Origin of the sequence: Haladaptatus sp. AB618 (assembly GCF_024136965.1) — an archaeon.
Classification (GTDB): Archaea; Halobacteriota; Halobacteria; order Halobacteriales; family Haladaptataceae; genus Haladaptatus.
Window position 1 is genome coordinate 56,364 of sequence record NZ_JAMYJX010000009.1, and the last position, 57,671, is coordinate 114,034.

Genomic DNA, 57,671 nt, shown 5'->3' on the forward strand with positions numbered 1-57,671 from the left:
CGAAAACGGGTTTCGGCGCGCCTACGACGGGTCGTGCCGTTCAGAATCCGTCGAAGCTACGCGGCGCGGTTCGGTGCGGTGTTGTTCGCCATCCTCGTCCTCATCGCCGCCAGCGGGGCCTACATCCACTTCGATACGAAAAGCCTCGTGGCGGGCCAAACGGACAAGGATATACGAAACGCCGCGCAAATCGAAGCCGACTCGCTCGACGCGTGGGTTTCGAAGAAACGCTCGACCGACCGTTTCCTCGCCTCGGTGATCGGCAAGGAGACGTCGAACACCGACCGACAGACGTTCATCGAAAAGCAGTTGGTGGACATGCCGTCCGATGTCCAAGCGATCCATTACTTCGATCGGAACGGCACCGTACTGGCGAGCACCGACGAGCAGTTGGTCGGGACGCGAGTCGGCGTCTCGGACGCGGTGTGGGCGAACCAGTCGCTCATGTTTCCGACGCGGGACACGGTCCGCATCACGTCGCCGTACGAGGCGAACGGCGAACCGGTGACCTCGTTCGTGACACCGACTACGGATTCGTCCCGTCTGGTTATCCTCACGGTGTCCCTGTCGGAACGCTCTCACCTTCTCTCGTCGCCCACGACGACCGGTGACGTGACCATCGTCAACGGGCAGGGGACGGTCCTCCTCGACAACCGAAACGTCGGGCTGATGAACTCGTCCCCGGGCGTGTTCGATTCGGCCATCGAGAACGGGTTGGCCGGTCACAGCGACATTCAACATGTGTCCACCAACGGATCATCGTCGGTGATGGCCTACACGCCGGTTATCGGCACGGATTGGGTGTTGCTGTATCACGTACCCAAGAGAACCGCGTTCGCACTCCAGACCCACGTCACGAAGAATATCGGGATTCTGGTGTTGATGGCGATCCTCTCGCTGTTGGCGGTCGGTCTCACTATCGGTCGCGGGACGGCGAAATCCCTCGAATCCGTCTCCGAAACGGCCGACAAAATCGCGGCGGGCGAACTCGACGCCGACCCGCCAGAGACGAACCGGGAGGACGAGATGGGGCAGTTGTACGGATCGTTCGAGTCGATGCACGGCTATCTGAACACGGTCGCGGATCAAGCCGACGCGCTCGCACGACAGGAGTTCGACGCGCCGGTGTTGGACGAATCGGTTCCCGGCGCGTTCGGCGAGACGCTCGAACGGATGCGCGACGACTTGCGGACGATGGTCACCGACCTCGAACGCTCCCGCGCCGAAGCGGAGGAGGCGAAAGCGGACGCCGAGGCGGCCCAAGCGGATGCCGAAAAAGCGCAGACCGAGGCGGAAGCCGCACAGGCGGATGCGGAACGGCTCAACGCGGCGCTCGACCGGAAAGCCGTCGAGTTCAGCGACGTGATGGAAGCGGCCGCCGACGGCGACCTCACCCGGCGGATGTCGACCGAGAGTCCCACCCAGTCGATGACCGACATCGCGGAGGGATTCAACGAGATGATCGACGAACTCGAAGCGACGATTCGTAGCGTCAACGAGTTCGCCGAGGACGTCGCGGCCGCGAGTCAGGAGGTGACCGCGAGCACCAACGAAATCGAGCGGGCGAGCGAGCAGGTGACGGAATCGACGCAGATGATGTCGGACGGGGCAGTCGAACAGTCCGACCGCCTCGAACGGACGTCCGGGGAGATGGCCGAACTGTCGGCGACAATCGAGGAGGTCGCCGCGTCCGCCGAACAGGTGGCACAGTCGGCCCGGCGGACCGAGGCGCTCGGGCAGGACGGTCGCGAGGCGGCATCCGACGCCATCGGAAAGATGTCCGTTATCGAATCCGGAACGAACGAAGTGGTCGATGGGATGGAAGAACTGGCGGTCGAAATCGACCGTATCAGCGACATCGTGGACCTCATCCGTTCCATCGCCGACCAGACGAACATGCTCGCGCTGAACGCCAACATAGAAGCGGCGAACGCCGACGGCGATACGGAAGGGTTCGAAGTCGTCGCAAACGAGGTCAAGGAATTGGCGAACGAGACGAAGGAGGCGGTCGTCGATATCGAACGGCGAATCAACACGGTGAGCGAGCAGGCGAACGTGACCGTCGAAAACGTACAGGAAACCCGTGAGGCGGTGGTCGACGGGTCCGATACCGTTCGCGAGGCACAGGAGTCGTTGCAGTCCATCGTCTCCAAGGTGGAGGAGACGACCGGCGGCATCGCCGAGATAAACCACGTTACGGACGAGCAGGCGACGACGACGGAGGAGGTCGTCGCCGCCGTCGACGACGTGACGCGAATCAGCGACGAGACCGCCGCCGAAGCCGAGGACGTGGCGGCCGCCGCCGAGGAACAGACCGCCTCCGTCAGCGAAGTGGCGAGGAGCGCCGAAGCGCTCGCCGAACAGGCCGAAGCACTCGCCGCGACGGTCGATGACTTCACCGTGAGTTACGGCGGCGACTCGACGAACTGAGAACGTTTCCGCCACCATCACCGATTTATCCCGTCGAAAAGACCTACCGCGCATGCACCAGCGAGCGAAGGAGTTCGAAACGCGCGCCGAGGAGCGCTACGGGTTCGACGTGGACGTCCACGAGTTTCCCGAGGGGACGAAAACCGCGGAAGACGCCGCCGACGCGATCGGTTGTGACGTCGCACAGATCGCCAGCAGCCTCGTCTTTCGTGCCGATGGCGACCTCATCGTCGCCGTGACCAGCGGTGCGAACCGCGTGAGCGAGGAGAAGTTGGCCGCGTTGCTCGACGTCCCCGCGTCGGCGGTCGGGATGGCCGACGCCGAGGCGATACGGGAGGCGGTTGGCTGGTCCATCGGCGGCGTTCCGCCGTTCTGCCACGACGCCGGTGTCCCCGTCTATCTGGACGAGACCCTGACCGACTTCGAAACCGTTTGGGCCGCCGCGGGGACGCCGAAAGCCGTCTTTCCGATCACGCCCGAGGAACTGAAAACGTATGCTGAGGCGACGGTCGCCGACGTGAGCGAGTAGGGTCGGGCGAAAGTACAAATTCCCTTGAACTCTTACTTTCTGCCATGACACTTCTCGAAACGGTGGTGGTGTTGGTCGTGGACGTCACCCTCGGGGTCTGGCTCGGAGGGACGGTCTTTTTCTCGTTCATCGGCGCGCCGACGACGTTCGACGTGCTCGACGACGGTGCCGAAGACGTCGTCACCACCCTGTTTTCGAGATACCAGACCTTCGGTTCGATACTCGGTTTTACCGCGATCAATCTGGTCGTTATCGCACAGAGCGAGGCGATGCTCGATTCGACGTCCTCGTTGTTTATCTCCCCCTTCTTGCTCGTGGCGCTGTTCGTGACAATCTACGCACAGATCGTCCTCGTTCCGAAGATGAGACGCGCCGACGGCGGATTTTTCCACTACCACCGCCGGTCGATTTTCCTGAACAGTGTGAGTATGCTCTCGCTCGTTGGCGGACTCGTCTGTTCGCACTTTTGAACGACTCGGACGGAACCGCCGGTACTCGCTCGGCCTCCAAAGCTAAGGGCGTTCCCGGTGAACTCGTTCGAGAATCATGACGGACAAACTCGACGTTCGTGCGTTCGCGGTGGGTGGCGGGGTGATGTGGTCACTGTACGTGATGCTGGACGCGTGGATCGCACGGTTCGGATGGGGTGACGAAACGGTCGAGACGCTTTCCTCGCTGTACATCGGTTATCGACCGACTTTCCTCGGGGGACTCGTCGGCGCAGCGTGGGGGTTCATGGACGGCGCGCTCGCGGGAGCCATCGTTGCGACGGTGTACAACGCCCTCGCCCGCGAAGAAGAACCTTGATTGAGTAGTCGTCCCAACCCTCGGCTATGAGCCTTCTCGGAACCGGACTCCTCGTCGTCGCGGACGCGGCGCTGGGGATTTGGCTCGGGAGCATCGTCTTTTTCTCGTTCATCGGCGCGCCGACCACGTTCGACGTGCTCGACGACGACGCCGGGAAGGTCGTCAACGCCATCTTCCCGAAATACTACGCCTTCGGGCTTGGACTGGGATTCGTCGCGTTTGGCGCGGCCGTCATCGGGAACGCGACGGGCGCGTTCGACGGCCTCGTCGCCGCCGTCCTCGCCATCGTCGGTGTCGTTCTGAACGGCTACGCCCGCTGGGTGCTCATCCCGAAAATGGAAGCGGCGGGCGACGACGCCTTCGCACAGTACCACAAGCAGTCCATCGTCCTGAACGGCGTCACGATGCTCGCCGTGGCGGGCGGCATCGTCGCAATCGTGGCCGCGACGGTCTGACCTCGATACGATGAAAGGAACCTACACGCTGTTGGTCGAACTCGCCGCCCCCGTAGAGGTGGAGTTCGGCGCGAAAGGCACCCGGAAACTCGACTCGGGATGGTACGCCTACACGGGAAGCGCCTTCGGACAGGGTGGCTTCTCGCGTATCGCTCGTCACGGGCGGGTCGCGTCGGGCGAAAACGACGCTCGTCACTGGCACATCGATTATTTGCTTGGGCACGATGGGTCGGCATTGGTGGATGATGTTCGGACGGAGGGCGAGGACGTGGAGTGTGCAGTTGCGAGGGAATTGGGTGAAGAGGTCGAAGCGGTTTCGGGAATCGGGGCTTCGGATTGTGACTGTGATACGCATCTGCATTTTTCGAATGAGAGGGAGCGGCTTGAAGTGGTTGTTCGACGGGCGCACTCAGACTAACGATGTGGATATTAATTAGCAGAAAGTACTCGATGAATGAATAAGATTAGGAAAGGCGTTTACTGTAGCGAGGAATTGTAGAGCTACACCCAACACCAAAATAGTAATTCCGAGAATACCGTCAACAGTATTCTCTACGAGTGAATCAATTTTTTCTCTTGAAAATCCTACTTTCGTGGCGGTCTCTGCGGCAATACTGTATGTTCCTTTTAACAATCCTCTGCCTAAAATAACTGCTCCAATTACGTCCAGACCGAGACCATATGTTTGGTTAGGGAGTGTCCCACATGAGAATAAGTCTACAACAAATATAGTCAGCAAAACTACACCAATCCATCCAAATACATATTCGAAACTGCGAACCGCAAATACCTCTAAAAAATCTTCTTCAGCATAGTCTATTGCATCACCATTAACTTCGTCAGAGCTAAATTCAGACTGCACATTTAATAATTGAATTAATTTCTTTCCTATCGGACTTGCCATCAAAGACCAGATTTCAAATAATCCTCCATCGTAGATCGTAAGCACAACATCTATCATTCACTCAGAAGACAATAATTTTATGATGAATGCAAAGATATATTTTAAATAATACATTTACCCAAGTTTTTCAACCGAATCTACCAAAGCAGAATCCGGGACACTAGTTTTAATCCCGCTCTCGACGAACCTTCAGGACGATGGGTGATACCGTACTCACAGACCTTTTCGCGCCGTCTCGTGTCGCCGTCGTGGGAGCCACCGAGAGCGAGGGCTCCATCGGTCGCGCAATCGTGACCAACCTCCGCGACGAGTTCGACGGCGAGACGGTGCCCGTGAATCCGAACTACGATTCGGTGTTCGGACTGGACTGCTACCCGGACCTCGCGTCCGCGCCGGACATCGACCTCGCGGTCGTGGTCGTCCCGCCGCACGTCGCGGTGGATGTGGTTCGCGGGGCGGGCGAAGCCGGAATCAAAAACGTCGTGGTCATCACCGCCGGGTTCGGCGAAACCGGGAGCGAGGGAGCGTCGCGGGAGCGCGAGTTACAGGAGATTGCGGACGAATACGACCTGAACCTCGTCGGCCCGAACAGCCTCGGGGTGATGAGCACGCCGGTCGGCATGAACGCGACGTTCGGCCCGGAGAACGCGCTCACGGGGTCGATGTCCTTCATGAGCCAGTCGGGGGCGTTCATCACGGCGGTTCTCGACTGGGCCAACGACGAGGGACTCGGCTTCAAGGACGTGGTGTCGCTCGGCAACAAGGCCGTGCTGAGCGAGACGGACTTCATCCGCGCGTGGGGCGAGGACCCTGAAACGGACGTGATACTGGGTTACCTCGAAGGCGTCGAGGACGGTGCGACGTTCATCGAAACGGCCCGCGAGGTCACCCAAACTACTCCGATCGTGATGGTGAAATCCGGGCGCACCGACGCCGGGGCGCAGGCCGTCTCCTCGCACACCGGCACGCTGGCCGGGAGCGACCGGGCGTACGAGGCCGGACTCGAACAGGCGGGCGTCCTGCGGGTCGATTCGGTCCAAGGGCTGTTCGACTTCTCCCAGATTCTGGCGGGCCAGCCCCTGCCCGAACGGGATGACGTGGCGATCATCACGAACGCGGGCGGACCGGGGGTGATGACCACCGACGCGGTGGGCGATTCGACCCTCTCGCTGGCGTCGTTCACGGATGAAACACTGGATGCGCTCGCCGAGGCGTTACCCGAGGAGGCGAACATCTACAACCCGATCGACGCCATCGGTGACGCCGGTCTCGACCGCTTCCGCGAGGCCATCGACATCGCGCTCGGCGACGAGAACGTCGGGACTGCGGTCGTGCTCGCCGCGCCGACGGCCGTCATCGACTACGGCGAACTCGCCGAGGTCACCGTCGAACTGCAGGAGAAACACGGCAAGCCGGTCGCTGCGGCGCTGATGGGCGGCGAACGGACGGAAGCCGCGGCGGACGTCCTCCACGAGGGCGGGATTCCGAACTACTTCGACCCGGCCCGCGCGGTCCGGAGTCTGGACGCGCTCACCACGTACCGCGACATCAGCGAGCGCGAGTACGAGGCACCGACGACCTTCGACGTGAACCGAGAACGCGCCGAGGAGATTCTCCTTCGGGCGAAGGAACGCGGCGACAACCGCCTCGGCGTGGAGGCGATGGGGTTGCTCGACGCGTACGGCATCCCGACGCCCGAAGGCGTCATCGCGGATTCGCCGGGGGAGGCCGCAACTGCCGCGATGGACATCGAGGGGGACGTCGTGATGAAGATAGTCAGTCCCGACATCCTGCACAAATCCGACATCGGCGGGGTGAAAGTCGGCGTCGCGGACGACGAGGTGGAGGACGCCTACGAGGACCTCGTGACACGGGCCAGAAACTACCAACCCGACGCGACGATTCTCGGCGTGCAGGTGCAGGCGATGGTTGACCTCGATTCGGGGACCGAAACCATCATCGGGATGAACCGCGACCCGCAGTTCGGTCCGTTGTTGCTGTTCGGACTGGGCGGCATCTTCGTGGAGATAATCGAGGACACCACCTTCCGCGTCGCGCCGATCAGCGAGCGCGAGGCGAGCGAGATGGTGAACGACATCGAGGCCGCACCGCTCCTGAGGGGTGCGCGGGGACGCGAACCGGCCGACATCGACGCCGTCGTCGAGTGCGTGCAACGGCTCTCGCAACTCGTGACCGACTTCCCCGCGATTCTGGAACTGGACGTGAATCCACTCGTCGCCACCCCGGACGGCGCGCGAGCGATCGACATTCGACTGACCGTGGATACGGACGAACTATGAACACGATACTCGTCACCGCAACCGAAGAAAGTACAGGCAAGACCGCCGTCGCCCTCGCGCTGGCACGACTCGCACAGGAACGCGGGCTGTCGGTGGGCTACATGAAACCGAAGGGGACCCGCCTCCAGAGCAACGTCGGCAAGACGCTGGACGAGGACCCGATGCTGGCCCGCGAACTGCTCGGCCTCGACGCCGAGGTACACGAGATGGAACCCGTCGTCTACTCGCCGACGTTCATCGAGGGGGCGATTCGCGGCCGCGAATCGCCGGACGAACTCCGCGAGGAGATTCGAACGAACTTCGACTCGATAGCCGAGGGCCACGACGTGATGATCGTCGAAGGCGGCGGCGACCTCACGACCGGCGGCATCGTCGGTCTCACCGATCCGGAAGTCGCGGAACTGCTCGACGCGGAGGTTCTCCTCCTCTCCGGCTACGAAACACCGGCCGACGTGGACGAGTTGCTCGCCGCCGTGGACGACATCGGCGACCGACTCGCGGGTGTGCTGTTCAACGCGGTGTCGAATACGAACTTCGACCCGCTCGATACGGACGTCGTCCCGTTCCTCGAAGGGAGGGGAATTTCGGTGCTCGGCGTCGTCCCGCGCCAGCAGGACCTTGCCGGAATCACGGTCGGCGACCTCGCCGAGGAACTCAACGCCGAGGTGCTCACGCGGGCGGACACCGACGAGTTCGTCGAACGGTTCCTCGTCGGCGCGATGAGCGGCGACAAGGCGCTTCGTTACCTCCGCCGGACGCGTGACGCCGCCCTCGTGACGGGCGGCGACCGTCCCGACTTGCAAACCGTCGCGCTCGAAGCGCCCGGCGTGAAGTGTCTCATCCTGACGGGCGGATTCCGTCCGCCGGGTGCCGTCATCGGCAAGGCGGAGGAGAAGGGCGTTCCGATCATGCTCGTGCAGGCCGACACGCTGACGACCATCGACCGCGCCGAGGACGTGATTCGGAGCGGACGCACTCGAAACGAGGAGACGGTCGAGCGGATGGGCGAACTGCTCCACGACCACGCCGACGTGGGCGCGCTTCTCGACGGTGAAGGGAGCGACGAGGAGTAAACGAGATGCCCGACGCCGACACCGACGCCGAAGAGCCCGACGATTCCATCACGACCGAGGAAACGAGCGTCGTGGTCGTCGGTGCCGGACCGGGCGGTTGCGTGTTGAGCTATCTGCTCGCCAGAAGCGGCGTCGAGGTGGTTCTGCTGGAACGCCACGCGGACCTCGACCGCGAGTTTCGGGGCTACTTCTTCCAACCGCTCGCGGTGAAGTTGTTCGCGGAGATGGGCGTGTTGGACGACGTGTTGGCGCTCGACCACGACGAGGTGCAACGGCCGGAGATAACCGTCTTCGAGCGGTCATACGAGTTCGTGGACCTCTCGCGTCTGCCGAAACCGTACGACTACGGCCTGCTGATGGAGCAACCGGCGTTGCTTCGCCTGCTCATCGACCGGGCCGACGAGTTCGAGAACTTCGAATTTCGTCACTCGACCGGCGTCACCGACCTCGTTCGTGAGGGCGGGCAGGTCGTCGGCGTGACGGCGACCGACCGCGAGCACGACGAAGACCTGGAATTCCGAAGCCGACTCGTCGTCGGCGCGGACGGTCGGTTCTCGACGGTCCGGAAGGCGGCCGGACTCGACCCCGGCCTGTTCGACTCGTCCATCGAGTTGCTGTGGTTCAAGCTTCCGGCGGATGCCGTGGACACCGCCGCACAGGGGCGAATCGACCGAAACGGGATCCTGCTCTACTTCGGACTGGGGTCCGAGGACGCACAGGCCGGGTGGTTCATCGAGAAAGGGACGTACCCGGACATCAGAAAGCGCGGCATCGATGCCTTTCGGCGAAAGATCGCGACGGTGGACCCGACCATCGCCCGATATTTGGAGGGTTTCGACCAATGCTCTCTCCTTCACATCGAACCCGGCCTCACCGAGAAATGGGTGGATGACGGTCTCCTCCTGCTCGGCGACGCGGCGCACGTCGCGTCGCCGGTCGGCGGACAGGGGAATGGACTCGCGATTCAGGACGCCGCCGTCGCTCATTCGACGCTCGTCCACGCGCTCGAAGCGGACGACGCGCCGATACCGGCCGAGCGACTTCGTCGGTTCGAGTCGATTCGACGGCCCGCGATCGAGGAGGTGATCTCCCTCCAGCGGCGCGGCGAGCGGGCCATCTCGTGGTACGTCCGGCACGCCGATTCCGTTCCGCCGTGGTTGGAGAAACCGCTCGCGCGGGCGGCGTTTTCGGTCGCGCCGCAAACGCCGCTCGTCCGGAAGGCGTGGAAGACGTTCGCGCTCGGCCCGAAACCCGTCGCCGTCGATACGACGCTGTTCCAGTCGTAGGAGTTGCACGGACGCCGAATTTTCTCCGGACTCTCGTCCTCCAAAATATTCCCGTTAAATTACGTTATTCGAGAGAATTTTATATTTCCTCAACGAGTAAATTTATTGTTTCACGAATGATGTTGCTATGTACTCCGTGTGTCATGATTTCCCATGACAATCGCGGTGAAGGCATCAATGAGTGAGAAAATCGAGGAACGACGGATGGAACAGACATCGAAGATAGGCACGTCACGGCGTGAGTTTTTACAAGCGACCGGAGTCGCGACGTTCGCCGCTGCGACGGCGTCGAACGGCGCGATCGGGATCGCGGCGGCGGATTCGACGCTCGCCCCGGAGACGGCGTCCGGCCCCGGACGAGTCGGGAACCTGGCCGACTACATCGCGGACCCCGGACTGTTCGAACAAGGGACCGAACCGACACACGCCACCGCGGCGGTGCCGTTCGGGTCGGTCCGTGCGGCGATGGACGCCGACGAACCGTTCACGAAACTCGAAGAGCGGTTCGCCGAATCCGAGTACGTCGAACTACTGGACGGAAAGTGGGATTTCAGGTTTTACACGCATCCGGCAAGTAGGCCGGAGAGCTACGACGGCGTGACGGACTGGGAGAAGGTCGACGTACCGGGTAACTGGCAGACGCAGGGGTACGACCAACTCATCTACCTGAACAACTCCATCACGTGGGAGGGCTACGACCCCGCACTCGACGGCAACCTCGATCCGCGATACGATATCGAGATTCCCGATACCAATCCGACCGGAACGTATCGACGGTCGGTTTCCGTGCCGTCGAACTGGGACGGACGCGAGGTGTTCCTGCACTTCGCGGCGGTGAAACAGGCGTACTTCGTCTGGGTGGACGACCAGTACGTCGGCTTCCACGAGGGGTCGATGACGCCGGGCGAGTTCGATATCACCGAGTACGTTTCGGCGGGAAGCGACCACACCGTCACCGTCCAAGCGTACCGGTTCTCGGACGGGGAGGCGATGGAGACCAATGACATGTTCCGATTCTCCGGCATCCATCGGAGCGTCTACCTCTTTGCCACCCCGAAAGTGCACCTCCGGGACTTCTACGTCCGCTCCGGACTCGACGACGACTACGAGGACGGACAGCTCCGGATCGACGCCGAGATCGCGAACTACGACGAGGACCCGGCGGGACGATACGCCGTCAGGGCGCACCTCTTCGACCCCGACGGGCGGCGTGTCAGATCGCTATGGGACGGCGTTCGCGTCGATTCGGACGGCGGGACGGTAACGCTCGAAACGGACGTCAGAAAACCCGAGCAGTGGTCCGCCGAACACCCGAACCTCTACACGGTCGGTCTCGAACTCGTTCGCCACGGCCGGACGACCGAGGCGATGACCGACAAGATCGGATTCAGAACGTACGAAACCACGCGCGGAAAGCCCGGCGCGCAGGTGCTCGTCAACGGCAGGCCGGTCAACATTCGAGGCGTCAACCGGCCCGAGGGCGACCCGAAAACCGGACGTGCGGTGCGACTGGAGACGCTGAAGACAGACCTGACGTTGATGAAGCGGAACAACATCGACGCCATCAGGAACTCCCACTACCCGAACGACCCGACGTTCTACCGACTCGCCGACGAGTACGGTATCTACGTCGCCGACGAGGTGGACGTCGAAACGCACTGGTGGCAGGGCTTGGCGGCGAACACCGAGGCCTACCACGACGCGATGGTCGAGCGCTTCCGACGGATGGTGCTCCGGGACCGCAACCACGCGTCTATCTTCGCGTGGTCCACCGGAAACGAGGCCGGAACGGGGAACGAACACCTCAACATGGCCGCGCTCGCCATGGATTCCAAGGAGTACCTCCCCGAGGACACCAGCGACGTCGCTGGCGTCAGCGCCGTCGAATCCTACGACGGCCCGGTGTACGGACTCGCGCCCGACCGTCTCATGTACCACCAACCGAACGGCGGCGGGTGGAACGTCGAGTACAGCGACATGCTCGGTCCGCGCTACCCGGACGTGGACAGTCTGCTCTCCGTCGCGGATGGCTCCAGCATCGGCGACGGCAAACGTCCCGTCGTGATGGGCGAGTACAACCACGCGATGGGCAACAGTTTGGGCCTCGTCCACGCGATGTGGTCCGAACACATCCAACCGCCGGTCAGAACGGCCAGCGACGAAACCGGCAACGACAACGACGGCGTGCTGGTCGGCACGCCCACGATAGGATTCGGGGAGGACGGCGGCGCGATTACGCTGGACGACGACGACTCCATCGAAGTCGAAACGTCCCCGGCGCTCGACTTCGAGGACGGATTCACGCTCGCGCTGACACTGAGCGGGGTCGATTCCCGAACCGAACGGACGCTCGTCTCGAAGGACGACGAGTACGCGCTCACCCTCGACCGCGGGCGGAAACTCACCTTCAGTGTTCACGGCGAGGGGCGGGACTCCGTCACTGCCCGCCTTCCCAGGGACGCGAGCGATGGCTGGCACACCCTCGTCGCAACCGGCGACTCCGACGAGTTGGCCCTCTACCTCGACGGTGAGCGCCTGGCAGCCACCGACCACGACGGCGGGCGACTGCCGGGAGGCGACGGGGCGCTCGTCATCGGAAGCGAAAGCGACGGAAACCACCACGGCGGCCACCATCACCGTGGGCATCATCACGATGGCCGTCATCACCACGGCGGCGGTCATCACGGCGACCACGACGGACACCATCGTGGCAATCGTGACGAATGGGGTCGTGACCACGACGACCACGACCACCGCGGGAACCACGGTCACGGCCACGGCGGAACGATAACGCTCGATTCGGTTCGCGTCTTCGACCGTCCGCTGTCGGCCGACGAGGTATCGGGCGACACCACGGACCCCGTTCTGGGCTACACGTTCGCCGCACTCCTCAGGGACGAGAGCCTCCAAGGAGGGTTCGTCTGGGCGTGGGAGGACCAGGCCGTCACGCGCACGAAAACGGTCGACGGCGAGGAGGTCGAATACACGTTCTACGACGACAACCCGTTCTGTCTCGACGGCCTCGTCTGGGCCGACCGGAGCGTCCAACCCGACGTGCCGCAGTTGAAACACAGCCACCAACCCGTCAAAGTCGCGCCGACCGCCGAACTGACCGACGGGGAGGTGTACGTCACCAACCACTTCGCGTTCACCGACATGCGCGCGGTGCGCGGGAAGTGGCAACTCGTGGAGGACGACAGGGTTCTCGATTCGGGCCGTCTGGACCTCGATTTGGACCCCGGCGAAACACGACGGGTTCGGATCCCGTTCGAGGAACCGCGCCATCTCGATGCTGGCGCGGCGTACCGACTCAACGTCTCGTTCTCTCTCCGCGAACCGACCGCCTACGCCGACGCGGGCCACGACGTGGCCCGCGACCAACTCGAAATCCCGTTCGACGTTCCGGACACGCCGACGGTCGCCGAGGGCGACCTTCCGGCGCTCGACGTCTCGACGGCGGACGACGCCGTTACCGTCTCCGGTGACGGGTTCGAGTACGCGCTGGACACGGACGCCGGAACCTTCTCGGCGATGAACTACGGCGGGACGGACGTCGTGGACCGCGGCCCGCAGTTCAACGCGTGGCGCGCCCCGATCATGAACGAGGTTCAGGGCTGGGGAAGCGAGCAGGCGTCAAGCTGGTACGCGGCGGGATTGGATCATCTCACGCAGCTCGTGGACGACGTGTCCGTCGAGCGGGTTTCCGATCCACACGTCCGAATCGACGTGGACGGCTTCGTCCAAGGCGCGCCGCCGACGACGGTCCGGAAGACGCCCGATGCGAGCGCGACCGGAAGCGACGGCACGCTCGTGGGCGATCCGGAAATCGTCTCCGGAAGGAGCGGGTCGGCGGTGCAACTCGACAGCGACGACTACGTCGATGCTGGTTCACCCGAAGCGCTCGACTTCACGAGTCCGGGCTTCACCGTCAGCATCACGTTCGACGGAGTCGAGACCGGTGGTGACCACCCGCTCGTCGCCAAGGGTGACCACCAGTACGCGCTCAAGGTGAACGACGACCAGTTCTCGTTTTTCATCTACGACGAGACGTGGGTCGCCGTCAACGACACGATTCCGAGCGACCTGAGCGATGGCTGGCACACGCTCACCGGGGTTTGCGATACGGACGAACTCCGTCTGTATCTTGACGGCGAACTCTTTGCCTCCCGAACGCACGATGCCTCGTCGGTCAATGGAACCGACGAACCGCTCCAAGTCGCGCACAACTCGGAGCACGGCGAGCGCGCCACGGCCACGACGGTCGATTCGGTGCGTGTGTACGACCGCGCGCTGTCGGCCGACGAGGTCGCATCACAACCCGACTCGCCGTCGGACGACGCCGTACTGTGGTACGGCTTCGACGAGTTCTACGACTCCCAGTCCAGCCCCAGGGGTCACGGATTCGAGACGACCTACAGCTACCACGTGTTCGGAAGCGGCGACGTGGTGATGAACGTCGCGGCCACGCCGAACGACCAACTGAAAGCGACCGTCACGGACTACCTGCCGAAGATGGGCGTCCAACTACGGACGCCGACGTCGCTCGACACGTTCGAGTGGTACGGCCGAGGTTCCGTCGAGACGTATCCCGACCGCCGCTGGGGTGCCGACATCGGGCGGTACTCCGGAACGGTCGAGGAGCAGTACGTCCCGTACGTTCCGCCGACGGACAACGGCAACAAGGCCGAAACGCGCTGGGCCGCGCTCGCGAACGACGACGGCGCGGGCCTGCTCGGCGTCGCGACCGATGGATCGATGAACGTGAGCACGAACCGGTTCTCGAACTTGGCCGAGGCGGGCCACCAGTACGAACTCGAAGAAGCCGACAGCGTGGCGTTCAATCTGGACGACGCGGTGACGGGCGTCGGCGGGACGCCCGTCGAACCGTACGACGAGTATCAGGTTCAGGCGACATCGACGCAGTTCAGCGTCCTGTTGCGGCCGTTCACCGCCGACGATGGCGACCTGATGACGCTCGCGAACCGCTCGTTGCCGGTCGACGAATGAGGCTCACCTGGCAAAATCGGAAAACGAGTCGCTGCGGACGGTAATCGGCGGTTGCGGACGGTAATCGGCGGTTGCGGACGATGATCGGTGGTCGTGTTGGTTGTGGCCAGCGCGACCGCTCGTCGTCGTGGTTTCGGTCGACAAAAATCGAGAATTGCCGTTTCGGCTTTCGTCGTTCGTTGTGTCGGTCCGCGTGTTTTCGCGACTTCAGTCCGCGTGTTGCGGGGTAGAATATCCGGCGTGCGTTTCTGGCTCGGAATCGGAGAGCGGATTCGGCGACCGAAGGAACGCGATGAGACTCCACATGATTCCCGTGAGAAGCGACCCGCCAGCGGAGAGTTGCATACCGAGCGTGAGGAACGCAGTCCCGTAGATGATACCGATAATGGCCGATGGAAGGGACGTTCCGAGCGGTACGTTCGCCATGGAATCGCGGAGGGTCGGCACGAGGACGAGAAGCGAAAAGACGCTCCCGCACAGGAAAACGATGTCTTGCCACATTATCGTTCGACCTCCTCTGTGCTCGTTTTGTTGCTCGTTTCGTTCATCAACGCACCGTAGCGGACTGACGTTGATAAGGTTTACTCATTAGCGAGTAAAAATTTCGACAGAGATTACCACGGTAAAGCGTCTCTTAGAATCGTGTTGTCGCTGACCATGTCCTAACTTCACAGACATTGGACGTTGTACTTCGAAAAAATCTACTCCTCCGGCCGGTTTTCAGGACGCGCTAGTCGGAAATCGAAATCATTCCTTTCACGGTTCCTAACGCCTTCGCTCGCTCGAACGCCTCGCCGACATCCGACAGTTCCATCTCGAAATCCACGATACCTTCGACGTCGACCGCGCCGTCCGCCAGCAACTGAATGGCCGCAGGGTACGTGTTCCGGTAGCGGAACGACCCGCGAACGTCGAGTTCGTTGTCGATGATGTCGCCCGTGGCGAGCGGGATTTCGTCGTCCTGTGAAAGGCCGATGAGGACGATGGTCCCACCCCGCCGCACCGCATCGATGGTGGTTCGAATCGCCGGGGTTGCGCCGGAGGCTTCGATGACCACGTCCACGCCCTCGCCGTCCGTGAGTCGGGAGACCGCTTCGCCGAGGTCCTCCTCGCTCACGTCGATGGTCGCATCCGCGCCCCGCGACTCGGCCAGCGCGAGTTTTTCGGGGACGACGTCCGAGATGAACACCTCGGTCGCCCCGGCCGCGTTCGCGGCTTCCATCGCCAATAGACCGATGGGTCCACACCCGGTAACGAGCACGGAGTCGCCGACGTCGACGTTTCCGCGTCGAGCAGCATGAATCCCGACGCTGAGCGGTTCACAGAGTGCACCCTCTCGGGTCGAAACGTCGTCCGGAAGCCGATAGGTGAAGTCGGCGGGCCACGCGACGAACTCCGCGAACGCGCCGTCGTCGGGCGGGGTCGCCATGAACGTCACGTCGGGACAGAGGTTGTACTCGCCGCGCTTGCAGTGGGCACAGCGCCGACAGGGGACGCCGGGTTCGAGCGTCACCCTGTCGCCGACGCCGAAATCACCCTCGGCATTCTCACCGACGGCGACGACTTCGCCCGCGCTCTCGTGCCCGAGGACGAGCGGCGATTCGACCACGTAGTCGCCGATTCGGCCGTGTTCGTAGTAGTGAACGTCGGACCCGCAGATGCCGACCTCGCCTATCTTCACGACCACCTCGTCGGGACTTGGGTTCGGTCTCTCTCGCTCTTCGACGACGAACGAACCGGGTTCGTCGAGGACTGCGACGTGCATACCCCCGCTTCGTGCCGAATCGCCGTCAACGTTGGTGCCCGTCGTCATCGGCAAGAGTTATCACCGAGTAATATGACCTAGTAATCGATGCCGAAAACACAACTCCAACGCGCTCGCGCCGGGGAGATAACCGCGGCGATGGAGCGGGTCGCGGAGCGGGAGAACAGGGACGCCGAGTTCGTCCGCGAACAGGTCGCGGACGGGCAGGCGGTCATTCCGGCCAATCACGACCACGACGCGCTCGACCCGATGATAATCGGCCGCGAGTTCGCGACGAAGGTCAACGCGAACATCGGCAACAGCGAGACGACGAGCGGTCTCGAAGGCGAACTCCGGAAACTGCACACGGCGGTTCACTACGGGGCGGACACCGTGATGGATCTGAGTACCGGCGGAAACCTCGACGAGATACGGGAGACGAACGTCCGGTACTCCCCGATTCCTGTCGGCACGGTTCCCCTCTACGGAGCCGTCACGCGCGTCGATGACGTTGCGGACCTCACGCACGAACTGCTCCTTGACGTCATCCGGAAACAGGCCGAGCAGGGCGTCGATTACATGACGATTCACGCGGGCATCCTGATGGAACACCTGCCGCTCACGGACGGGCGAAAGACGGGCATCGTCTCCCGAGGCGGCTCGCTTCTCGCACAGTGGATGGAGGAAAACGGGATGCAGAACCCGCTGTACGTAAAATTCGAGGAGATCTGCGAGATATTCGCCGAACACGACGTGACGTTCAGCCTCGGGGACAGTCTCCGTCCGGGGTGTCTGGCCGACGCCTGCGACGACGCGCAGTTCGCCGAGTTGGACACGCTCGGCGAACTGACGGGGGTCGCACAGGACCACGGGGTCCAAGTAATGGTCGAGGGACCGGGCCACGTTCCGATGGACAAGATAGCGATGAACGTCGAACGCCAGCAGGAGGTCTGTGACGGTGCGCCGTTCTACGTCCTCGGGCCGCTCGTCACCGACATCGCGCCCGGCTACGACCACATCACGAGTTCCATCGGCGCGACCGAAGCGGCCCGCGCCGGTGCGGCCATGCTCTGTTACGTGACTCCGAAAGAACACCTCGGGCTTCCGGACGAAGAGGACGTTCGGGACGGACTCGCGGCCTACCGTATCGCTGCTCACGCCGGGGACGTGGCGAACGGGTTGCCCGGCGCGCGGGACTGGGACGACGCCCTCTCGGAGGCCCGCTACGAGTTCGACTGGCGACGCCAGTTCGACCTCGCGCTCGATTCCGAACGCGCGATGTCGTATCACGACCAGACGCTCCCCGGGGACAACTACAAGGACGCTCGCTTCTGCTCGATGTGTGGCGTGGAGTTCTGTTCGATGCGAATCGACCAGGACGCCCGCGAAGCCGACGGCGAGATGACGGCGTTGAACACGAAAACCGATCTCGACGGCTCCCCCGCAGCGGCGGTCAACCTCCCGCCGACCGGTTCACACGATACGACTGCCGTTCCGGAGTTGCCGGACTTCGCGAGCGAATCTGACGGGGGGCGACCGGACGAAGCGCGTTCCGACGACTGAACGTCGTCGTTACCGCGTCGGAAGCGTATCCCGGCGCTCCACGTCCGACCCTCGATGCTCGGGCGTTCCGACCGGACTCACGGCGCGGAAGACGGTTTCCGGGTCGCCCGTCTTTCGCCAGTGCCAGCGAGTCTTGGCGAGCAACACGAGTTTTCTGGTGGTCCCGAACGACGGTTCCCGGGAGAGAACGTCGTAGCCCTGCGCTCGAATCACGCGATGGTACTCGGCGTACAGCACGGCCGCGAGCAACACGGCGAACTGGCAATCCTCGGGGAGATACTGGATGCCAGCGACGCCCTCCCGATACAGCGCCTCCGCGCGGCGGAGTTCGTCGTGCATGACGGCCGCGAACCCGTCGGTGAATTCGAGTCGTCCGATCTGCTCGTCCGTGACGCCGTGGCGTTCCCGCGTCGTCCGTGGCAGGTAAATCCGGTTCCGGTCTTCGACGTCCTCGCGCACGTCCCGCAGGAAGTTCGTGAGTTGGAACGCCTCGCCGAGCGCGGTGGCGTGCGGTCGCGCCCGGTCGGGGTTAGCCGGGTTCATCACCGAGGTCATCATCTGGCCGACGGCGGCGGCCGACCCGCGCATGTACTCCTCCAACTCCTCGTAGTTCTCGTAGCGCGATTTCTCGATGTCGGCGGCCATCGCGTCGATGAAGACGGCCACTTCCTCGTCCGCGATTCCGTGCGACTCGCGGAGGTCGTTGAACGCCTCCAGCACGGGGTCGTCGGGCGGTTTCGACCCGAGCGCTTGGTTTCGAAGCGACTCCAGTCGCTTCGCCTGTTCTTCAGGTGGAACGTCGGCAGCGTCGTCCACCACTTCGTCACAGATCCGGAAGAAGCCATACAACACGTAGGTCGGATGGCGCACTCGCTCGGGCAGTAACCGAGTCGCGAGGTGAAACGTCTTCCCGGTTTGCTGCTGTATCGCCTTCCCGGCTTCTACGTGTGTGTCTTTCATGGCGTATGTGCCCCGAGAATAGTAGTTGGTACGTCGTTATTTTGAAAAAAGACGATCCCAAACCAGTTAGGTTACTGTCCTCATTTGCCGATTTGGGGCGTTTGAAGGATTGAAATACGATCCAAAATATCATCAATAAAGTTAATTGCCAAGCAACTGCTACGGACTCGGTAATGAATCGGCGTGAGTTTCTGGCAACGAGTGCCGTTCCGGTCGCGGGATTGAGCGGCTGTCTCGGCCGAACCGTGTTTGGTTCGGATTCGGACTCGAATCCGAAATCCGAGGAGGGGTTCGATACGGTGGAACGATATGGTGCTCACGTACCGCTCGCACCGATATCGGTCGTTCACGAGTGGTACGAAAAAGGCAGTGCCGAGTTCGCCGACGCCCGTGGAAAAACGCAGTACGACACGTCCCACATCGAGGGTGCGGTGCTCAGTCCTGCGCCGGACGGATTCGAGAAGGACGACCCGGTCTCTCGGTGGGGGAAAAAAGACCGAATCGTCTGTTACTGTGGCTGTCCCCACCACCTCTCGTCGATGCGTGCAGGAAAGCTGATGAACGACGGATATGAAAACGTCTACGTCATCGACGAGGGATTCTGGGTGTGGCACGACAAGGGCTATCCCATCGAGGGGGCAGATACGTCAAACTCGCCCAAATCCTACGAAATCGATGGCGTCGCTGATTCAGTCTCCGCCGGAAAAACGGCGTGGGCGCGCCATCCAAAGACGGGCCAACGGGAAGCAACGGGAATCCGAGGGGACAGCACGTATTCGCTCGACCTCAAATTCTACGACGTGACACCGCAGTCGATGATTACGGTTCAGACGCCGGACTACACCGTGAAGGGGACTATCGGGGACCTCTCCTCCGGAACCATCACCGGAACGTAGATTTCAACCACCAATCTATTTCAAAGGCGTTTCTCAACCTTTATAGTACCCGTGGTGTGTTGGCGACACTCGATGATTCGGTGCAGTCAAGCGGACTGCGGTTGGGTGGCCATCGCGCCATCCGAGCGAGCCGCGTTGAATCAGTACGAATCGCATCTCCTCGAAACGCACGTCGAGACGGTCGAAGCGGAGATTCCGGACGGATACGTGCAGGTACGAACCGAGGACGGCGAGTGGAAGACGATGCGGGCGGAAGACGCGCGTGAGTTTCACGACTAAGCCGGGACTTCTCTGTCGGTCGGATCCTCCAACTCCCCGAGGACCTCCTCGAACGCGTCCGTCGCCGTCACCAACCCGATGACGTCGCTTCCGTCCAACACCAACGCGAGTTCCTGATGTTGCGCCTGAAACAGGTCGATGGCGTCGGCGACGCTCGTGTCGCCAGCGACCGTCATGGGGTCGTGTGCGATGTCGGTTAGGGAGACCTCCCCGTCCCTGAGTTCGTCGTACTGACCGATGATGCTAGGTGCGTAGATGATGCCCCGGAACTCGTCCAGCGACCCGTCGATGAGGGGGAATCGAACGACTGGGGTCTCTTGCATCCGTCGGATGTTCTCCTCGATCGGCTCCGTGGTCGAGAGGGCCACGATGTCCTCGCGTGGGATCATGATGTTCCGGACCGGAACGCGTTCGATCTGGAGCGCGGCCAAGATTTCTTGCTCCCGTTCCTCCGGGAGGTCCTCCACTGCGGCGAGAACGTCCCCCATCCGCCGATGCAGGTCGGCCCTGCTCGCGATTTCCTGCTCGCCGTCCTCGCCCTCTTCGCCCTCGGTCCAGGAGCGTTCGATGTCGATACCGAACAGCGAGAGCAGTCCCTTCGCGGTTTTGTCGGCGAGGATGATGACGGGGTACATCAGTTTCGTCCACCAGTACAGCACTCCTGACCCGTATCGCGCCGCGAACTTCGTTCGCTCGATGCCGAAGTAGGTCGGCGCTTGTTCGCCGATGATGATGTGCATGAGGTTGATGACGGCGAGCGCGAGGACCGCCGAAAAGGCCTCGGTGGACCCGCTACCGATCCCGACGGCTTCGATGATCGGATGAAACGCCGCGACGACCGCCGGTTCGGCGACCACGCCCAGTCCGACGCTGGCGATAGTGATTCCGACCTGGCACCCAGAGAGGTAGATTTCGAGGCGGTCGGTCATCTCCCACGCGCGTTGGAGTCCCTTCGACTCGTCGAACTCGGCCTTGTCGAACTGCCGAACCCGCGTCATGGCGAACTCCGTGACGACGAAGAAGCCGTTCATCAGTAGGAGGAATATTCCACCGAGTATCCCGAGGACGGTGAGCAGATCTATCATTAGGTGACTCTCCATCGAGCACGGTGGTAACGTTGGTGGCAAACCGTCCGACCATTGGTGGCAAACCGTTCGACGACTGTGATGTCTGCCCCTTTATCTCGCCAACAACTCGCGTTTCGAGAAAGTGGTCTGTGTCTTCATGTCATGGTCCGAATGGAAACCTCCACCTTTTTGACAACGCTGTCAGTAGTATTCTAACAACAGCTATGATTCAACACCGTCATGGCCCGGGAGGGCGCTCGTGAGCCTCCTCGACCGGGTTTTCGGAAACGTAACCGAGCACAGCCGCGCGGTCATCGCTGTGCTCCTCGTCATCACTGTGCTCCTCGGTGCAGGGGCACCGATGATCGAGCAGTCGTCGTCGCTCGACCAGTTCCAGAGCGACAGTGCGGCCGCGAAGAAGCTGGATTTCATCAACTCGAACTTCTCGACCGGAAACGAGAACACCACGACAGTACAGGTCATCGTCAAAGGCGATAACGTTCTGAGCAAGAAGGAACTCGTGAACTCGTTGCAGTTCCAACAGCGCCTGCACGAGAACGAGACCATCAACGCGACGTTGTCGAACGGGACGTCGACCAGCGGCGTCGCAAACGTCATCGCAATCGCCGCGATTCAACAGGACAAGGTCGCGAAACTCCGTGCCGATGGTGCGGAACTCAAACAGCGGGGCCAACAGCTCAATCGAACGGCGCAGGGGCTGAGTGACTCGCTCAACCAAACACGCGGGCTGCAGGCCAAATACGATCAGTTGAACGCGTCCCACGAATCCGGACAGGTCGACGACGCGGCGTACCAAAACCAGTCCGCGAGGATCGAAGCCCAACTCTCCGGGGTGCGTACGAAGGCGACCGCAAACCTCTCCGCCGAACAGGGAGCGACGTTCAACAAATCAGCGACGCAGGCACGCGGCTTGCAGGCCAAACTCGACGGCTTGAACGCCTCCTACCAGCAGGGTCAGATCAACCAATCGACCTACAAGCAGCAGGCAGGGGAGATTCAGTCGCAGTTCGGCAAGGTGTACAAACTCGGCACGCAAGGCGTGCTGGCCGACGAGTACCAGAAACTCGGCGAGCAGAGCAAGAAACTGCAACAGAGACAGGAGGCGCTCCAAAACGGCTCGATGCCGACGCTTGCCCAGGAAATCGACAAGTTGCAGTCGATGAACCAGTCGCAGATCGACTCCGTGACGAAGACCGTTCTCTCCGGCGACAGCAGCGGTTCGAGCGGCATGGCGAGCCAGGCGTTGGCGTTCATGCCGACCTCCTACGACCCCGGATCGACCACGGCCAACGCGACGATGATGGTCGTCTTCCAGAAACAGAAGAGCCAGTCGTCGATGGAGGGTGACACGTCCGATATCCTCGTCTCGACCCAACAGGGGATGAAAACCATCGCGAACGACGAGTTCGACGACGACGCGCTCGTCTTCGGGAGCGGCATCATCAGCGAGGAGATCAACCAGTCGATGACCGACAGCCTCGCCATCGTCGGCCCGCTGGCGCTTCTGTTCGTCATCCTGACGCTCATCATCGCGTACCGCGACCTGCTCGACATCCTTCTGGGTGTGGTGGGCATCGTCTTCGTCCTCGTCTGGACGTTCGGCGCGATGGGATGGGCCGGTATCACCTTCAACCAGATGTTCATCGCGGTGCCGGTCCTGCTCATCGGGCTGGCCATCGACTACGCGATTCACGTCTTCATGCGTCACCGCGAGGAGCGCGAAGAGCACCCTGATGCGGACGTTCGCGGGTCGATGCGCGTCGCGCTCATCAGCGTCGGTGCGGCGCTGACGTGGGTGACCGCGACGACGGTCATCGGTTTCCTCTCGAACATGGTCAGCCCGCTCCCACCGATTCAGGACTTCGGCGTCGTGAGTTCGGTCGGTATCATCGCAGCGCTCGTCATCTTCGGCGGACTGATTCCGGCGCTCAAAGTCGAATCCGACGAGTTCCTCGAATCGCGCGGCTTCGACCGCCGGAAGCATGCGTTCGGAACCGGCGGCGGTGTCCTCGGACGCGTCCTGACGGTCGGTGCGACGGCGGCACGTAAAGCGCCGCTCGTGGTCATCGTCCTCACCCTGCTCGTCAGCGCGGCGGGTGGCTACGGGGCGACCAAAGTGGACACGAGTTTCTCGCAGACGGACTTCCTCGCGGACAGCCCGCCACACTGGACGAAACAGCTTCCGGAACCGTTCAAGCCCGGGAACTACTCGGCCAAGAAAAACCTCGACTACGTAAACGACAACTTCGTCAGGCAGGATTCACAGGCACAGATACTGGTACAGGGGGATATTACGAAAGATAACACCCTCGAACAGGTGCATCGGGCGAAGGAGAAAGCGGGCAAGAAGGACGTGACGATCAAGCTCTCGAACGACGAACCGCAGGTCGAGGGTCCGCTGTCGGTGATGGAACAAGTCGCCGCCGAGAACGCGACGTTCAACAAAACGTTCACCACGGCGGATACGGACGGCAATGGCGTACCCGACAAGAACCTGAAGAAGGTGTACGATGGACTGTTCGCCGCCGCGCCGGACCAAGCGGCCGGTGTGATTCACCGCGATAACGGGGACTACGACGCGCTTCGCGTCGCCATCTCGCTGAAGGGCGGCGCGTCGAGTTCGGCTGTCACGACGCAGATGCGTGACGTGGCTGACTCCTTCGACGGCCTCGAAGCGACGGCGACGGGACAGTCCATCGTCTTCGAAATCATCCAGAAGGACCTGTTGAACACGGTCATCGAAAGTCTCATCATCACGATGGTCGCCGTGTTCGCCTTCCTGATGCTCATCTACCGCCTCACGGAAGGCAGCGCGACCCTCGGAGCGGTCACCCTGCTCCCGGTCGTGTTCAGCGTGGCGTGGATTCTGGGGACGATGTACCTCCTCGACATGCCGTTCAACATCCTGACCGGGATGATTACGAGCCTCACGGTCGGGCTGGGCGTCGCGTACAGCATCCACCTCTCGGAACGCTACAACGTGGAGCTCGAACGACAGGGTTCGGTCTGGGAAGCGTTGCACGTCAGCCTCACCGGTACCGGCGGCGCACTGCTCGGCAGTGCGGCGACGACCGTGGGTGGCTTCGGCGTTCTCGCCTTCGCCATCCTGCCCGCGCTCCAGCAGTTCGGTATCATCACCGGACTGACCATCATCTACGCGTTCATCGCGAGCGTGCTGGTGCTCCCGAGCCTGCTCGTCGTCTGGACGCGCTACTTCGGACCGGGTGCGCGCGGAACCATCGAAACCAAGTCCGACGCAGCCACATCCCCAAGTGAGGACTGACATGGACGAAACTGACGCCATCGACGCGCTGACCGACCTCGGCCTCTCGAACTACGAGGCCAAGGTGTTCATCGCGCTTCAGAAGTTGGGGATCGGAACCGCTCGGGACATCCATGGCGTCACCGACGTGCCACGGTCACAGGTGTACGGTGCGGCGGATGACCTCCAGGAGCGCGGACTCGTGGAGGTAAAACAGTCGAAGCCGATCCAGTATCGCCCCGTGAGTTTGGCGGCGGCGAAATCGCACCTCCGCGACCGCTTCGAGCGCGCACAGCAACGCGCGTTCGACTATCTCGAATCGGCACAGAACGAGTTCGTCGATACCGAGAGCGAGCGGGAGGACGTCTGGTCCATCGACGGCGAGAACGCCGTCACCAGTCGAATCGAACAGCTGATGGAGGAGGCCGAATCGAGGATCGTCTTCGGTCTCCACGACGAGTCGCTGTATACGGATCGGCTCGTCGAGATCCTCCACGAGCGGTCGGATGCGGGCGTCGATGTCCTCATCATCTCCCAGGACCCATCGATGCAGGAACACTTCAGTGATCTCCGAGTCGTCATCCGCCACGACAAACCCCACGCCGAACCCGCGGGACGCATGCTCATCGTGGACGACGATACCGTCCTCATCAGCATCCTCGGTGATCACGAAAGTGCGATTTGGAGTTCCCAAACGGGATTCTCGGCGATCCTGTGTCAAACGGTCAGCTCACAGATCGAAGACGCGATCGGCGAATAACCCAATACGCCTTTCTTTCAGTCGAATCAATAGCAGGTATGAACCCGCAGCGCCGGCTTTCCAGAAACCTACTCTCGGAAGCACGGGCATATGGCTACACGCTTTCCATTTGGGGCGGTGGTGGGCTCCTGCTGAGCCAGTTCGGCACCCCGTCGGCGGCCGAGGTGTTCGCGTACGTCGGCGGTGCCATCGTGGCGTTCGGACTGCTTGCGCTCCTCACGTTCGGCGACGTAACTGCCGAACCGGACATGGACAAGAAGACGAAGGCCACGTCGTTCGTCCACGTCTTCGCCACCATCGGTAACCTGCTGGTCAGCTACCTCCTCACGTTCGTGCTGCACGGCCTGCTCGCCTTTCTCGTCGTCGGGGTACAGACGACGTTCACCTACAACGTACTGTTGTTGCCCGAGGAGTACATCGCTCACCTGTGGCATCGCTCCGTCTGAGGGCGTTTTCGGACTCTGACTGTCCGATAGTTTATCAGTCATGACGAACAACAGCTGTGTATGTCTTGGTACGCCGTCGACGCGTTAGAGGACGCCATCGAAGGGACACGCGAATTGCTCTTCCCCTTCGATGCGGGAACGTGGCTTCGGCTCGCCGTCATCGTGTTCTTTCTCGGAGGAACGAGTACGGCGTCGCCGGTGCAAACCAATATGCAGTTCTCCCCACAGTCGGGCGGTTCGTTCCCCGTCACCCCTGGTAACCTCTCGATTCCCTGGGAAAGCGTCGCGACGGTACTCGTCGTCCTCGCCGTCGTCGCCGTGTTCTTGGGCCTGCTCTTCACCGCAATCGGGGCGATAATGGAGTTCGCGTTCGTGGAGTCGCTTCGAACGCAACGGGTTCACGTCCGCCGATACGCGAAGTCGTATCTCGGCCAAGGGCTGTCGCTGTTCGTCTTCCAACTCGTCCTCTTTCTCATCGTCCTCCTGCCGGTGGCTGGTATCGTACTCGTCACCGTTCCAGCACTGTTCAACGGACCGGAAAACGTCGCGCTCGGACCGTTGCTGTTCCTCGTGCCGGTGCTGTTCGTCCTCGGTTTCTTCGTCGCGCTAGTCGACACGCTGACGAAGGCGTTCGTCGTTCCCGTGATGATGGTTCGAGGAGGCGGTGTGCTCGCCGGGTGGAAGGCGTTCTGGCCGACGCTCAAGCGCGAGTGGAAACAGTACGGCATATATCTCGTCCTCCGGTTTTTCATCGCCATCGCGGCGAGTTTCGTCGTTTCGCTCGTGGGCGGCTTTCTGTCCATCGTCGTCCTCATTCCGTTCGCCATCGTCGCAATCCTGCTGATCGTCGCGTTCGGCGGGTTCGGCGCGCTCGCTGTGATGTTTTCGAATCCGGCGATAGTAGCCGTGTTTGTCGTGCTCCTCGTCGCCTACATCGTCTGTGCCATCTTCATACTGGCGCTGGTTCGAGTGCCGATTCAGGCATACACCGGGTACTTCTCTCTGCTCGTGCTGGGCGATACGAACGGGGAGTTCGACCTCATCCCGGAGCTTCGGGAGCGGATTCGATAGCTTAGAGTTTCGATTCGAGCTGACGACCGACGGCGGCGTCGCCGACCGGACCACAGTCCCGTGCGAGATGGACGAGCGGCGCGTTTTTCATCGTAAGCCACGCTCCGTCACGGTCGCTGGTGACGGTGACCGAGCGCTCGGTTTGCGGAAGCCCGTTGGCTCGAACGTCGTTCGTTCGCTCGCGGACGCCGACCATTTGGAGGGAATCGGTCGGGAGTTCGGTGACGACGAACCGATATTCGGGAACGTCGGGGTCGTGTTCTCGGAGCGCGGTTCGGTACTCGCGTGCGAGGTCGGCGGCACGCGCGGCGTCGTCGTGTGTTTCGAATCGGGTACCCGTAATCGGCGTCGGGCATTCGCCGGTTTCGGCACAGGTGACTGAAAACGAACCGGAGTCAGCGGCCAACTCCTCGATCTCGCGTCGGGTTTGCCGGAGGATGTCGTCCATGTTTAGGCTAACCTAATTTAGGTTTAGGGTTGCCTAAAAGCCTTCCGACTCAGTCCGTGAGATCTGAGAGGAGGTGTTCGGCGAGTTCCTTGTCGAGCGGATCGTTCGCGTTGCCACACTGTGGCGACTGTACGCAGGAGGGACATCCCGATTCGCAGTCGCAGGCGCGAATCATCTCCCGCGTGTTTTTCATGAGCGATTCGACGGTTTCGTAGCCTTCTCGGGTCAGTCCGACGCCGCCGGGATAGCCATCGTAGATGAAAATCGTGCTCGTGCCGGTGTGCGGGTGGAGCGGCGTGGAGAGACCGCCGATGTCGCTACGGTCACAGAGCAAATCCAGCGGGAAGAGCGAAATCATCCCGTGTTCGGCGGCGTGAATCGCGCCGTTGAAATCGCCGTCCATCGTCCGTAACTCGCGCTCGATGTCGTCCGGAATCGTGAAGTAGAGCGCTTTGGTCCGGAGCGTGAGTTCCGGCAGGTCGAGCGATTCGCGGCCGAGCGTCTCGTTTCGCTTCGCGTCCCGTCGCTCGAATCCGGTGATCTGCTCGCGCATCGTCACCTCGGCGAAGCGGACGGTACAGTCCTCGCGGGTCGAGAGCGTCTTCTCCGACAGGTCCTCCTCGACGGTTATCTCCTTGTCAGTGAGCGTCTTGGTGTGATAATCCGCCCACGTCGGCGAGAGTTCGGCCACGTCCCGCGACAGATCGAGGTCCACGACCTCGTAGGACTGCCCCTGCTGGTGATAGATCGCGCCGCGATGGGCGTCGTTCAGCGCGTCGCTGAACGGGAGCGAGGCGATGACGTTCCCGTTCGAACGGTCCAACAGGTCGATCTCCCGGTCGTCGATAGTTCGCAAGCTCATATCGTGTTGCGGGCTTCCGTCGCCATCGTACGTCCAGCGGATGCCACCGCTCGTTTGGCGGCGTTCGAGTTCCCCCCGCGATTCGAGGGCGGCGACGAGGTCGGGGAAGTTCTCGCCGAAGTACGCCCGGTCTTCGGGCGAGAGCCACGTTTCGCGGGCGGCGGAGACCACGTGTTCCGGGAGCAACTCCTCGTTTTCCGGGTTGACGACCGCCCGCTCCGGGTCGCCCGCGAAGAACTCGTCCGGGTTTGCCATCAGGTACTGGTCCAACTGATCCTCGCCCGCGACGAACGCGACGAGGCTGGCCTCGGTTCCGCGCCCGGCCCGTCCGGCCTGCTGGAACGCCGCCATGCGCGTACCGGGATAGCCGTCGAGGAGGACGGCGTCCAGGCCGCCGATGTCCACGCCGAGTTCCAGCGCGTTCGTGCTCCACGCGCCGCGAACCTCGCCGGAGTGAAGCCCTCCTTCGAGTTCCCGGCGGCGCTCGTTCCGCAGGGCCGCCTGATACGCGGCGATGTCGTTGGCGAGCGAGCGCTCCCCTCTGTTCCTGAGTTCGTCCGCGCTCTCCATCGCGTAGCGTTCGGCACCCTGCCGGGAACGGGTGAACGCGAGCGTCTGGCAGTCGCGGGTGACGAGGTCGGCGAAGATGCGTTTGGTTTCGCCGTGATTCGATTTTCTGCGTTTCGCGCCGCCGTAGCGGTCGTCCTCGTACTCCGGCGGGTTCCAGAGGAGCCAGTGGGTCGGTCCGGTGCGACTCGTGTTCTCGTCCACGAGGGCGAACGAGGACTCGGACTTGCCGGTCACGGCGCTCGCGTGTTCGACCGGATTGCCGATGGTCGCCGAACAGCAGACGAACTGCGGATTCGAATCGAATCGGTCACAGATCCGCGCGAGTCGGCGCAGGACGAGCGCGACGTGGCTCCCGAAGACGCCGCGATACTCGTGCACTTCGTCGATGACGACCGTTTCCAGGCCCTTGAAAAACCAATCCCAGAGCCGGTGGGCGTAGGGAAGCAGGGCGTAATGGAGCATGTCGGGCGTCGTGAGGACGACGGTTGGCTGTCGGTTTCGCACGTCCCGCTTTTCGTTCTTGTCGAGTCGGCCGGTGTACTGGGCGACCGAGACGCGACTGCCGAACCCCAAGTCGCGGGCGAGGCCGTCCAATGTCTCCTCCTGATCGTTGATGAGGGCGTTCTGCGGTGCGATGTAGAGCGTTCGCCCGCCGTGGTCCATCGCGCGTTCGAACGCCGGGATGGTGTACCCCAGGCTCTTCCCGCTCGCGGTTTGCGTGGCGATGACGACGTTTTCCCCGCCGCGAACCGCCTCGACTGCCTCGGCTTGGTGGCGATAGAGTCGGTCGATGCCACGGGTTTCGAGGGCGGATTCCAACCGCGATTCGAGCGGGATATCCCGAAATTCACCGTCGTTCCCCGGGAGCGTCTCGTGGCGGGCGATTTGCCCCTCGTAGTAGGGTCGCCCGCGCAGCCAGTCGATGGTGTTCTGCACTGTGGGGTGTTTGGTAGTGAACGTTCTAACCGGTTTCGTCACTGGTGAACCACACGATACGAACGAGTAACAGCCCGATTTGTGGAACGGTTTGAGTGGGAACCGTCGGCCGTCACTCTTCGTCCGAGGGCAACACGGACGGAATCGGGTCGACCATATCCTCCCCGTACGTCCAGGAGAGAATACCGTAGTCGGCGAGTCGCGGCAGGTGTTCCTGTTCCAGGCGAATCCGTACCCATTCCTGCTCGGATTGTGTTACGTCCGTCATGGGTATTCCCTGGGAACGACTCGCGACGTTCGTCGCGAGCAGTGAAATCGGGGTCGCGGTTTCCTGCTCGGAAAGGAACAGTACGAGGTGGCGCCGTTGTTCGTTTTTGAGCAACTCGTACACCGCGTCCGGTGTGGAGAGGAGCACGTCTGGACCCACCGTATCCAAAAATTGTAGTAACTCCATGAGGGTCCCCTGCCCGTCGTTCGACGTGTTACCCATACCCGTTTTAGTACGCTCGGAAGTATGAATCACCCGATACACGAGGATTTATTTGCTAAACAAATAATATTGGTTTTTTAGAATAGAATTCGAATATGGCGTGGCGGGGTGACGGTAAACGCCGATCCAAAACGGTAGTAATTGGGACCGGTTTTCATATCGGATAGAGAACTCATACGGTATCGAATCTCGATTTGAAACACCAAAAGCGCTTTTGACTGTCGGGGTAGTACGATTACAGAGCTATGGGTTCAATGGAGGAGAGTGCTACATCGCCGTTCATGTGTGGTGTAGAGGAGCCGATGAGGTTCCACTACGATTGGGGAAGTGAGGAAGCGCTCGGTTCGTTTATCGTTCAGCGAATGGTTGAGTGTTCGGGGGTGAGTTCCACCGAAATTCCGGAGCCGCTGTACGGGTGTATCGACCCCGACGCGTTGGAGGAGTTGTTCCAACCGCTCGCCGACGGAACGGCCCGCGCGAGCGGAAAGCTGACGTTCATGTTCGCAGGTCACTACATCACCGCCAGCAGCGACGGGACGGTCGAAATCGAATCCGAACTCGGTCGGTTGAAACGGACCGGTGGGAACCTACTGCTCACCGGCGACGTTCCGGCGGATCTGTTCGAGGAGTTGAGCGTGCAGTTCCTGGGCGCGCCGTCCAACGACAGGACCCACCTGTTCGCGCTGTTCGGGCGGGATGTGGACGTGGCTCGGAAGCGTCTTTCACGTGCCAACGCAGACCCCGCTCAAGCGCACATCCTGACCCACGAAGTGGCAGTGCGCTCGGCGACACAAGCACAATCGAACGCGTATCCGGACCGACCGTCCGCCTCGTCCGTGGAGGGGTCACTCGACGACTTCCAAACCGCGATACAGGACGAATTATTGGAACTCCAGTACGGGAATCGGGGATTCGAGCCCGGGGAGCTACGGTTCTGTTTGGATTCGCTACAGTTGCTTTCGAACGAGGAAGGGTCGGTTGCTGTGGAACGTTCCTTGCGGAAGATCACGGAAACCGTCGAGGAACTGTCCGGAATCGGTCAGTACATCTTCCCGGGTGCGTTCGATTCGGATTCCGTTCAAGCCGTAGAGCCGCTGTTCGACGTAACGATCGAACTGAAGCTCGACCCGGACGGACCGAAGCAGCGATGGCATCTGCACGAGACGAGCCACACGACGACGTGGTTCCCGCTCTGACGTTTTTCGGCCGGGGTGCCGACGGAGTTCGCACCCCCACCGTCGACGGTATCGTCGTAGCGCTACAGCCCGAAACCGAGCCCTCAAAGTGAAATGAAACCGATATTTCGACAGAGTGTCGAGCAAACGGGGTTGACCATCGTCGACCCCATTCACCGACGCCAGTTCCCGATTCGGACGCCGACCTCCGTCAGTCCGCTTCCGGCGGACGACGACCAGTTCTACTTCCCGGTCGACAACGCGGCGGAAATCAGGACGGACAAACTCGTCCTCCCGTACATCGTCATCACGCACGTCCGTTCGTTGGACGGCACGGTTCTGGCGGAAGCCGGTGAGTTTTCGTACGAACAGTTCCCCGAAGGCGAGTATCTCGTCGAACTGAACGCACCGATTCGAATCTATCTGCGGGTTGCCGGTGAGTTGACCATCGCGTCATCGGCCGACCGGATGGAGTTCGATTTCGGGACGGAGACGGTGGTCCGAATCGGGGCACGGTCGTATCACGAACACCCCGAGGGGACCGTTACGACGACGGCGGAACCGGCGGACGTGATGGCCGCCGTCTCCACGTTCGGATCGTCGCTGAAGACGTTGAGTTGTGAGCGGTCGTTGCCGTCGCTCAGGGGACATCCCCCGAAGATCGAACTCGGGGACGAACTACACGTTCCGGACGAACTGACGCCGCCGGAGACAGGTGTTCGGATAGAACTCCCTCCGGAACTGCCGATGATCTATTCGGCGAGTTCGCTCGCCTATTATCTGGGAGCGACCATCGTTCCGGGCGAGGAACCGAGGCTCGTGACGGACCGGGGCTTCGTTCATCCGCTCGACCACCCGGAACGGGGGTACGAGGGTGAAATCGAACGAGTGCTCGTCCAATCGTTGTTCTTCGACTGTGTGACGCGAACCGAAGGGTTGTACCAGATACCGCTTCACGAGCGGCAGGTGGTCGAACCGTTCCTCGACGTGTCGTTCGAGGAGTTGTACGAACGCGACCTCGCGGAACAAGTCGAGACCTATCTCGACATCCCGTTCGACGTTATCCGAGAACACGTGCCGACGTGGCTGTTATCGACGACCGTCACGAACGATATCGCCAACGTCGAGACGATTCCGTATCTGGTGAACAACCTGTCGCTCATCTCGACGCCGGACGAGAACCATCGCCGGTCGATACCGAAGACGCCGGAGCCGATCGACAGTTTCCTGCGAGGAACGGAAACACAGAGAGGGCAACAACAAACGACGTCCGACCCGTACGTCGCACCGACGTCGACGGACGCACTGGAACACGCGTGGCTCGGTCACGGGATGCCTATCGGTGCGAACAAACTGATCAAACGCGCCTTCGAGAACAAATTTGAGCGGTCGTCATCGACGGACGGTATCGACATCACGGTGGTCTGTAACGAACAGGAGATGAGTCCGGAGTTCGACGCCGGGGACGACCTCTACGGCAAACGGGACGAACTCGCGTTCGATATCGACGTTCATCGGAACCTCTCGACCGACGAACTGGAGTCGGTGCTTACCACCCCCACCGACTTCCTTCACTACATCGGTCACATCGAGGAGGGCCGTTTCATCTGTGCCGACGGGGAACTCGATATCGAATCGGTCGAGGATGTCGCGGTCGATACGTTCCTGTTGAACGGCTGTCGGTCGTACGAACCGGGAATCCAACTCATCAACTCCGGGAGCATCGGCGGCATCGTCACCTACAGCGAAATCGCGAACAAAAGCGCGATACCCATCGGTCGAACCATCGCGCGCCTTCTCAACCGGGGCTTCTCGCTTCGATCCGCTCTCGTGGTCGTTCGGGAACAGCAACTGGTCGGCAATCAGTACATCGTCGTCGGCGACGGCAGCATCGAGATCGCTCAGAGCGAAAGTGGGACGCCGTACCTCTGTCGTCTCGACGTCGACCCGGAGGGAGGATACGAACTGCGTTTGATGACTTATCCGACCGTCGATTCGGGAATGGGTTCCCTGTTTACTCCCTTCATCACCGACATCGAGCAATATTTCTTGAGCGGTGGGGTCATAGACACGTTCCACGTCGACGAGGAGACGCTGGTCCAGTTCCTCCGCCTCGAACAGTCTCCAGTCGTTATCGACGATGAACTCACGTGGTCGACAGAATTAAATCTCGAATCGCTGTAAAAACGCCCGTTATCGGATGGTTCCGCCGCCAGCGGCGGCCACGTTCCCCGTCTGGGTGAGCAGCAGGCAGATGGTGAACAGCACGCCGATCATTCGCGGGTTCTCAGTCAGGTACGTCGTTAACGTGTCATTGCTTTCGGACATCGTATATAGCCCCAGGCACCCAGGAAGAATAGCTTTTTCTAAATGATAACTAGAGGAAATAAATTGGAATATGTCCACCCATACCAAGAGAAACTAGACCGTGCCGGGAAGTAGCCCCTCACGGACGTTTCGAATGGGGTGATTTCCCTTTCGACGCGACGTTCTCAATGCTGTGTATCCCCTAATGTTGGCTATCCCCTTGAGTAACCACCGATTACGGCACGTTGTCTGGCTGTCGCGCCCCCTTTCGGGATAAGGGGACCGCTCAACGTGGGACTCGTGCCGTTCCACGTTCCACTACTGGTCGGTAACGTCTCGAATCACGACGACCCGCCAAAACGTATATCGCCCAAAAAAGTAGGAGTACTTCAAAACTTCGCCCAGATTTCCGAAGAAAATTTTAAGGAAATGGGAACCAATTGTGGTTTTTGGGGGTTAGAAACTATGTCAGATAGTAAAAAGCACGGCTCCGGAAGCGTATCGCCGGGGGACACGAGCGATCGAGTGGGAATGCAGGTAATCCGTGAGCGGGGTGGAAATCCGGAGGAGATCCGTGAGACGCTCATCGACGCCATCGGGGCGGAGTTCTCCACGTACTACTATTACACCAATCTCCGAACCCATCTCGCGGGCCACGAGGATTACAAGGAGATCACCGAGGACGCGCGACTCGAAGACCGTTCGCACTTCGAACTCGTGATGCCGCGCGTGTACGAACTTGGTGGACACATCCCCGTCGATATCGGCGACTTCATGAACCGCGCGAGTTGCCCGCACGCCGAACTGCCGGACGATCCGACGGCGGAGAACATCCTCGAAGTCCTCCTCGAAGCGGAGCGCTGTGCGATCCGAACGTGGTCCGAAGTCTGTGATATGACGCAGGACTGTGATCCGCGCACCTACGACATGGCGAGCCGGATCCTGCAGGAGGAAATCGACCACGAGGCGTGGTTCATCGAACTGCTCTCGATGGAGCGCGACGGCGAGGTCAACCCCGCCGGTCACTTCGTCCGCGACCAGCCCGGCGACGCGCCCTACTCCAAGAACCGTTCGTTCAACGACTCCGCGTAAGCGTTCGGCTCCCGACCGATTTCCGGCCGACAACCACATTTTCTCCCGTCCGTAACTGTGCCCGTGAGTTCCTACACCGTCGAAATCGAAGTCCCCGCCGATTGCGACATCGAACAGGCAGGCGAGACGGTCGAAATCGACGTTCCAGAGGACGAGTACATCCTCGCCGTCGCCCGAAATCAGGATATCTGGCTCCCCGCCGACTGCCAACAGGGGTGGTGTACCACCTGTGCGGCCGAACTGCTCTCCGGCGATGTGGACCAGTCCGACTCCCAGCGCTACTTCGACGTGGACCGCGAGGAGGACATGATCCTCCCGTGCACCGCGAAACCCTGCTCGGACCTCTCGCTGGAAGCCTGCCAGTACGAGGAGATGCTGGATCATCGGGCCGAACACGATAAGCCGCCCGGCACCTCGAAACGATGACGATGTGAGACCGACCTCTCGAAAAGATTCGGTCGCCGTTTCTGTCTCGTTCTAGTTGGGGAGTAGGTACTTGCCCGTCCCCGGCGTATGCCATTCGATGGCACGAATCAGCAGAACGCTCGCGCTCGGGACCGCCGTGGCGCTCGGTGCCGCGTGGGTCGGATGGGGGGCGTACATTCGACGGAAGACGGATCAAGTGCCGTACACGACCGCGCTACACGTCGATGGGGTGGAGATTCGACGGTATCCGGACACCGTAGTGGCGCGGACGACGGCCGACACCCAGAACGAAGCGTTCCAACGGTTGTTCCGCTACATTCAGGGGGACAACCGGTTGGGGAAGGAGATCGAGATGACCGCGCCGGTGTCCACCGACTCCGAGACGATCGAAATGACGGCACCCGTCGCGTCCGAACGATCGGAAGCGGGCATGGAGATGTCATTCTTCCTGCCGGGCGAGTACACGGCGGAAGGCGCACCCAAACCGACCGACGAGGACGTCTCGGTCGAAGCCGTCGGCGCGCGAACCCTCGCGGTACGCCCGTTTTCGTGGTACGCGACGGCGGATCGGGTCGAGGAGAACCGACGGCGGTTGTTCGACACCCTTTCGGCACACGACTTGACGCCGAACGGAGAACCGTTCCTGTTGCGATACGACGACCCGTGGACACCGCCGTTCATGCGCCGGAACGAGATTGCCGTTGAGTTGGAGTGAAACTGGGGTCCAACTTTCGCTGATACGAGTTGTGCTAACGTGGGCGATGTGTGTCGTCCTCGGCGAGGGCGCACTGTGCGCGCGACGATTTTCACGGCAAATATAGTCGGAATATCGGGGACTGGAGCGTGATCAGGGCGGTGTCGGCAGTATGAATACTGCCGCATCGTCCGGAGTACCTTAGTTACCTTATACACATACCATCACGACGATGTCGTGCGGTTTCCACACTCCGGGCTGGAGCACCACAAATTAAAATTTATTGTCATCTCCTGTCTTAGCGTTACTTATAAATAGGAGGATGGCTCTCACATCGAGTACAATGTCACACAACGACATGACCCCCAAAAGGGGGGGGTCGAGTTCTTCGAGGGCACACTAGCCCACACCGACGAGATTGAATCAGTTAGAATTTTCGACACGACGCTCCGCGACGGGGAGCAGACGCCACGCACCTCGTTCTCGCCCGACGAGAAGCGTGAGATCGCGGCGATGCTGGACGAGATGGGAACCCACGTCATCGAGGCTGGCTTCCCGGCCAACGGCGACGCCGAGTTCGCGGCCGTCCGCGACATCGCGGAGTCCACCGACGCCACGACGTGTGCTTTGGCACGAATCGTCGACGGCGACGTGGAAACCGCGCTGGACACCGGCGCGGAGATGGTGCACGTCTTCGCTTCGACCAGCGACGTGCAGATAGAGGATTCGATGCACACTACGCGCGAGGACGTGCTGGAACGCGCCGTCAGCTCGGTCGAACGCGTCGCCGAGGCGGGCGCGATTCCGATGTTCTCGCCGATGGACGCCACGCGAACGGATCCCGAATACATGGCCGAGATCGTCGAGGCCGTTAGCGAGGCGGGTGCCGAGTGGATAAACATCCCTGACACCTGCGGCGTCGGGACGCCGAGTCGCTTCGCGGAGTTGGTGGCCCACGTCAGTGAGCACACCGATGCGCGTATCGACGTGCACACGCACGACGACTTCGGCATGGCGACGGCGAACGCGATTGCCGGCGTCGAGGCCGGTGCCGACCAAGTTCAGGTCAGCGTCAACGGCATCGGCGAGCGCGCCGGAAACGCGGCCTTCGAGGAGGTCGTCATGGCCGTCGAGAGCGTCTACGGTGTCGATACCGGTATCGACACGCAACGAATCACCGAGCTGTCAGAGATGATCGCGGAGTACAGCGAGGTCGAGACACCGGTCAACAAACCCGTCGTCGGCGCGAACGCGTTCGCTCACGAGAGCGGGATTCACGCGGCGGGCGTCATCGAGAACAGCGACACGTTCGAGACTGGCGTGATGAAGCCGGAGATGGTCGGGGCGGAACGCGAGTTCGTCCTCGGCAAACACACCGGAACGCACGCCGTGCGAAAACACCTCCGGCAGTCAGGGTTCGTCCCGACGGAGGCCGAAGTCCGGCAGATCACCCGCAAGGTCAAGGACCGCGGCGCGGCGAAGAACCGCGTGACGGTGAGCGACGTACAACGGTTCGCCCGCGAACTGGGCGTCGATTCTCACGAGGAGGTCAAGGCATAACCATGTCCCCTCGCGTTTTTTACACGGACGGAGAGCGGCCGCTGACACGCGGGTGCAAGAATTGCCCGTCACGCAAGGATTATTTGGGTATCACCACGAACGGTGATAACACAGATGCCACGAGGACGCTTGACCCACGGTTCAGCGGTGTCGAGCGTTGCGGCCGCGGAGCGCGTGCTCATTATTGTAGGGGTCTAGCTACCCCTCATCTATTCTTCACCCCGAATTCGAACGAATCGCAACCCAACAGCACGACGCATAGGTCCAAACCGATGACAGGCACACGACAGCAAACCGGCACGTATCGACCGACGAACGACTATCGACCGACGGCCCACCAGCCGTCGGCCGACACGCGAACAGAGGTGACGAAGGCGTGAGCGAGCACACGGCACAACCCGTCTCCCGTGAGGGGGACGAGGACCCGGAAACGGGTGTCACGGACTCGGCCGCCCCGAAAACCGACGACTCGGCCGCCGATGACGGATCGACCGAGCCCGCGCGAGTGACTGGCGCTCACGCGGTCGTCTCGACGCTCGAATCGGCCGGTGTCGAGGCAATGTTCGGCGTGCAAGGCGGGGCCATCATGCCCGTCTACGACGCGCTGTACGACTCTGACATCCATCACGTGACGATGGCTCACGAGCAGGGTGCGGCCCACGCCGCAGATGCTTACGGCGTCGTCACCGGCGAACCGGGCGTCTGTCTGGCGACCTCGGGACCGGGTGCGACGAACCTCGTCACCGGCATCGCGGACGCGAACATGGATTCGGACGCGATGGTCGCGCTGACGGGACAGGTCCCGTCCGAACTGGTCGGCTCCGACGCGTTCCAGGAGACCGATACCACGGGCGTGACGGCCCCCATCACGAAACACAACTACTTCGCGGACGAGTCGGACGCCATCGGCGACATGGTCGGCGAGGCGTTCGCGCTGGCCGAAACCGGCAGACCCGGCCCGACGCTCGTGGACCTGCCGAAGGACGCGACGATGGGCGAGACCGAGAACGAACCGGGGAAGACCGAAATCCCTTCGACCTGCTCGCCGCAGATGGAGGCCGACGCGGCAAACGTCGAAGCCGCCGCGCAAGCCATCGAGAACGCGGAAAAACCGCTGTTGCTGTTCGGCGGCGGCGTCGTCAAAGGGAACGCCTGCGAGGAAGCGCGAAACTTCGCCACCGACCACGGGATTCCCGTGGTGACGACGATGCCAGCCATCGGCTCGATGCCCGAAGACCACGACCTCTGTCTCTCGTGGGCGGGCATGCACGGAACCGGCTACGCCAACATGGCCGTCACGCATTGTGACGTGCTGATAGCCGTCGGCTGCCGATTCGACGACCGACTGACCGGTGGTATCGACACGTTCGCCCCGGAAGCAGAGGTCGTCCACATCGACATCGACCCGGCCGAGATTTCGAAGAACGTCCACGCGGATTACCCGCTCATCGGCGACGCGGGGACCGTCATCGAACAGGTCGATGCGGCGTTCTCGACGGACGGGGACGAAGACCGAGACGACTGGACGGCATGGCGCGAGCGGTGTCGAACGTGGCGGGACGAGTTCCCACTGACCTACGACACGCCCGAGGACGAACCGCTGAAGCCGCAGTTCGTCGTGGAGGCGCTGGACGAGGCCACCGACGACGACGCCGTCGTCACGACCGGCGTCGGCCAGCACCAGATGTGGGCCGCCCAGTTCTGGACGTATCGAAGCCCGCGCACGTGGGTGTCCAGTCACGGACTGGGAACGATGGGCTACGGACTGCCTGCGGCAGTCGGCGCACGTTTCGGAGCGGACGACGACCAGCAGGTCGTCTGCATCGACGGCGACGGTTCCTTCCAGATGACGATGCAGGAACTCTCCGTGGCCGTGCGCGAGAACCTCGACATCACCGTGGCCATCCTGAACAACGAGTATATCGGGATGGTCCGCCAGTGGCAGGACGCCTTCTTCGAGGGTCGGCGGATGGCCGCCGACTACGACTGGTGTCCCGAATTCGACAAACTGGCCGAGGCGTTCGGCGCGAAGGGGTTCGCCGTGGACTGTTACGACGAAGTGGCCGACACCATCGAGGAGGCGCTGGCCTACGACGGCCCGTCGGTCATCGATTTCCACGTGGATCCCGCAGAAAACGTCTATCCGATGGTGCCGAGCGGCGGTGCCAACGGAAAGTTCGCCCTCTCGGAGGACCAACTATGAGCGGCGAAGAATCGACGGACGACGCCCCGTCTCAAACCTCATCCGCGGGCATGCCCGGCACGGCTCCCGACGAGCGACCACATCCCGAGGGTCGCCGGAACGAGCAGGGCATCCGCATCGACCCGGAGGCGGAGGCCGAACCGCAACGGCGAACCGCCGTGGTTTCCGCGCTGGTCGAACACGAACCGGGCGTCCTCTCGCGCGTCTCCGGGTTGTTCTCCCGGCGACGGTTCAACATCGAGAGTCTGACGGTCGGGAAGACGACCGTGGACGGCCACGCCCGTATCACGCTCGTGGTCGAGGAGACCGAATCCGGTATCGACCAAGTCGAAAAACAGTTGGCGAAACTCAAGCCGGTCATTCAGGTGGGCGAGGTCGATGACCCCGCCGTGCGCGCCGAACTGGTGCTGTTGAAAGTTCGGGGCAACAAGCCGGACGAGGTCCACGCCATCACGCAGATGTACGAGGGCCAGACGCTGGACGCCGGGCCGCGAACCATCACGGTTCAGATCACCGGCGACCAGCAGAAGATCGACGACGCGGTGGACGCCTTCCGCCAGTTCGGCATCATCGAGATCGCACGGACCGGCCAGACCGCCTTGGCGCGCGGCGACACGCCGACGACGCCGGGCGAGGAACCGGGTCATTCGACCCAACCACCCGAGGACCCGCATAGCGCGACGAACGACGAAGCAGACAACTGAGGAATACGACAATGACGAACCAATACGACGCAACGATCTACTACGACGAAGACGCGGACGACAGCTATCTGAACGACAAGACGGTGGCCGTACTCGGGTACGGCAGTCAGGGCCACGCCCACGCACAGAACCTCGCTGACAGCGGGGTGGACGTGGTGGTCGGCCTGCGAGAGGGTTCGTCCTCGCGCAAGGCCGCGGAAGCCGACGGCCTGCGCGTTGCGACGCCGAAAGAGGCGGCCAGTGAAGCACAGGTCGTCTCGGTGCTCGTGCCGGACACCGTTCAACCGGCCGTGTACGCCGACATCGAATCCGAACTGGAACCCGGCGACACGCTCCAGTTCGCCCATGGGTTCAACATCCACTACGGCCAGATCGAACCGTCGGAGGACGTGGACGTGACGATGATCGCCCCGAAATCGCCGGGCCACCTCGTCCGCCGGAACTACGAGGCCGACGAGGGAACGCCGGGACTGCTCGCCATCTATCAGGATGCGAGCGGCGAGGCGAAGGAGGAGGCGCTCGCCTACGGGAAAGCCATCGGTTGTACCCGCGCAGGCGTGGTCGAGACCTCGTTCCAGGAGGAGACGGAAACCGACCTGTTCGGCGAACAGGCCGTCCTCTGTGGCGGCGTGACGGAACTCATCAAAGCCGGGTACGAGACGCTCGTCGATGCGGGCTACTCGCCCGAGATGGCGTACTTCGAGTGCCTGAACGAGATGAAACTCATCGTGGACCTGATGTACGAGGGCGGCCTCGGCGAGATGTGGGATTCGGTCTCCGACACCGCCGAATACGGTGGCCTGACGCGCGGTGAGGTCGTCGTCGACGACCACGCCCGTGAGAACATGGAGACGGTCCTCCAGCAGGTACAAGACGGCGAGTTCGCTCGCCAGTGGATCGTCGAGAATCAGGCCGGGCGGCCGTCGTACCGTCAGAAGCGGAAGGCCGAGAAGAACCACGAAATCGAGGAGGTCGGGGACCGTCTCCGCCAACTGTTCTCGTGGTCGGAAACGGAAGACGAGGAATCAGAATCCGAGGAAGGAGAACAAGAGCGAGTGACAGCAGATGACTGAGGAAAACCGGAACGGACGGACGGAAACGATGGCGGACGTGAACCACGTCCATCCCCACGCCGACCGCGGCGCGATGACACAGCTGTTCAGCCGTGGACAGGTCGCCACCGATGGCGGGGACGACGAGGAATCGACGATGAAGACGATGGCCGAAATATCGCACGAGCCGCCGACGGGTGCCGCTGACTCGGTGGGCGTTTTCGAGCGCGGCCACGAATATCGGGTACAGTACCGATGAGTGAGGGAACGCTCTACGACGAGGTGTGGGATCGCCACACGGTAACGGAACTGCCGACCGGACAGACCCAACTGTTCGTCGGTCTGCATCTCGTCCACGAAGTGACGAGTCCGCAGGCGTTCGGCATGCTGGAGGAGCGCGACATGGAGGTCGCGTATCCCGAGAACACCCACGCGACGGTGGACCACATCGTCCCGACGGCCGACCAGTCGCGTCCGTACGCCGACGAGGCAGCGGAAGAGATGATGTCGGAGTTGGAGGAGAACGTGCAGGGAGCGGGTATCGAGTTCTCGCACCCGAAATCGGGCGACCAAGGAATCGTTCACGTCATCGGTCCGGAGCAGGGACTGACTCAGCCCGGCATGACCATCGTCTGTGGCGACAGCCACACCGCGACGCACGGCGCGTTCGGCGCGCTGGCGTTCGGTATCGGTACGAGCCAGATTCGTGACGTGCTGGCGACCGGAACCATCGCGATGGAGAAACAGAAGGTCCGAAAGATCGAGGTCACGGGCGAACTCGGGCCCGGCGTCTCGGCGAAGGACATCGTCCTCGAAATCATCCGCCAACTCGGCACCGACGGCGGCGTCGGCTACGTGTACGAGTACGCGGGCGAGGCAATCGAAAATCTGGACATGGAAGGCCGGATGAGCATCTGCAACATGTCCATTGAGGGCGGCGCTCGCGCGGGCTACGTCAACCCCGACGAGACCACCTACGAGTACCTGCGGGAAACGGACGCATTCGCGGATAATCCTGAAAAATTCGAGGAACTCAAATCCTACTGGGAGTCCGTGCGCTCCGACGAGGATGCCGAGTACGACGACGTGGTCGTCATCGACGGCGACGAACTCGAACCGATGGTGACGTGGGGTACGACGCCCGGACAGGGCGTCGGCATCACGGAACCGATTCCCGCACCAGAAGACCTGCCCGAGGAGAAGCGGGAGACGGCGCGACAGTCACAGGAACACATGCGCGTCGAACCCGGCGATACGATGGCGGGCTACGACATCGACGTGGCGTTCGTCGGATCCTGTACCAACGCCAGACTGCCCGACCTGCGCCGCGCGGCGCAAGTCGTCGAGGGACGCGAAGTCCACGACGACGTACGGGCGATGGTCGTCCCCGGCAGCCAGCGTGTGAAGGCCGCCGCCGAGGCGGAAGGGTTGGACGAAATCTTCCGCGAGGCCGGTTTCGACTGGCGTCAGGCCGGGTGTTCGATGTGTCTGGGTATGAACGACGACCAACTCGACGGCGACGAGGCCAGCGCGTCCTCCTCGAATCGTAACTTCGTTGGACGACAGGGCAGTCCGGACGGCCGGACGGTGTTGATGAGTCCCGAGATGGTCGCGGCCGCCGCGATTCGCGGCGAAGTGACCGACGTACGCGAACTGTCGGAGGTGGTGAGCGCATGACCGAAGAGATCACCTACGAATCCGGAACCGGCATCGCGGTGCGCGGCAACGACATCGACACCGACCAGATCATCCCGGCGCGGTTCATGAAGGTCGTCACCTTCGACGGCCTGGGACAGTTCGCGTTCTTCGACCAGCGGTTCGATTCCGACGACAACCCGCAACCGCACCCGTTCAACGAGGACGATCACGAGGGCGCGTCGATACTGGTCGTCAACGGTAACTTCGGCTGTGGTTCCTCGCGCGAGCACGCGCCGCAGGCGCTCGCTCGCTGGGGAATCGACGCCATCGTCGGCGAGAGCTTCGCCGAGATTTTCGCCGGGAACTGCCTCGCGCTGGGCATCCCGACCGTCACGGCTGACGCCGAGACCGTGGAGGCGTTGCAGGACTTCGTCGAGGAGAACCCAGACGCCGAAATCGAGGTCGACGTGGCGGAGGAAACCGTACGCTACGACGGCCGAACCGTCGAGGCGAACGTTGACGACGCCCAGCGACAGGCGCTCGTGGAGGGCGTCTGGGACACGACGGCGCTGATGAAGTCGAACGAAGCGGAAATCGAGAAAACGGCCGAGAGCCTCCCTTACGTCGAACAATGAGCGAACAAATCGCTGTCATCCCCGGTGACGGAATCGGACAGGAAGTAGTACCAGCGGCACGGCGAGTCCTCGAAGCCGTCGGACCGGAGTTCGAGTTCGTGGAAGGCGACGCGGGCGACGCCGTGAAGGCGGAAACCGGCGAAGCGTTGCCGGAGGAAACCCGAAGTCTCGTGTCGGAATCCGACGCGACGCTGTTCGGCGCGGCGGGCGAGACGGCGGCGGAGGTCATCTTGCCGCTTCGCGGCGTCGTGGACTCGTTCGTCAACGTGCGCCCCGCGAGGGCGTATCCGGGAACGGAAGCGCTCCGACCCGAGACCGACCTCGTCTTCCTCCGCGAGAACACGGAGGGCGTCTACGCGGGCCACGAGTCGAACCTGAGCGACGACGTGACGACACTGACCCGCGTCGTCACCGAATCCGCGTCCGAGCGACTCGCCGAATTCGCCTGCGAGTACGTCGAGGGACGCGACGACGAGGAGTTCACCATCGCCCACAAGGCGAACGTGATGCGCGAGACCGACGGCCTGTTCCGCGACACGGTGGACCGCGTGGCGGACGGCGAGGGCGTTTCACACGACGAGATGCTGATGGACGCGCTGGCGACTCACCTCTGTTTGCACCCCGACGAGTTCGGCGTCATCGTCTGCCCGAACCTCGCGGGCGACGTGCTGTCGGACCTCGCCGCCGGATTAGTCGGCGGATTGGGACTGCTCCCCTCGGCCAACATCGGGCCGGACAACGCGCTGTTCGAACCCGTCCACGGCACCGCGCCGGACATCGCGGGCGAGGGCGTGGCGAACCCGTCGGCAACCATCCTCTCGGCCGCGATGCTGCTGGAGCATCTGGGGTACGACGAGGAGGGCGCGGCGGTTCGTGAGGCGGTCGAATCCGTGCTGTCGGACGGGCCGCGAACGCCCGACCTCGGCGGCGACGGGACCACCGCGGACGTCACCGAGGCAGTGCTGTCTCGGATGTAGCTTCTCTACTGTTCGTTCGATCGCTCTTTTTGTTCGTTCGATCGTTGTTTTCGCGGGTCAGAAGGAAAACATCGACATGACGATCATCCCCGCGCCGGTCGTACCGAGTATTCCGAAACAAAGTCGCGTGAGTGCCACCCGCCAACCCGCAGGTTCGACCTCATCGACCGGGTTCGTACTGCCGATGGAGTCGGATTGCTCGTCGGGCGTCGACAGTTGGTACCCGTATCTAACGCCGAGGGCACCGAGGGCGAGCACACCGAGTCCGGTGAGCATCATGCTGAGGGAGACCATATTCAGTCCATATTTCCATTTCAATAAATGCTTTCTGTTCTGAACGAAGGTCGACCGGGTTCATCGTTCCCGGTGCCGGAAAGTGAACACTAATATCGGTGGCCCGATGCTTCCCGGTAACGAGTGAGACGAAATGAGTGAGACGAAAGACGAACTCGCGGGCGTGGTGGACCTGTTCGGGGCACTGACACGTGCGGAACTGGCCGAGGCGCTCGCCGAGTTGGCGTTCAAGCAGGGAAAAGAGGTGGACGAATCGGCGTTCGAGTCGGTCATCGAGGACGGCGTGCGGGACTTCTATCTCGTGGAAGCACGCGCCGATACCGACACCGGCGAAACGGTTCTTGTGCCCGGTCCGGTGGCGTTCCCGGCGTTGCCCGACAACGCGGAGGACCTGCCGCATATCATGGACGTCCCGGAGCGGACCACGGACCGCGAGGGGTTGGGCGAACGCGTGAAGGAGCGACTCGCCGCGGAGGCCGAAACGGCCGACGAGGAGCGGGCGCAGTACCTCGTGGACGTGAGCTACGACCTCGAAGCGTGGGCACCCGTGGAGGCGGGCAACGTGCGTGACAGACTGGACGAGTCATGAGGTCGAACGATTGCGCTCCGAGAACGAGTCGCACGCCGACCGGGCAAATTAAGGCCGGACGGACCGACGAAAACACATGAACCTCGGTCGGGTGGCCGACCACGAACCACGGTTGGTCACGGACGAGCAACGCGAGGCGGCCGTCCTCGTGCCGATTATCGACCGCGACGATGGTCCCGCCCTCCTCTTCACCAAGCGCGCGGACCACCTCGGCGAACATCCGGGACAGATGAGTTTCGTCGGCGGGGGACACGAACCGGGCGACGACGACCTCTGGGAGACCGCACTCCGGGAAGCACACGAGGAAATCGGACTTCGACCCGAGGAAGTCGAGCACGTCGGGCGACTGGACGACATCCGGACGATAACGGGCTACTCCATCAGCCCGTTCGTCGTCAGAATCCCGGACCGCGAGTACGACCCCGACGAGCGCGAGGTAGCGGAAATCGCCATCCTCCCGGTGTCGGAACTGACGAACTTCGACAACTACGAGAACGAACACCGCGACCACCCCCACTACGGCGAGGTGGTAATCCACTACTTCCACGTCGATGGCTTCACCGTCTGGGGCGCGACGGGACGGATGCTGGTGCAACTGCTGGAACTGGCGACGGATTGGTGCGCGCCGGAGAAAATCGACCGGTTCGTCGACACCGACCCGGATTTGAGTTGACAGTCGGCTTTCAGAGAGTCGAATCCCAGAACTCGGATAAACTGATCGGCAACTCTCGTCCGTGTTTTGTCTCTTGGTCGGGTAGGTTGTCCCCGTGTTGAGTACAGGGTGTATCCAGGCTATGAGACTCGTCGCCAGTAGCGGTTGTACAGTGATGGAAGTATCCATCCAAAGCATCCATATTTTTATGGCAATTAACCAACCATCTTGGATATGGATTGGCTGCCCGCCCGCGATGTGGATGGGACACAACGTGGTGATCCACGTCTCATCGGCCTTGACGACGAGAATATCGACGAAGCACTCGACGCGATCTCTTCGGCCACTGCTCGCACACTACTCACGGAGATTTACAGCGATCCGGTAACTCCTAGTGACCTGCGCGACCGTACTGACAACTCGCTGCAAACGATTTCGTATCATTTGGGGAAGCTTGAGAACGCAGGTCTCGTTCGCGTCGCAGATACTCGGTACTCGGATCAAGGGCGAGAGATGGCGGTGTACGCGGCACCCGACGATCCGGTCGTGCTTTTCGTCGGCACCGAAAACCGGAAAAACGGCCTGCGTGATCTGTTCGCGCGCGTATTTGGTGCTGGGATACTACTCCTTGGCGCGACTATCTACGTCCTCTACCGGACGTTCGAGTACAGCAGCGGGCCACCCGGGAGCGATCCGACATCTCACGGCCTCCTCGATATCTCGTTCATCACGTTCTTCACAGGCGGATTCTTCGTTCTTGTGCTCGTGCTCTGCTGGGGGATCTGGGCGCGACTCCGCTAGTTCGTTTCGGGCTTAAAATTCGTTTTACGTCTCCCAGAAGTATTTCCTTCCAACTCGCCGAAAGAACATATGAGTACTTGGCCGTCCGACCGCACTACGCATCTACTCGAAACACTCCTCGCGCTCGCCACCCTCGTTAGCACTGACCTGTCCCTGGACTACAACCCGTGGTATCCGGAATGGATACATACCGGACCACTCACACTGCCGCCAAGCGCCATTGCACCGATGATACTCTCGATAGCCATACTTCTATTCAGGGGACGCTCCACCAATCCGCGTGGAATCGGTCGCCGCGCGCTCACGGCGTTCGCGGCCATTACGCTCATACTCTGTCTGTATGCGATCTGGAACCTGAACACTGCCCCTGGTGGGGTTTACTGGGCAGGATTTTTCCCACTTATTACCGGCGTCCTGCTCGCCGTCTCAACGCTGTTGAGATTGATCATCGAACGTATTCGTCAATAATCGATCGGGTATCAATCGGTGCTGGCATTCTCTCCCGTGACTATCAGGGCATACTTTTCGCATCGACCCACCGTCCGGATTGTCGGTATCCATACGTCAAAGTGAACGGCATGCGACCATCTCCCATGTACGACGCAATCGTCGTCGGGGGCGGAATCGTCGGTGCCTCCGTCGCCTACCACCTGGCACGTGAGGACGTGGACACGCTTCTCATCGACCGCCACGACACCGGACGAGCGACGGATGCCGGTGCGGGCATCATCTCTCCAGCGACCAGCAGTCGAACCGCCTCGACCCAGTGGTTCGAGTTCGCACTCGATGCCGCGGCGTACTATCCGGAAATCGTCGAACACCTCGAAAACGAACAGGACGGAGAGACGGGCTACTCCGACTGTCCCCTGCTCTCGGTCGCGGTGGACGAGGACGAAGTACCGGAGTACGACGCGGCATCCGAACGGATTCGGGAGCGACAGGAGAAATACGGCCAGCCAGCACCCGGAACGACGGAGGAAATATCGTCCGCGGAGGCGAAATCGAGATTCCCGGCCCTCGCCGAAACTCGGCGCTGTCGCGCCTACGACGGTGCCGCGCGGGTGGACGCCCGGACGTTCACCGGCGCGCTGCTCCGGGGGGCGAAGAAACACGGACTCACCGTTTTCGGAAAGGACGTGACCGAGATTCACCACGAGGACGGGACCGTCACGGGCGTCGAAACCGCCGACGCGACGACCTACGAGGCACCGGCGGTCGTGATCGCCGGGGGCGCGTGGTCCGACCGATTTTCCGACTCGCTCGGCGTGTCGATCCCAGTAGAACCCCAACGCGGGCAGATCATCCACCTCGATCTGGGCGACACCGACACCTCCTCGTGGCCCATCCTCAGCCCGTATCACAGCCACTACATGGTCCCGTGGTCGGACAACCGCGTCGCCGTCGGCGCGACCCGTGAAGTCGGGTCGGGCTTCGAACCCCACACGACGGCCGAAGGTGTTCACGAGGTGCTCGGCGAAGCGCTTCGCGTCGCGCCCGGACTCGGCGACGCGGCGATCGAGGAGATCCGTGTCGGCCTCCGTCCGCGCTCGGCCGACCAACTGCCCGTTTTGGGGCGAATTCCGACCGTCGAGGGCGTCCACCTGGCGACCGGTCACGGCGCGACCGGACTCCAACTCGGCCCCTACAGCGGAAAACTGGTCGCCGATCAGATCATGGGCGAACCGGTCGATATCGAGGGGTTCAGCGTGGAGCGGTTCGAGTAGCGGGACGAACGACCCCAGTGGCCGGGCCGCACGGCGGCGAGAATTAAGGGGGTTGCCGGCGTCCCGAATGTCCTGGGGGAAATAGACGATGACAAACGGAGGGATTTCCGAGTCGTCGGAAACCGACACTGAGGAAACGAGTGGAAACGTCGTCGCAGAACTGTCCACGTCGTTGGATGGGTTCATCGCCGGGCCGAACGCGGGGATCGACAACCCGCTGGGGGACGGCGGCGAGCGACTCCACGAGTGGGTGTACGAACTGGCGAGTTGGCGCGAGTTACACGGTCTCGACGGCGGGAAAACGGGTATCGACGACGACATCCTCGCCGAATCGTTCGAGAACGTCGGCGCGGTCGTGATGGGAAAACGGATGTTCGATACCGGCGAGGAACCGTGGGGTGACGACCCGCCGTTTCACGTTCCGGTGTTCGTCCTCACGCACGACCATCGAGGAACGGAGGAACGACGGGGTGGCACGACGTTCACTTTCGTCACCGACGGCGTCGGGAGCGCACTCGAACGGGCAAGAGCGGCCGCGGGTACCGACGACGTGTCGGTCGCGGGCGGGGCGAACGTCGTTCAGGGGTTTCTCGGTGCGGACCTTCTGGATGAGATTCGGCTTCACATCGTTCCCGTCCTGCTCGGGGATGGGGTTCGCTTGTTCGACCATCTCGACTTCGAACCGCTCGAACTCGAAAAGACGAGGGTAGTGGATTCGCCCGACGTGACTCACCTGTGGTACCGCGTCGAACGGTGATCGGATCGAAGTCAGAACCGGTCGAGCGAGAATAACTCGATATCGTGGCGACTCTCGCCGTCGATGGCGAGGTCGGCCAGAATCTCGCCGACGACGCTCGACAGTTTGAACCCGTGACCCGAAAATCCCGCGCCCACGACGACCTGCGGGTGGTCCGGAAGCGTGTCGATGATGAAGTGTTCGTCCGGCGAGTTGGTGAACAGACACGTCTCCAAGCGCATCGTCGGTCCGGCCGCCTCGGGGAAGTAGCGCTCCGTGAAATCGCGGAGGACGCGCTCGTCGGCGGGCGTCGGGTCGGCCACGTCGTCCGGGGAGACGTTCTCGTGGAAGTGGTTGTACTTGCCGACCTTGTACCCGGGCACGCCGTACTCCGGGAAGCCGTAGAAGTAGCCCTCCTCGCAACCCATGGTGAAGACCGGGAACGAATCGGGTTGGAACGCCTCGGAGTCGTCGGGGTGGAACCAGCCCAGCACTTGCCGCTCCGGTCTCGCCTCGACCCGCAGCATCGGCAGCAGGTTCGCGGCCCACGCGCCCGCCGTGACGACCATCGTGTCGGCGGTGTAGCTTCCCTCCCTCGTTTCGACGCGGACACCGCCGTCGGCGGTTGGCTCCCAGTCGAGGACGCCCTCCCGGGCGCGAATATCCGCGCCGTGTCGGTGTGCTTCGTTCACGTGCGCGACGACGCACTGTTCGACGTGGAGGAAACCGCCGTCCGGTTCGAAAATCGCGACGAAGTCCTCGGGTAGGTCGTAGCCCGGATATCGTTCGCCCACCTCCTCGGCGGAAAGCCGTTCGTACGCCAATCCGTGTGTCTCACAGGATTCGCGCGCACCGGCGACCTTCTCGCTGCCATCCGGGCCAGCGACGATACAACCGGTCGTGTGGAGGAGTTCCGTGGGATGCGTGGCATCCAACTCGTCCCACAGTTCGTAGGCACGCTCCAGCAGCGGGACGTAGTCCGGGTGTTCGTAGTACGCCTTCCGGATGATCCGCGTCACGCCGTGTGACGACCCCATCGAATGCGGAATATCGTAGCGTTCCAGGCCCAAAACGTTCTCGCCGCGCTTTGCGAGGTGGGCCGCCGTCGCGCTTCCCATGCCGCCGACGCCGACGACGATGGTATCGTATTCGGTCATACTCGTGTCGTGATCGGCGGTGACAATGAACGTGGGTAGTTCGGCGCGGAGGATTTCATCACCCATATTTTCAGAAAACTTATCTAATCCGGCACTAAAACTCCAAAAATGACTTCCAGACGACACGTTCTCGCCGGTGTCGGCGGCGCGCTAACCGCCGGACTCGCCGGATGTCTTGGCGATTCGGGGTCCTCGGGTGGCTCCTCCAACAACGGGACCGCGAAGGACACCGACTGGCCGATGCCGCGATTCGATACGACCAACACCGCCTACAATCCCGAAGCGAAAGCCCCACGTCACGGCGTCCTGGAACGATGGACGTTCGAGGGCGCTTCGGCGACGGGCACGCCCGCCATCGTGGACGGTCGGGTGTTCCTCCCGACTGGGAAGTCGCTCGTCGCGCTCGATTCGAGTAGCGGGGGCGTACTGTGGCAGTTCGACCTCGACCACGGATGGTCCGACGGCCCGGTCGTCCACGATGGACTCGTTTACGTCAACGCGCTCGGCGATCTTCACGCTCTCGACGTGAAGACTGGCGAGAAAGCGTGGTCGCTCACCGATGTCGAGGACATCAACACCTCCCCACACCTCGTCGCAGGTGAGCACGTTTCTCCCTCGAAACTGTTCGTGGGAACAGAGAACGGAAAACTGCTGAAACTCGATCTGAAGACGGGCAGAATTCTCCGACGGACGGACCTGTTCGGCGAGATTACGACGATGGCATACCGGCTTCCCATCCTCTACGTCGGAACGTCCAGTGGTGAAGTGTATGCGCTTTTCGAACGCGGTACCGACCGACCGTTCGGCGAGCAATGGCGACGGAAAGTCGGGGCACAAATCCAGGGGTTGGTACCCACCTCGGAGGGCATTCTCGTCGATACGTTCGGTGGGCCGCTCCGCTGTTTACAAGACGGTGCGCACGCGGGAACGACACGGTGGAAAGTGCCCGCGAAGCAGGCGAACTCGGCACCCGTTTACGGCAATTACACAGTCTTCGCGGCCGGATACGACTCCCTTTCGGCCCACCGGGATTACGACAAGAAGACCAAGTGGCGCTACAACGGGCGGTTCGATCGGGCCGACCCCGTCGCGGCCGGTGACACCCTGTACGTCAGCAGCGGCGATGCAGTCCACGGGTTCGCGCTCGACGGCGGTATCGGCATGGAAGGGTACCGGTACGACGCAAAGCAGTGGTCACACTCGACCTCGTTGGCCGTCGAAGGACTCGCCGTCGCCGACGGTGCCTTGTTCGTGGCCTGCCGCCCTGGAAAGGGAGAATCGACGGCGCTGTACTGTCTGGAATCGGCCTGAACGGTTCCGCGATCAACGGCATCACACTTCGGACCCCGAATCCGATTTCCCGTCGATGAACTTCCGAACCTCGTCCGCGACGCGGCTAAATCTATCCCGGAATGGTGCCGTGGCAGGACGTCGTGGTTGTGCTGACGCTCGAAATCCGTCGTTCACCCCTGCGATTCGGGGCCCCTCTGGATGACGATTCCACCGCAGTCCCCTATTCGACGGTACGCGATATTTTTGTCCTAACGCTCTGAAACGTCCGAATATTGGTGTTTCGACGAATCGATACAGGTATATCCCCGAGGATGATATCGGCTGAAAACGACCGTTCCCCGGTCGTGGTACCGTGACGGAACAGACAGACTACCTCGACGACAGAATCGCGGACGCAATTCTCAACGGCTCGCCCTACGAGCGACTGCGCGTCCGACGGAACAGCCTCTTCGACCAATCAATCCCGACGAAACTCGCCTGGCAGAGCGCCCTGCTGCTCGTGCTGGCCCTCATCGCACCGATAACGCTCAGCTACTCCGACTCGGTTGCGGCGCTGTTTCCGGGTGGTGCTCCACTGACGGCATCGCCGATCATCCTGATGCCGGGTGCGCTCGTCCTCCTCCTCGAACTCGGAGCGGCGGCCGGACACGTCGCCGTCGCCGCGACGATACTCTCCGGCGAGGAGGACCTGAGCACGCGCCGGATGCAACAGCTCCTGAGTGTCGAGGAGATAGCGTCGTTTTATGGCTTGATCGGTGGCACTCTCCTGCTCGTCATCACGTTGGCGGTGTTCCTCCTGGGCTACAACGGCGTGGAGACGATCCACCAGTACACGACGGCGGCCGGACGAAGTCCCTTTGACGCGTCGGGAACCGGCCTGAGCGTATTGGCCGTCTCGGCCACCTCGGTCACGATGAGCGCCGTCCTCTTCGTCACCAGTCGGTTGCTCGCCCGACGACTGTAACACACGTCGGGACCGAAGATTTAGGCATTCCCGAATAGTAGCAGTATCGGGGAGTCGAGATGGGGAATGACTCCGAAGACGTTCTGTACGAAATTTTGTTAGATACGTCGCTGGACGACGACGTGTATCGAGCACTGTCGAGTACGCCTCGACGATATACGCTGTACACGCTCTTGGAGTGGGACCGAATCTCGCTGGACGAACTGGCCGACGTGCTTACGGGGTGGCTGTACGCGAGCGAATATCGGATGGCGACGGCCGAGGACCGCGAACAGTTGCTGGCCGAACTCCGGCGACAACACATCCGTATGCTACGCAAGTCGGGGCTCGTCGACTACGATCCACGTGAAGAACTGCTCGTCAGGTCCGAATTCTCCCCATCGGTCGTCCGGCTACTCCATTGGGCGCTGGCACACGAGTATGAGAATTGAGTGGAGACGAAGGAGTGGAATCACTGATGAACTTCCGGGAAGCCATCGACGCGGTCGAGCGGGAACGAAAGACGCTCGTAGTGTACGGTGGCGACTCGAATACGGACCTCGCGGCGCAGTTCGAGACGAAAAACGTCACGGTGAAGTACAAACGGCTTCGGAGCGTCGGACCGAACGAATTCCTCGTCATCCGGGACGAAGACGGTTTTCAGGGAGCGATCGGGTTGACCGCGCTTCAGGAATTCCTCACCCCGCCGGTTCTCGTCCCGTGGAGCGATGATTTCGATCCGTCCTCGTTCCGCGACCTGCGAACTCTTCTCGATGAAACCCTGTTCACGTCGTTCGACCGACGGCAGATGTTGTCGACCAGCCGCGAAATCGAGGACCGCGCGTGGCGTATCGCCGTCGGTTCCTTACACGTCGGATTTCAGGCGTTCTCGGCATTTCAGGACCAGATGGACCTCTATCGACGACTCGCGTCCGAGACGAATCTGGATATCCACATTTACGGACGGGCGGACTGGCAACCGCCTCGAATTCCCAACACGACGTTTTGTGCGAGAACTTCGGGAGAGATCGGACGGGTGTGGTTCCTCGTCTACGACGGTGGCGGTGACGACGACCAGAAATGCGCGTTGGTCGCCGAGGAACGTGACGACGGTGAATTCTTCGGATTCTGGACGTACAACCCGACGACGGTGGACGAGTTGCTCGACCACCTCGTGGAAACCTACGGTTGACGAAGCTCACTCGTCGGTTGCGATCACCGCTACACGTATCGCGCCGAGGACTCCTAACGGGGCGAAGATAGACACTCCGAGAACCGTCCCGAGCGCGACGTGGAGTTCGGGTCCACCGTACGAGGCGAGCGAGTCGAGCATCGGAACGCTCCCAACCCAGTACTGGAGCGTCCCGATGATTCCCGCAAAGACGACGACCGACAGGGTGTTCCCGGCGATCGAGCCGTAACTCCGCCGAACCGCCGTACCCATCGACCTCCCGCGAACCAGCAACACCGGGACGGCGAACAGTCGGGCCGAGACGAACGCGACGAGGAGTACGCCGACGAGCAGGACGACGAAGCCGAGCATCGTTCCTATCGCGCCGACCGCCCAGACGAGACCGGACAGACAACATTGGAAGACGACGAGCGACGCGACGCTTCGAACGGAGACTGAATCACCATCCGAACGGGTCACGAGGGCGGCAACCGCGGTTGCGATCGCTATCTGGGTGACGATCCAGATGGCGGCGACCTCCGCCATGATCGGGAGCCGAAGCCCCAAAATCGCGCCGACCGGTCGGGTAACGAGGGAGGAGTCACCGGGATATAACAGCACGACGAAATGGGCGAGTCCCGTCCGAGCGACGGTGGCGACCTGTGTCGCTACCGGGTCACGGAGTCGGGCGACGTTACAGGCGGCGAGCACGATGCTCGTCACCAGAAACGGCACGGCGAGCGAGGGACGCGAGCGGATGTCCCGTAGGACACCCACGAGCAATCCGAAGGCCGTGATGGAGTCGTCGGGCGGCGAATCGGAACCGACGCGATCGATCTCGGAGCCGCGGATTCGCTTGTCTCGGCTCATCGGGACGCCTCCAATGCGTACAGTTCGAACCCGTCCGTGAAGACGACCATCCCGGCACCGACTGCCGGTGGTGACGGAGCTTTTTCGGTCTCGGATTTCCACCGTTCGTCTCCAGTCTTCGCGTCGAGTGCGAGGAGGGCTCGCGAATCGGGGACGTAGACCGTGTCGCCCGCGACGACGGGCGTTCGTTTGTACTCGCCAACCGACTTCTCCCATCGAGTCGTTCCCGAGCGTGGGTCAAGCGCGAGGAGGTGGTCCTCGTCGTCCCGTGTGATCTGGACGTACACCGTCTCGTCGGTGACGGTCGGTGTTCCCTGTATCCTCGCGTACTTTCCGTCGCCGGTGAGGTGACGGAGCCACCGACGCTTCCCGGTCTTCCTGTCGAAGGCGATGGCGTAGTCGTCACGCGTCCCGTACACGCCGTGGTCGGCGGCGGTCACGTACCCCCACGTGAGCACCTCTTTGAACGGTTGTCGTCGCCAGCGAACGTCCCCTGTTTCGGCGTCGAGCGCGGTGAATTCGTTGACCCACGTCGCGATGTAGACGACGCCGTCGTAGACGGAAACTCGTGAGGACAGGCCGTCAGACCGATAGCGCCACCGTTCCCGTCCGTCACTCGGGTCGAGCGCGCGCACGCTACTCTCGACACCTGTATCGTGTGGAACGAAGACGTGTCCATCGGCGATGACCGGCGAGACGGCGTCACCACTCGGTAACAACGACTGAATGAACGACGACTTCGGGTTGGGCGTCCGCCAGCGATAGCGGAGGTCACCGCGCGGGCCGGTGCCCGGGTTGACGCCACAAACCCGACGCCCGTCGTTCGAAACGACCGTCTCGTTGCGGTATGAAGTCTCCGTTGCGATGGCTGGCGTCACCCCGAACGGCTGTCGCCGATGGGTTTGCGTCGTTCCGTCCGTCGCATCGACGGTGAGGAAACTCCCGGCCGTGCTGTAGACGGTCCCGTCGTAGATGAGCGGCGTCGGCGAACGTCCTGTCACGTTCGGAAGCTTCCGTTTCCACCGAACCGCGGGTTTCGCTCGGAGCGAGAGGCCGTCCGGTTTGTATGCCGCGCCCGCCGAATCGTAGCCGACGAGCGGCCAATCGTCCGCGGAAACCGGTCGGGAAGCGGCGGGGTACAGCGCGCTACACCCACCGAGGGTGCCAAAAATGGCAGTCGAAGTGAGGCCGAGAAATCGTCGACGGGTGGGCGAGGGAGGTCGCTTTCGGGGAGGGCTGTCGTTTGGAGGGCGGGGATCAGTCACTGTGCGTCAGATTTCTAGGTGAAATAAAAAGTATTTTCATTGTCGACAGGTCCGTTCGGTATATCAGTCCATTTAACCATCTTCACCGGGTTTGGTCGGTAGCGAATGAGCTATCGAGACGCGATCATGGCGGCCAAGTACGCCGGGGGGGCAAACGAACAGGCGACGGCGCTTCATCAGCGACGACTCGAAGCGGTCGTGAACGGGGAAGGCTACTTCGACTTCGACGCGCCACGGGGTATCGTCGTTCACGTCGTCCCGACCGGCGTGTACGACGACGGCTACGCGATCGACCTCGGCGAGCACAGCGTGTTACCCGAGGCCGATCCCATGTGGCCGAAACAGCTTCCCATACTCGGGCGGGACGGTGCGCGCGGTTCGTGGACCGCCGACGGATTCGGGGCAGTCGTCCCGTCGGATGAACGGGACGGCTGTGCCGGGTATGCACATCTCTTCTCGAACGGTGTCGTCGAATCCGTTGCCGCGATTCCGTTCGAGGAATCCCGGACGGAACCGCCACGAATCGACGGACGCGCGCTCGAACTCGACCTGACACGGAGCGTCCGGCGGTACCTTCGCGTGCTCGCGTACCACCAGCGGACGGCCCCGATTTACGTCACGCTCACGATGTACGGCGTCGATGGCTGTCTGCTCGACACCGGTGTGGTCGAGTCGAGCGACGACGCGCGCCCGATTCGAGAGCCGATGCTCGCACCGTTCCCCGTCACGCTCGACAACTTCGATGCCGACGTTCGAACCCAACTCGCGCCCCCCCCTCGACGCACTCTGGCGGGGTGCGGGCTATCCGAAATCACCCTTCTTCGATTCCGGCGTATGGGAGCTTCGGTCGGTGTTCGATGACGATGACTGAACGGCGGCCGTCATCCAACTTTTACGACAGGATTACTCCATCGTATTCCGACGATGGCGATCAGTACCAGTCCGGGATGCTTCCGATTCGTATCCGTCTTCGACGGATCGATTCACCCTCACGCACACCATACAGTGTGGTGTGGAATTCGCATCAACTGTCCGGTCTTTAAATACTCTCGACGGAATGAAATACAATACGATTGATCGTTTTTGCTCAACCTTCTCACTGTGATCGACCGACCGAAATAATATCATAAAATTGCCAATAGGGGTTGGTATCCGGAGTAGTACTCGTGAACTGTTGGCGAGTTGTCGCTCGATTTTAGTTATAATCTTTCCCGAATTTATTTTGAAGCATCACCTCCGTAGGCAATGATTACCGCTTCCGATAGTTCGTTTCAGGCACCCAATAACAATGGTTGGCTCAGTAAAAAATATTCGACAGTTGCTCACATGTCCGCGGACTGCGGACGAGCGGCGACCCCCATCAACAAATCACAAAAAGTATGACGAAAAAAAGCACGATACCCGATTCGATCAAGCGACGACGGCTTCTGCAAGGTCTCGGTGCAACCGGCATCGCGGCGCTGGCTGGATGTTCAGGGAATCAAGATAACTCTGGCGGTGGCGGCAATAATTCGGGCGGCGGAGCCAACACCAGCGGGACGCTGAAA

General features: G+C 61.9%; 54 protein-coding genes (2 of these 54 cut by a window edge). 41 read left to right on the forward strand and 13 right to left on the reverse strand.

Features of this window, described 5'->3' with window-relative positions:
• The 6 genes from NKF26_RS20840 to NKF26_RS20865 form a co-directional block, all read left to right on the forward strand.
• Positions 1–2,430: the 3' portion of a methyl-accepting chemotaxis protein gene (locus NKF26_RS20840; RefSeq protein WP_253228652.1), read on the forward strand. Its footprint begins 24 nt before the window's first position; only the last 2,430 of its 2,454 coding nucleotides appear in the window; the start codon falls outside the window, past its left edge; the stop codon is at positions 2,428–2,430.
• Positions 2,431–2,482: 52 nt separating this feature from the next.
• Positions 2,483–2,959, forward strand: a complete 477-nt coding sequence (locus NKF26_RS20845; protein ID WP_253234835.1) for a YbaK/EbsC family protein — start codon at positions 2,483–2,485, stop codon at positions 2,957–2,959.
• 44 nt (positions 2,960–3,003) lie between these two features.
• Positions 3,004–3,429, forward strand: a complete 426-nt coding sequence (locus NKF26_RS20850; protein ID WP_253234836.1) for a DUF4149 domain-containing protein — start codon at positions 3,004–3,006, stop codon at positions 3,427–3,429.
• Positions 3,430–3,505: 76 nt separating this feature from the next.
• Entirely contained in the window at positions 3,506–3,766 is a 261-nt protein-coding gene (locus NKF26_RS20855) for a bacteriophage holin (protein WP_066138310.1), read from the forward strand.
• A gap of 26 nt (positions 3,767–3,792) precedes the next feature.
• The gene (locus tag NKF26_RS20860) at positions 3,793–4,221 is read left to right on the forward strand and encodes a DUF4149 domain-containing protein (RefSeq protein ID WP_253234837.1); all 429 of its coding nucleotides are present in this window, start codon (positions 3,793–3,795) and stop codon (positions 4,219–4,221) included.
• A 10-nt stretch (positions 4,222–4,231) separates the two neighbouring features.
• Complete coding sequence (locus NKF26_RS20865; RefSeq protein WP_253234838.1) at positions 4,232–4,639, forward strand: DUF123 domain-containing protein; 408 nt, start codon at positions 4,232–4,234, stop codon at positions 4,637–4,639.
• 15 nt (positions 4,640–4,654) lie between these two features.
• Here NKF26_RS20865 and NKF26_RS20870 read toward each other — a convergent pair whose 3' ends face one another.
• Positions 4,655–5,182 (reverse strand): hypothetical protein, encoded by a 528-nt coding sequence (locus tag NKF26_RS20870; RefSeq protein WP_253234839.1) that lies wholly within the window; start codon positions 5,180–5,182, stop codon positions 4,655–4,657.
• A 140-nt stretch (positions 5,183–5,322) separates the two neighbouring features.
• Between NKF26_RS20870 and NKF26_RS20875 the strand changes: the two genes are divergently transcribed.
• The 4 genes from NKF26_RS20875 to NKF26_RS20890 all read left to right on the forward strand — a co-directional run bounded on the left by NKF26_RS20875 (position 5,323) and on the right by NKF26_RS20890 (position 14,791).
• The gene (locus NKF26_RS20875; protein ID WP_253228648.1) at positions 5,323–7,425 is read left to right on the forward strand and encodes an acetate--CoA ligase family protein; all 2,103 of its coding nucleotides are present in this window, start codon (positions 5,323–5,325) and stop codon (positions 7,423–7,425) included.
• Complete coding sequence (locus NKF26_RS20880; protein ID WP_253228647.1) at positions 7,422–8,498, forward strand: phosphotransacetylase family protein; 1,077 nt, start codon at positions 7,422–7,424, stop codon at positions 8,496–8,498. Before NKF26_RS20875 ends, NKF26_RS20880 begins: the two co-directional genes overlap by 4 nt.
• A 5-nt stretch (positions 8,499–8,503) precedes the next feature.
• The gene (locus NKF26_RS20885; protein WP_253234840.1) at positions 8,504–9,784 is read left to right on the forward strand and encodes an FAD-dependent monooxygenase; all 1,281 of its coding nucleotides are present in this window, start codon (positions 8,504–8,506) and stop codon (positions 9,782–9,784) included.
• A 177-nt stretch (positions 9,785–9,961) separates the two neighbouring features.
• Positions 9,962–14,791, forward strand: coding sequence for a glycoside hydrolase family 2 TIM barrel-domain containing protein (locus NKF26_RS20890; protein ID WP_253234841.1), 4,830 nt, complete (start codon positions 9,962–9,964; stop codon positions 14,789–14,791).
• A gap of 207 nt (positions 14,792–14,998) precedes the next feature.
• Here the strand turns inward: NKF26_RS20890 and NKF26_RS20895 are convergent, their stop codons facing one another.
• Both NKF26_RS20895 and NKF26_RS20900 read right to left on the reverse strand, forming a co-directional pair.
• A complete protein-coding gene (locus NKF26_RS20895; protein WP_066138334.1) occupies positions 14,999–15,292 on the reverse strand; it encodes a hypothetical protein in 294 nt (97 codons plus the stop codon).
• Positions 15,293–15,521: 229 nt separating this feature from the next.
• The gene (locus tag NKF26_RS20900) at positions 15,522–16,556 is read right to left on the reverse strand and encodes an NAD(P)-dependent alcohol dehydrogenase (protein ID WP_253228644.1); all 1,035 of its coding nucleotides are present in this window, start codon (positions 16,554–16,556) and stop codon (positions 15,522–15,524) included.
• Positions 16,557–16,643: 87 nt separating this feature from the next.
• Here NKF26_RS20900 and thiC point away from each other — a divergent pair, with 87 nt between their 5' ends.
• A complete protein-coding gene (gene thiC, locus NKF26_RS20905; RefSeq protein ID WP_253228643.1) occupies positions 16,644–18,098 on the forward strand; it encodes a phosphomethylpyrimidine synthase ThiC in 1,455 nt (484 codons plus the stop codon).
• A gap of 9 nt (positions 18,099–18,107) precedes the next feature.
• Here the strand turns inward: thiC and NKF26_RS20910 are convergent, their stop codons facing one another.
• Positions 18,108–19,058 carry a phytoene/squalene synthase family protein gene (locus NKF26_RS20910; RefSeq protein WP_253228642.1) on the reverse strand — a complete coding sequence of 317 codons (951 nt, stop codon included), beginning with the start codon at positions 19,056–19,058 and terminating at the stop codon, positions 18,108–18,110.
• A gap of 173 nt (positions 19,059–19,231) precedes the next feature.
• Here NKF26_RS20910 and NKF26_RS20915 point away from each other — a divergent pair, with 173 nt between their 5' ends.
• The gene (locus NKF26_RS20915; protein ID WP_253228641.1) at positions 19,232–19,954 is read left to right on the forward strand and encodes a rhodanese-like domain-containing protein; all 723 of its coding nucleotides are present in this window, start codon (positions 19,232–19,234) and stop codon (positions 19,952–19,954) included.
• Between the two features lie 72 nt (positions 19,955–20,026).
• Positions 20,027–20,233, forward strand: coding sequence for a hypothetical protein (locus tag NKF26_RS20920; RefSeq protein ID WP_253228640.1), 207 nt, complete (start codon positions 20,027–20,029; stop codon positions 20,231–20,233).
• On the opposite strand, the gene NKF26_RS20925 is transcribed toward NKF26_RS20920, so the two are convergent.
• Positions 20,230–21,318 carry a CNNM domain-containing protein gene (locus NKF26_RS20925; RefSeq protein WP_253228639.1) on the reverse strand — a complete coding sequence of 363 codons (1,089 nt, stop codon included), beginning with the start codon at positions 21,316–21,318 and terminating at the stop codon, positions 20,230–20,232. The genes NKF26_RS20920 and NKF26_RS20925 overlap by 4 nt on opposite strands.
• A gap of 241 nt (positions 21,319–21,559) precedes the next feature.
• Between NKF26_RS20925 and NKF26_RS24500 the strand changes: the two genes are divergently transcribed.
• From NKF26_RS24500 to NKF26_RS20945, 4 genes are read left to right on the forward strand one after another with little or no spacing between them, the layout of a single operon-like run.
• Positions 21,560–24,604 (forward strand): MMPL family transporter, encoded by a 3,045-nt coding sequence (locus NKF26_RS24500; protein WP_253228638.1) that lies wholly within the window; start codon positions 21,560–21,562, stop codon positions 24,602–24,604.
• Position 24,605: 1 nt separating this feature from the next.
• Positions 24,606–25,343 carry a TrmB family transcriptional regulator gene (locus tag NKF26_RS20935; protein WP_066138353.1) on the forward strand — a complete coding sequence of 246 codons (738 nt, stop codon included), beginning with the start codon at positions 24,606–24,608 and terminating at the stop codon, positions 25,341–25,343.
• 38 nt (positions 25,344–25,381) lie between these two features.
• Complete coding sequence (locus NKF26_RS20940) at positions 25,382–25,789, forward strand: hypothetical protein (RefSeq protein WP_253228637.1); 408 nt, start codon at positions 25,382–25,384, stop codon at positions 25,787–25,789.
• Positions 25,790–25,849: 60 nt separating this feature from the next.
• On the forward strand, positions 25,850–26,860 hold the full coding sequence (locus NKF26_RS20945; RefSeq protein WP_253228636.1) for a hypothetical protein: 1,011 nt from the start codon (positions 25,850–25,852) through the stop codon (positions 26,858–26,860).
• Position 26,861: 1 nt separating this feature from the next.
• Here NKF26_RS20945 and NKF26_RS20950 read toward each other — a convergent pair whose 3' ends face one another.
• From NKF26_RS20950 to NKF26_RS20960, 3 genes are all read right to left on the reverse strand, one after another.
• Entirely contained in the window at positions 26,862–27,308 is a 447-nt protein-coding gene (locus NKF26_RS20950) for a hypothetical protein (RefSeq protein ID WP_253228635.1), read from the reverse strand.
• Positions 27,309–27,357: 49 nt separating this feature from the next.
• Positions 27,358–29,676, reverse strand: a complete 2,319-nt coding sequence (locus NKF26_RS20955; RefSeq protein WP_253228634.1) for a DEAD/DEAH box helicase — start codon at positions 29,674–29,676, stop codon at positions 27,358–27,360.
• Between the two features lie 112 nt (positions 29,677–29,788).
• Positions 29,789–30,166, reverse strand: coding sequence for a hypothetical protein (locus NKF26_RS20960; RefSeq protein ID WP_253228633.1), 378 nt, complete (start codon positions 30,164–30,166; stop codon positions 29,789–29,791).
• Between the two features lie 302 nt (positions 30,167–30,468).
• Between NKF26_RS20960 and NKF26_RS20965 the strand changes: the two genes are divergently transcribed.
• Positions 30,469–31,362, forward strand: coding sequence for a HalOD1 output domain-containing protein (locus tag NKF26_RS20965; protein WP_253228632.1), 894 nt, complete (start codon positions 30,469–30,471; stop codon positions 31,360–31,362).
• 93 nt (positions 31,363–31,455) lie between these two features.
• Positions 31,456–33,525 (forward strand): hypothetical protein, encoded by a 2,070-nt coding sequence (locus NKF26_RS20970; RefSeq protein ID WP_253228631.1) that lies wholly within the window; start codon positions 31,456–31,458, stop codon positions 33,523–33,525.
• 9 nt (positions 33,526–33,534) lie between these two features.
• Here NKF26_RS20970 and NKF26_RS24230 read toward each other — a convergent pair whose 3' ends face one another.
• Positions 33,535–33,669, reverse strand: coding sequence for a hypothetical protein (locus NKF26_RS24230; RefSeq protein ID WP_256487781.1), 135 nt, complete (start codon positions 33,667–33,669; stop codon positions 33,535–33,537).
• A 444-nt stretch (positions 33,670–34,113) separates the two neighbouring features.
• Between NKF26_RS24230 and dps the strand changes: the two genes are divergently transcribed.
• The 11 genes from dps to NKF26_RS21025 all read left to right on the forward strand — a co-directional run bounded on the left by dps (position 34,114) and on the right by NKF26_RS21025 (position 44,629).
• Entirely contained in the window at positions 34,114–34,740 is a 627-nt protein-coding gene (dps, locus tag NKF26_RS20975; RefSeq protein ID WP_253234843.1) for a DNA protection during starvation protein, read from the forward strand.
• A 63-nt stretch (positions 34,741–34,803) separates the two neighbouring features.
• The gene (locus tag NKF26_RS20980; RefSeq protein WP_342766346.1) at positions 34,804–35,166 is read left to right on the forward strand and encodes a 2Fe-2S iron-sulfur cluster binding domain-containing protein; all 363 of its coding nucleotides are present in this window, start codon (positions 34,804–34,806) and stop codon (positions 35,164–35,166) included.
• A gap of 97 nt (positions 35,167–35,263) precedes the next feature.
• A complete protein-coding gene (locus NKF26_RS20985; protein ID WP_253228629.1) occupies positions 35,264–35,881 on the forward strand; it encodes a heme-binding protein in 618 nt (205 codons plus the stop codon).
• Positions 35,882–36,193: 312 nt separating this feature from the next.
• Positions 36,194–37,420, forward strand: a complete 1,227-nt coding sequence (locus tag NKF26_RS20990; RefSeq protein WP_253234845.1) for a 2-isopropylmalate synthase — start codon at positions 36,194–36,196, stop codon at positions 37,418–37,420.
• 376 nt (positions 37,421–37,796) lie between these two features.
• The gene (gene ilvB / locus NKF26_RS20995) at positions 37,797–39,623 is read left to right on the forward strand and encodes a biosynthetic-type acetolactate synthase large subunit (protein ID WP_253228628.1); all 1,827 of its coding nucleotides are present in this window, start codon (positions 37,797–37,799) and stop codon (positions 39,621–39,623) included.
• Entirely contained in the window at positions 39,620–40,327 is a 708-nt protein-coding gene (gene ilvN, locus NKF26_RS21000; RefSeq protein WP_253228627.1) for an acetolactate synthase small subunit, read from the forward strand. Before ilvB ends, ilvN begins: the two co-directional genes overlap by 4 nt.
• A gap of 11 nt (positions 40,328–40,338) precedes the next feature.
• Positions 40,339–41,400: a ketol-acid reductoisomerase gene (gene ilvC, locus NKF26_RS21005; protein WP_253228626.1), complete on the forward strand. Its 1,062-nt coding sequence runs from the start codon at positions 40,339–40,341 to the stop codon at positions 41,398–41,400.
• Entirely contained in the window at positions 41,393–41,638 is a 246-nt protein-coding gene (locus NKF26_RS21010) for a hypothetical protein (protein ID WP_253228625.1), read from the forward strand. Before ilvC ends, NKF26_RS21010 begins: the two co-directional genes overlap by 8 nt.
• Complete coding sequence (gene leuC, locus NKF26_RS21015; RefSeq protein WP_253228624.1) at positions 41,635–43,056, forward strand: 3-isopropylmalate dehydratase large subunit; 1,422 nt, start codon at positions 41,635–41,637, stop codon at positions 43,054–43,056. Before NKF26_RS21010 ends, leuC begins: the two co-directional genes overlap by 4 nt.
• Entirely contained in the window at positions 43,053–43,652 is a 600-nt protein-coding gene (gene leuD / locus NKF26_RS21020; RefSeq protein WP_253228623.1) for a 3-isopropylmalate dehydratase small subunit, read from the forward strand. The genes leuC and leuD overlap by 4 nt, the downstream gene beginning before the upstream one ends.
• Positions 43,649–44,629, forward strand: coding sequence for an isocitrate/isopropylmalate dehydrogenase family protein (locus tag NKF26_RS21025; RefSeq protein WP_253228622.1), 981 nt, complete (start codon positions 43,649–43,651; stop codon positions 44,627–44,629). Before leuD ends, NKF26_RS21025 begins: the two co-directional genes overlap by 4 nt.
• 57 nt (positions 44,630–44,686) lie before the next feature.
• On the opposite strand, the gene NKF26_RS21030 is transcribed toward NKF26_RS21025, so the two are convergent.
• Positions 44,687–44,923, reverse strand: coding sequence for a hypothetical protein (locus NKF26_RS21030; protein WP_253228621.1), 237 nt, complete (start codon positions 44,921–44,923; stop codon positions 44,687–44,689).
• Between the two features lie 133 nt (positions 44,924–45,056).
• Between NKF26_RS21030 and NKF26_RS21035 the strand changes: the two genes are divergently transcribed.
• The 5 genes from NKF26_RS21035 (at position 45,057) to NKF26_RS21055 (ending at position 49,446) form a co-directional block, all read left to right on the forward strand.
• Entirely contained in the window at positions 45,057–45,512 is a 456-nt protein-coding gene (locus NKF26_RS21035; protein ID WP_253228620.1) for a hypothetical protein, read from the forward strand.
• A 76-nt stretch (positions 45,513–45,588) separates the two neighbouring features.
• Positions 45,589–46,185, forward strand: a complete 597-nt coding sequence (locus tag NKF26_RS21040; RefSeq protein WP_253228619.1) for a CoA pyrophosphatase — start codon at positions 45,589–45,591, stop codon at positions 46,183–46,185.
• 213 nt (positions 46,186–46,398) lie between these two features.
• A complete protein-coding gene (locus tag NKF26_RS21045; protein WP_253228618.1) occupies positions 46,399–46,965 on the forward strand; it encodes a helix-turn-helix domain-containing protein in 567 nt (188 codons plus the stop codon).
• A 593-nt stretch (positions 46,966–47,558) separates the two neighbouring features.
• Positions 47,559–48,689, forward strand: coding sequence for an FAD-binding oxidoreductase (locus NKF26_RS21050; RefSeq protein WP_253228616.1), 1,131 nt, complete (start codon positions 47,559–47,561; stop codon positions 48,687–48,689).
• 88 nt (positions 48,690–48,777) lie between these two features.
• The gene (locus tag NKF26_RS21055; RefSeq protein WP_253228615.1) at positions 48,778–49,446 is read left to right on the forward strand and encodes a dihydrofolate reductase family protein; all 669 of its coding nucleotides are present in this window, start codon (positions 48,778–48,780) and stop codon (positions 49,444–49,446) included.
• Positions 49,447–49,457: 11 nt separating this feature from the next.
• Here the strand turns inward: NKF26_RS21055 and solA are convergent, their stop codons facing one another.
• Positions 49,458–50,582: an N-methyl-L-tryptophan oxidase gene (gene solA, locus NKF26_RS21060; RefSeq protein ID WP_369682177.1), complete on the reverse strand. Its 1,125-nt coding sequence runs from the start codon at positions 50,580–50,582 to the stop codon at positions 49,458–49,460.
• A 108-nt stretch (positions 50,583–50,690) separates the two neighbouring features.
• Here solA and NKF26_RS21065 point away from each other — a divergent pair, with 108 nt between their 5' ends.
• The 4 genes from NKF26_RS21065 to NKF26_RS21080 all read left to right on the forward strand — a co-directional run bounded on the left by NKF26_RS21065 (position 50,691) and on the right by NKF26_RS21080 (position 54,010).
• On the forward strand, positions 50,691–51,893 hold the full coding sequence (locus tag NKF26_RS21065; protein ID WP_253228613.1) for a PQQ-binding-like beta-propeller repeat protein: 1,203 nt from the start codon (positions 50,691–50,693) through the stop codon (positions 51,891–51,893).
• Positions 51,894–52,227: 334 nt separating this feature from the next.
• Positions 52,228–52,839 (forward strand): hypothetical protein, encoded by a 612-nt coding sequence (locus NKF26_RS21070; RefSeq protein ID WP_253228612.1) that lies wholly within the window; start codon positions 52,228–52,230, stop codon positions 52,837–52,839.
• Positions 52,840–52,898: 59 nt separating this feature from the next.
• Positions 52,899–53,270 (forward strand): hypothetical protein, encoded by a 372-nt coding sequence (locus tag NKF26_RS21075; RefSeq protein ID WP_253228611.1) that lies wholly within the window; start codon positions 52,899–52,901, stop codon positions 53,268–53,270.
• Positions 53,271–53,296: 26 nt separating this feature from the next.
• Positions 53,297–54,010, forward strand: a complete 714-nt coding sequence (locus NKF26_RS21080) for a DICT sensory domain-containing protein (RefSeq protein ID WP_253228610.1) — start codon at positions 53,297–53,299, stop codon at positions 54,008–54,010.
• A 6-nt stretch (positions 54,011–54,016) separates the two neighbouring features.
• Here NKF26_RS21080 and NKF26_RS21085 read toward each other — a convergent pair whose 3' ends face one another.
• Positions 54,017–54,859: a hypothetical protein gene (locus NKF26_RS21085; RefSeq protein WP_253234844.1), complete on the reverse strand. Its 843-nt coding sequence runs from the start codon at positions 54,857–54,859 to the stop codon at positions 54,017–54,019.
• Positions 54,856–56,124 carry a PQQ-binding-like beta-propeller repeat protein gene (locus NKF26_RS24505; protein ID WP_253228607.1) on the reverse strand — a complete coding sequence of 423 codons (1,269 nt, stop codon included), beginning with the start codon at positions 56,122–56,124 and terminating at the stop codon, positions 54,856–54,858. Before NKF26_RS24505 ends, NKF26_RS21085 begins: the two co-directional genes overlap by 4 nt.
• Positions 56,125–56,229: 105 nt before the next feature.
• Here NKF26_RS24505 and NKF26_RS21095 point away from each other — a divergent pair, with 105 nt between their 5' ends.
• Together NKF26_RS21095 and NKF26_RS21100 are read left to right on the forward strand one after the other, a co-directional pair.
• On the forward strand, positions 56,230–56,985 hold the full coding sequence (locus NKF26_RS21095) for a hypothetical protein (protein ID WP_253228606.1): 756 nt from the start codon (positions 56,230–56,232) through the stop codon (positions 56,983–56,985).
• A gap of 518 nt (positions 56,986–57,503) precedes the next feature.
• Positions 57,504–57,671 carry the 5' end (the start) of an ABC transporter substrate-binding protein gene (locus tag NKF26_RS21100; RefSeq protein ID WP_253228605.1) on the forward strand. Its footprint extends 1,455 nt past the window's final position, so only the first 168 of its 1,623 coding nucleotides appear in the window; it begins with the start codon at positions 57,504–57,506; its stop codon lies off the right edge, out of view.

Bases quoted from the DNA above. Each gene is read 5' to 3' on its own strand.
- NKF26_RS20845 (WP_253234835.1), top strand. From the start codon at position 2,483: ATGCACCAGCGAGCGAAGGAGTTCGAAACGCGCGCCGAGGAGCGCTAC.
- NKF26_RS20850 (WP_253234836.1), top strand. From the start codon at position 3,004: ATGACACTTCTCGAAACGGTGGTGGTGTTGGTCGTGGACGTCACCCTC.
- NKF26_RS20855 (WP_066138310.1), top strand. From the start codon at position 3,506: ATGACGGACAAACTCGACGTTCGTGCGTTCGCGGTGGGTGGCGGGGTG.
- NKF26_RS20860 (WP_253234837.1), top strand. From the start codon at position 3,793: ATGAGCCTTCTCGGAACCGGACTCCTCGTCGTCGCGGACGCGGCGCTG.
- NKF26_RS20865 (WP_253234838.1), top strand. From the start codon at position 4,232: ATGAAAGGAACCTACACGCTGTTGGTCGAACTCGCCGCCCCCGTAGAG.
- NKF26_RS20870 (WP_253234839.1), bottom strand. From the start codon at position 5,182: ATGATAGATGTTGTGCTTACGATCTACGATGGAGGATTATTTGAAATC.
- NKF26_RS20875 (WP_253228648.1), top strand. From the start codon at position 5,323: ATGGGTGATACCGTACTCACAGACCTTTTCGCGCCGTCTCGTGTCGCC.
- NKF26_RS20880 (WP_253228647.1), top strand. From the start codon at position 7,422: ATGAACACGATACTCGTCACCGCAACCGAAGAAAGTACAGGCAAGACC.
- NKF26_RS20885 (WP_253234840.1), top strand. From the start codon at position 8,504: ATGCCCGACGCCGACACCGACGCCGAAGAGCCCGACGATTCCATCACG.
- NKF26_RS20890 (WP_253234841.1), top strand. From the start codon at position 9,962: ATGAGTGAGAAAATCGAGGAACGACGGATGGAACAGACATCGAAGATA.
- NKF26_RS20895 (WP_066138334.1), bottom strand. From the start codon at position 15,292: ATGTGGCAAGACATCGTTTTCCTGTGCGGGAGCGTCTTTTCGCTTCTC.
- NKF26_RS20900 (WP_253228644.1), bottom strand. From the start codon at position 16,556: ATGCACGTCGCAGTCCTCGACGAACCCGGTTCGTTCGTCGTCGAAGAG.
- thiC (WP_253228643.1), top strand. From the start codon at position 16,644: ATGCCGAAAACACAACTCCAACGCGCTCGCGCCGGGGAGATAACCGCG.
- NKF26_RS20910 (WP_253228642.1), bottom strand. From the start codon at position 19,058: ATGAAAGACACACACGTAGAAGCCGGGAAGGCGATACAGCAGCAAACC.
- NKF26_RS20915 (WP_253228641.1), top strand. From the start codon at position 19,232: ATGAATCGGCGTGAGTTTCTGGCAACGAGTGCCGTTCCGGTCGCGGGA.
- NKF26_RS20920 (WP_253228640.1), top strand. From the start codon at position 20,027: ATGATTCGGTGCAGTCAAGCGGACTGCGGTTGGGTGGCCATCGCGCCA.
- NKF26_RS20925 (WP_253228639.1), bottom strand. From the start codon at position 21,318: ATGATAGATCTGCTCACCGTCCTCGGGATACTCGGTGGAATATTCCTC.
- NKF26_RS20935 (WP_066138353.1), top strand. From the start codon at position 24,606: ATGGACGAAACTGACGCCATCGACGCGCTGACCGACCTCGGCCTCTCG.
- NKF26_RS20940 (WP_253228637.1), top strand. From the start codon at position 25,382: ATGAACCCGCAGCGCCGGCTTTCCAGAAACCTACTCTCGGAAGCACGG.
- NKF26_RS20945 (WP_253228636.1), top strand. From the start codon at position 25,850: ATGTCTTGGTACGCCGTCGACGCGTTAGAGGACGCCATCGAAGGGACA.
- NKF26_RS20950 (WP_253228635.1), bottom strand. From the start codon at position 27,308: ATGGACGACATCCTCCGGCAAACCCGACGCGAGATCGAGGAGTTGGCC.
- NKF26_RS20960 (WP_253228633.1), bottom strand. From the start codon at position 30,166: ATGGGTAACACGTCGAACGACGGGCAGGGGACCCTCATGGAGTTACTA.
- NKF26_RS20965 (WP_253228632.1), top strand. From the start codon at position 30,469: ATGAGGTTCCACTACGATTGGGGAAGTGAGGAAGCGCTCGGTTCGTTT.
- NKF26_RS20970 (WP_253228631.1), top strand. From the start codon at position 31,456: ATGAAACCGATATTTCGACAGAGTGTCGAGCAAACGGGGTTGACCATC.
- NKF26_RS24230 (WP_256487781.1), bottom strand. From the start codon at position 33,669: ATGTCCGAAAGCAATGACACGTTAACGACGTACCTGACTGAGAACCCG.
- dps (WP_253234843.1), top strand. From the start codon at position 34,114: ATGTCAGATAGTAAAAAGCACGGCTCCGGAAGCGTATCGCCGGGGGAC.
- NKF26_RS20985 (WP_253228629.1), top strand. From the start codon at position 35,264: ATGGCACGAATCAGCAGAACGCTCGCGCTCGGGACCGCCGTGGCGCTC.
- ilvN (WP_253228627.1), top strand. From the start codon at position 39,620: ATGAGCGGCGAAGAATCGACGGACGACGCCCCGTCTCAAACCTCATCC.
- ilvC (WP_253228626.1), top strand. From the start codon at position 40,339: ATGACGAACCAATACGACGCAACGATCTACTACGACGAAGACGCGGAC.
- NKF26_RS21010 (WP_253228625.1), top strand. From the start codon at position 41,393: ATGACTGAGGAAAACCGGAACGGACGGACGGAAACGATGGCGGACGTG.
- leuC (WP_253228624.1), top strand. From the start codon at position 41,635: ATGAGTGAGGGAACGCTCTACGACGAGGTGTGGGATCGCCACACGGTA.
- leuD (WP_253228623.1), top strand. From the start codon at position 43,053: ATGACCGAAGAGATCACCTACGAATCCGGAACCGGCATCGCGGTGCGC.
- NKF26_RS21025 (WP_253228622.1), top strand. From the start codon at position 43,649: ATGAGCGAACAAATCGCTGTCATCCCCGGTGACGGAATCGGACAGGAA.
- NKF26_RS21030 (WP_253228621.1), bottom strand. From the start codon at position 44,923: ATGGTCTCCCTCAGCATGATGCTCACCGGACTCGGTGTGCTCGCCCTC.
- NKF26_RS21035 (WP_253228620.1), top strand. From the start codon at position 45,057: ATGAGTGAGACGAAAGACGAACTCGCGGGCGTGGTGGACCTGTTCGGG.
- NKF26_RS21040 (WP_253228619.1), top strand. From the start codon at position 45,589: ATGAACCTCGGTCGGGTGGCCGACCACGAACCACGGTTGGTCACGGAC.
- NKF26_RS21045 (WP_253228618.1), top strand. From the start codon at position 46,399: ATGGATTGGCTGCCCGCCCGCGATGTGGATGGGACACAACGTGGTGAT.
- NKF26_RS21050 (WP_253228616.1), top strand. From the start codon at position 47,559: ATGTACGACGCAATCGTCGTCGGGGGCGGAATCGTCGGTGCCTCCGTC.
- NKF26_RS21055 (WP_253228615.1), top strand. From the start codon at position 48,778: ATGACAAACGGAGGGATTTCCGAGTCGTCGGAAACCGACACTGAGGAA.
- solA (WP_369682177.1), bottom strand. From the start codon at position 50,582: ATGACCGAATACGATACCATCGTCGTCGGCGTCGGCGGCATGGGAAGC.
- NKF26_RS21065 (WP_253228613.1), top strand. From the start codon at position 50,691: ATGACTTCCAGACGACACGTTCTCGCCGGTGTCGGCGGCGCGCTAACC.
- NKF26_RS21075 (WP_253228611.1), top strand. From the start codon at position 52,899: ATGGGGAATGACTCCGAAGACGTTCTGTACGAAATTTTGTTAGATACG.
- NKF26_RS21080 (WP_253228610.1), top strand. From the start codon at position 53,297: ATGAACTTCCGGGAAGCCATCGACGCGGTCGAGCGGGAACGAAAGACG.
- NKF26_RS21085 (WP_253234844.1), bottom strand. From the start codon at position 54,859: ATGAGCCGAGACAAGCGAATCCGCGGCTCCGAGATCGATCGCGTCGGT.
- NKF26_RS21095 (WP_253228606.1), top strand. From the start codon at position 56,230: ATGAGCTATCGAGACGCGATCATGGCGGCCAAGTACGCCGGGGGGGCA.